Below are 57,671 nucleotides of genomic sequence, written 5' to 3'. Positions count from 1 at the left end.
TTCATCGACGAAACCAGCGCCAGCTATCGGCGACTGGTGGTGGACGCCGCCGGCAAGCGAGTGATCGGCGCGGTGCTGGTGGGTGACAACAGTTACTACGACACGCTGTTGCAATACATGCAGAACGGCATCGCGCTGCCCAAGGATGCCGCCAGCCTGATCCTGCCGTCGTCTGCCGGCGCTCCGACACTGGGCCCGGCGGCGTTGCCCGAAACCGCCACGATCTGCTCGTGCCACAACGTCACCAAGGGGTCGATCTGCTCGGCCATCGACAGCGGTTGCACCGATCTCGGACAACTGAAGTGCGACACCAAGGCCGGCACCGGTTGCGGCGGCTGTGCCGCGTTGGTCAAGCAGGTGTTCGAACACGAGCTGGTCGCCCGTGGCGTCAGCGTCGACAAGAGCCTGTGCGAACATTTCGCCTACACCCGGCAGGAGCTGTACGCGCTGGTGCGGGTGGAAGGCATCATCAGTTTCGAGGAGCTGCTGGCCAAGCACGGTCGCGGGCACACCGGCTGCGACCTCTGCAAGCCGGCGGTTGGCTCGATCCTGGCCTCCTGCTGGAACCAGCCGATCATGGACCCGTCACTGGTGCCGTTGCAGGACACCAACGACACCTTCATGGCGAACATGCAGAAGAACGGTACCTATTCGGTGGTGCCCCGGATCGCCGGTGGCGAGATCACCGCCGACAAGCTGATCGCCATCGGCGTGGTCGCCAAGAAATATGACCTTTACACCAAGATCACCGGTGGCCAGCGCATCGACCTGTTCGGCGCCCAGTTGCACCAGCTGCCGGACATCTGGGCCGAGCTGATCGAGGCCGGCTTCGAAACCGGGCATGCCTACGGCAAATCCACCCGTACGGTGAAATCCTGCGTCGGCAGCACCTGGTGCCGCTACGGTGTGCAGGACAGCGTGCAGATGGCCCTGACTATCGAAGATCGCTACAAGGGCCTGCGTTCGCCTCACAAGCTCAAGTTCGCCGTATCCGGTTGCACCCGCGAGTGCGCCGAGGCCCAGAGCAAGGACGTCGGCGTGATCGCCACCGAGAAGGGCTGGAACCTCTACGTGGCCGGTAATGGGGGTATGCGTCCACGGCATGCGGAGCTGTTCGCCACCGACCTGGACGACGAAACCCTGATCCGCTACATCGACCGCTTCCTGATGTTCTACATCCGCACCGCCGACAAGCTGCAGCGCACATCGGTCTGGCGCGAAAGCCTGGAGGGCGGCCTGGACTACCTCAAGGACGTGATCATCCATGACAGCCTGGGCCTGGGCACCGAGCTCGAAGCCCAGATGCAACTGGTGGTCGACCGCTACGAATGCGAGTGGGCCAATGCCCTGAAAGACCCGGAAAAGCTCAAGCGTTTCCGTACCTTCGTCAACGATGGTCGCGGCGACCCGGATGTCCATTTCGTCAGGGAACGCGGCCAGCGCCGGCCGGTTCATGCCGGCGAACTTCACCTGATTCCCGTCACCGAGGAGGTGCTCTGATGAGCCAGTCAAATGTCGTCCGTATTCCCGTCGCCCAGACCCAGGTGCAGTGGCGGCCCCTGTGCAGTCGCCAGGACCTGGTGCCCAATTCCGGCGTGGTCGCCTGGCACGACGGCAACCAGGTGGCGCTGCTGTACCTGCCGGAGCAGGTGGACCGGCCGCTCTACGCCATCGACAACCGCGACCCCAAGTCCGGCGCGAACGTCATCGGTCGCGGCTTGCTGGGCAGTATCAAGGGTGAACTGGTGATCGCATCGCCCATGTACAAGCAGCATTTCCGTCTGGAGGACGGCCATTGCCTGGAGTACCCGGAACAACGCCTGCGGGTATGGCCGGTGCGACTCAACGGCGACGTGGTGGAGATTGGCGAGCACTGATCCGCTCTTGTGGCGAGGGCGCCTGCTCCCGCGCCACAAGGGCCCTTAAGCGAACGTACCAAGCCGCAGGTCGGGGGGAAGCAATGAAAACCGCAGCTCAACTGGTAAGACTCAAGAGCGTGCAGAACCAGCAGGTCCATAGCATCGCGCCGGAGCAGACGGTGCTCGAGGCGCTGCGGATCATGGCCGAGAAAAATGTCGGTGCGCTGCCGGTGATCGAAGACGGCCAGGTGGTGGGCGTGTTCAGCGAACGGGACTATGCACGCAAGATGGTGCTGCAGGGACGCTCCTCGGTAGGCACGCCGGTGCGCACGATCATGAGTGCGCCGGTGATCACCGCCGATAGCCAGCAAAGCATCGATCGCTGCATGGAGGTCATGACCGACAGCCATCTGCGGCACCTGCCGGTGCTGGACAATGGGCAGTTGATCGGGCTGTTGTCCATCGGCGACCTGGTGAAAGAGGCCATCGTCGAACAGGCCGATCTGATCAGGCAGTTGGAACACTACATCCGCGGGCACTGAGGCTCGCACAATCATTGCCGGCACCGTCCGGCATCACCTCTGTGGCAAGGGGATGAAGCTCCTTGCCACAGGTCGCTCCGACCTTGGCAACCAATAGGTGTCAGCCCAGCATCAGCAGTTGGCGAATCAGGTTGGGCGTGCTGCCGGTCCAGCGCTTGAACGAGCGCCGGAAGTTCGCGGTGTCATTGAAGCTCAGGTACTGCGCCACCTCTTCATTGCTGAAGCCCTTGACCTGATACAGGTACAAGGCCACATGGGTATGCACCCGGTCCACCTGTTGCTGAAACCCGGTGTGGTGCTTGTGCAACTTGCGCTTGAGGGTGGCCGGGCTCATGGCAAACGCTTGGGCGGTCTGCTCCAGGCTCGGGGTCTGGCGCACATGGGCACGCAGGTACTCGTAGACGCAGTCGAGGAAACTGGCGGTGAAGCCCAGGTGATCGAGCTGTTCCCGGGCTTCGATCCGTGCCACCTGGCCGGCGGTGGCCGAAGCGTCGGGCCAGGGCTGGGCCAGGCAGTGGCGGGGCAGGCGCATCAGGTCCAGGGGCCGGTCGAACTGTGTCTGTTCCCCCAGATGTACCCAGTATTGCTCCACATAACGCGGCTCGCTGTGGCGAAAGCTGCATTGCCACGGCAGGCGTTCGCCGCTCAGCCAGGTGCTCATCGCGATCATCGAGGTCATGCTCGCTTCCAGCACGAAGCGCCACTGGTCATGGGCGCCGCAGCTGTCCAGCCAGTGGACGTAGGCGTAATGCTCATCCAGCAGCAGGCGTGGTGCGGCCAGCGGACTGAGCAGCGCCTGTTGCTCGATCAGGGTCTGCAGGGCCTGGTGCAGGTTCGGCGCATGGCGCAAGGCATGGCTGGCCGGCCCGTAGTGCCCGGGTAACAGCCGCTGGCCGAAGAGGAAACTGCTGTCGCTGGCATCCAGCAGGCGCCGACTGTTCTCGATCAGGCCAAGAAACTGCTGCGGGCTGATGCGGCTGCGGCCGGCCAGGATATCGTCATGGAACAACCCGGTGCCGCGCAGCAGGCGATGGCTGTCGATGTCCCGCGACAGCGCCAGGTCGATCAGCGCGGCAGGCTGATAGTGCCCCGGAATGAAGCGGCAGTCGGTCTCGTACCAGCAGGTCTTGATGGTCATGGCGCAGCCTCAGGCGCTTTTCGCCAGGGTGGGCCGGGATTGGGCCAGCGCCAGGTTGAGACGTTTGAGCAGGGCCTCGGGGGATTCGTCGAACGCCATCACCACCGCCGCACTGGCCAGCAGTTGCAGGCGTTCGCCGTGTTGCCGGGTCTTGTGAGCCAGGCTGCGCACCGCGTCCTGCAACTCTGCGGCCAGGCGCCGGGCCTGGCTTTCGCCGGTGTCGGGCAACAGCACCACGAAACGATCGCCAGCCAGCCGGCACAGCAGGTCCTGGCGGCGCAGGTTCAGCACCAGCAACTGGCTGACGGCCTGGAGCACTGCATCGCCCTCGCCGTGGCCGAAACGCTGGTTGATGGCGGTGAAGTTGTCCAGGTCCAGGGCCAGCAGCGACAGCGGTTGCTGGCGGCGCCGGCTGTCTTCCAGGCAGGCGGACAATTCGTGCTTGAGGAAGTCCGCGCCGCCCAGGGGCGTGAGCTTGTCGAACAAGCGGTGCTCGCGGAACAGTCGTTCGCGCTTTTCCATCTGGCCATTGATTGCCAGTTGCTCGCGGTGCCAGTGGTAGATGCCGAGGGTCAGCAGGATCATGCCCACCGGCATCGGGCCGGATTCCAGCCAATGATCCCAGGTGATGCTGTCGGGCAGATGGATGAACTCGTCGAGGCTGTCGATCCACCAGGAAAAGAAGATGCAGCCCAGGCCCAGGATCAGGTAGTTGGTCACTCGTCCGGCCGGCCGGCTCTTGAGCACCAGGCCCAGCCAGACCAGTGCCAGCAGCGCCGAGCCGCCTTCGCCCAGGATGTCCAGCCAGACCCATTGTGCGACGGGTTTGAGCTCGCCACAGGCCAGGTGCAGGATCAACCCGAGGTTGGCGGCCAAGAGCAGCAGGGCGAGTTTGAAACGATGCGGGCCGAGCACGCAGAACATGGCCGGAATCCTTTGCCAGAAGCGGAATGCGGCCCAGCACAGCAGATGAATGTGACAGTGCGGTGACGACGGGCGAATGCCTGGGGGAGGTCGAATCAGCTCATCGGTTGTCCGGTTTTTTTTGCTGCAGGGAGGCCGCATCTCTCCCATTGTGGCGCGGGGATTGATCCCCGTTGGGAGGCGATGCGCTCCCGGCCGGCATACCTGTCGCGCCATGCAATCAGCGCTACAGGGCTGCTGTGCAGCCCAACGGGGATCGATCCCCTTGCCACGAGGTCAGCGTCTTCAGCTTCATCGGGCCGCAGGGAAGAGGTCATTTCAGCTCACTTCGGCCGACCAACCCATCTGAATCGCCGATATCGTCCTCTGGCTCGGCCCCGCTGTCACAGAACCGTCATTGCCCGGCCCTAGCGTGCCCTCCCAGTTGCCGGGCCATTGCCTGGCGGATTTCGGATTCCGGGGAGGACCATCATGCATCACCGCACAAGCACTGCCGGGCTCGTGGGATTCACGTTCACCGCGTTGGCGATGGCCATCGCCAGTGAACGACTGAACGCCGCAGAGCAGTCCGCCGGCGCCACGGAACACGTTGAAGTGGTGGGGCAGGCGGCCAGTATCGATCAGGCCCTCAAGGAACAGCGCAGCGCCGACAGCATCAAGAGCGTGGTGCATGCCGACGGCGTGGCGCAGTTGCCGGACGAGAACGTCGCCGAGGCGGTGCAGCGCCTGCCCGGTGTCGCCGTGGAGCGCGACCAGGGCGAGGGACGGTTTGTCAGCGTGCGGGGCCTGGGGCCGGACCTCAACAGTGTGACCATCAACGGCACGCTGGTGCCGGCCCCGGAAAGCGAACGACGGGCCGTGGCGCTGGACGTATTGCCATCGGAGCTGGTGCAGTCGCTGTCGGTGATCAAGACCCTGACGCCAGACATGGACGCCAACTCCCTCGGCGGCACGGTGGATGTGAAAAGCCTCTCGGCCTTCGACCACAAGGGCCTGTTCTACACCGGGAGCAGCGAAGCCAGCTACGACAAGAACACCGGCCAGACCAGCCCGAAATTCTCTGGTGCCGCCAGCGACCGCTTCAGCCTGGGCGATGGCATCGACAACTTCGGTGTGGCCGCCGCGCTGAGCTGGCAGAAGCGCGACTTCGGTTCGGACAACGTCGAAACCGGGGGCGCCTGGGATTTCGAGCAAGGCTCGCGGCTCGAAGAGTTCGAACAGCGCGACTACGACATCCGCCGTGAACGGGCCGGGGGCGGTTTGAACTTCGACTACAAGCCCGACGACTTCAGCAGCTATTACCTGCGCACCCTGTACAGCCGCTACAAGGACAGCGAAGTGCGCAATGCCGCCAGCATTGCCTTCGACGACCCGCAAGCGCCGGGCGAGGTGGGGGCTGCCGAAGGCGAGCGCAAACTCAAGCAGCGGGAGGAAACCCAGGAAATCCAGTCCTACGTGCTGGGTGGCGAGCGCATGTTCGGCCTCTGGACCCTCAGCGGCCAGGGCGGCTACAGCCGCTCCAGCGAGGACAGCCCGGGCCATATCGCCGGCGCCACCTTCAAGGGTATCGACGGTTTCGACGGTGGTTTCTACGACAGTGACAAGCCGCGACCGATCATCGGCCCGGGGTTCTACGACCCGACCAACTTCAGCCTCGACAAGGTGGACTGGGAGGAACAGAAAACCACCGACACCGAGAAAAACCTGCGCCTGGACCTGGCCCGGGACTATGACTTGAGCGGCTATGCCTCCCAGGTCAAGTTCGGCGGCAAGGTGAGCCGGCGCGACAAGGACAACGACCTGGACGCCTGGGTCTATGAAGACTTCGATGACCTGGGCTTCACCGACGAACAGCTCAACCTCGGGCAATTCCAGAAAGGCAATGTGGACTACCGCCTCGGGCATTACGGACCGGGCATCAGCCCCGGTGCCATCAAGCAATTGCTGGGCGGCCTGGATCGCGATGCGTTTTTCGACGAGCAGGAGTCCCGGGTCAACGACTTCAAGATGAGCGAAGACATCAATGCCGCGTACCTGATGAACACCGTCGACATCGACGACTGGCGCTTCATCGCCGGCATGCGCTACGAAGGCACCGAATTCGAAGCCAAGGGCACCGGCGCCACCGACGGCGTATTCACCGACACCCAGACCCGTCGCAAGTACCACCACTGGCTGCCAGGACTGCACGCGCGCTACCAGCTGGACAAGAACACCCAGGTCCGTGCGGCCTGGACCAAATCCGTGGTGCGTCCGACCTTTGGGCAACTGGCGCCGGGCTTCGTCATCGACGATGACGAGGCAACCTTCGGCAACCCGGACCTCAAGCCGCTGGAGTCGAGCAACCTGGACCTGGGCATCGAGCATTTCATGGGCCATGCCGGCACCGTCTCGGCCTTCGTGTTCTACAAGGACATCAAGCACTTCGTCTACAACACCGACCTGGCCGGCACCGGCGCCTGGACGGATTTTGCCGAAGCCCACAGCTATGCCAACGGCGACAGCGCCAAGTTGTATGGCCTGGAACTGGCCTACTCACAAAAATTCGACTGGCTGCCGGCGCCCTGGAACGGCCTGCTGCTGGGTGCCAATGCCACCTTCAGTCGTTCGGATGCCGAAATCGAAGGCTTCGACCAGGCCAGCGGTACCCAGCGCAAGCGCAGCATCGATCTGCCGAACCAGTCCGACACGGTTGGCAACCTGATGCTGGGCTGGGAAGACGACAAGCTGAGCCTGCGCCTGTCGGCCAACTACAAGTCGGCGTATCTGTTCGAACTGGCGTCCATCGGCGACCGCGATCACGACCTGCACGTCGATGCCCAGACCTTCGTCGACTTCAGCGCCCGCTATTCGCTGACCAAGAACTTGCAGGTCAGCCTGGAGGCCCAGAACCTCACCGACGAGCCGTATTTCGTCTACACCGGGCATCGCTCCTACAACGGCCAGTACGAGGAGTACGGCCCGACCTACAAGCTGGGGCTGACCTTCACGCATTTCTGAATGACGGGGCTGATCTTTCTGTGGCGAGGGGACTCAGCGAAACCCTCTCGCCACAAGGTAAATAAAAACCACTTTGAGCCCGGCTCGATGACAAGGATTTTGCGTTGGATATGAATATCGGTTTTTCCAAGCACTATTGGCTGGCAATGTTGATCGGCCTGGCCACCGGCCCGGCCCTGGCGGCTCCAGCCAGCCCCGGCCTGACGCTGCAACCCTGGGCGCCGACCCAGGCACGTTCCCTGGATGCGCTGACGTTCCTGCCCGGCGAGCAGACCCGCGAACGCCTGGCCGCCGGGCGCGACGGGCTGCTGCTGCTCGATGCCCGAGGCCGCGAACTGGCGCGCCTGAAGGGTCGTTTCGAAGGCCTCGACAGCCGCACCCTCGGCACCGACGTGCTGGTCGCCAGCCTCGACAGCACGCGCCAGCAGGCGGTACTGGTCAACCTCGACCCCAAGGGCCGCCGATGGGGGGCGCCGGTGTACCTGCCCACCCGGGACTTTCCGGTCAACGGCCTGTGCCTGTACCGCGATGAGGCGAGCAACCTGTTCGTGTTCCTGGTGGGCGAAGAGGGCAAGGGCGAACAATGGCTGGTAGGCGCCGACGGGCAATTGAGTGCGAAGCCCCAGCGCGTGCGCGGTCTGCCATTGCCACCGGACGCCAAGACCTGCCAGGTGCAGGACGCCGCCGGCCAGTTGTTCGTCAACGAAGAGCGGGTCGGCTGGTGGGCCTATCCGGCGTCCGCTGAAGCCGAGACCGTGCGGATGCCCGTGGCGACGCGCACGCCGTTCGGGGATATCCGGCAGACGGCAGGTGCCATGGCGGTGATGCCGGGGGGCATGCTGGGCCTCGATCCCGACGCCGCGCAATTGCATCTGTACCAGCAAACGGACGCGGGATGGACGTCCCGGGGCATCCTGGCCCTGGCAGGCCTGAAAGAGCCGGAAGGCCTGGCGGCACGGTTGACAAAAGACGCGCTCGAAGTGCTACTGCGGGACGACGACAACGGCCAGCTGTACCAGGGCGAAATCCGCTGGCAACCGGCGCCGGTAACGCTGGCGCCGGTGTTGCCCAGCGTGGCTGCCGTCGCCCAGAGCGAACCGGTGGCTCGCCAGGGCGACGCCGCGGATGACCCGGCGATCTGGGTGCACCCGACGACGCCCGGGGCGAGCCGGGTGCTGGGCACCAACAAGAAGCAAGGGCTGCTCGCCTACGACCTGCAAGGCAAATTGCTGCAGGAGCTGTCGGTGGGGCGTCTGAACAACGTCGACTTGCGGGCCAATTTCAAACTCGGCATGCAAACCGTCGACCTGGCGGTGGCCAGTAACCGCGACCGCAACAGCCTGAGCCTGTTCAGCATCGACCGCGCCAGTGGCCAGCTGCGCGAAGCGGGCGAGGTCCCCACGCCGCTGGAGGACATCTACGGCATCTGCCTGTTCCAGCCCGCCGAGGGCGAGTTGTATGCCTTCGTCAACGGCAAGGACGGCCGCTACCTGCAATATCGCCTCAGCGCCCCGGATGGGCTGGTCAAGGGCGAGTTGGTGCGCCAGTTCAGCGTCGATAGCCAGCCTGAAGGCTGCGTGGCCGATGAGCGCCATCAGCGGTTGTTCCTGGGGGAGGAAGACGTCGGCGTCTGGGCCGTGGATGCCCGGGCCGACCAGCCGGCCACCTTGACCCGCGTGATTGAAGTCGGCCCGCAACTGCACGCCGACGTCGAAGGCATGGCCCTGTACCGAGGCGACGGCGGCGATTACCTGGTGGTGTCCAGCCAGGGCAACGACAGCTACCTGGTGCTCGATGCCGCGCCGCCTTTCGCCGTACGCGGTGCTTTGCGGGTCGGCTTGAATGCGGCGGCGGGTATCGACGGCGCCTCGGAAACCGACGGCCTGGAAGTCACTTCGGTCAACCTCGGCGGGCCCTGGAGCCAGGGGATGCTGGTGGTCCAGGACGGACGCAAGCGCATGCCCGAACAGGCCCAGAACTTCAAGTTCGTGCCCTGGGCCGATATCGCCAGGGCGCTGCGCCTGCCTTGAGCGACGCTGTCATCAACCGGTCACGAACATTTCATCGAATAGCAGCCAGACAGGAGTTCTACCCATGCAAGCCACTTTGGAACACATGACGATCTGGGGCCTTATCGGCGACGCGAGTCTGCTGGTCAAGGCGGTCATGCTCACGCTGTTGCTGGCGTCGCTGTCGAGCTGGTACCTGATCATCCAGCGCAGCACGGTGCTGCAACGCAACGAGCGACAGCTCAAGGGTTTCATGCAGCGTTTTCGCAGCAGCCAGGACCTGTTGCCCCTGTACCGCGAAAGTGCCCAGGCCAGGGACGTGGACGGCGGCATCACGCCGATTTTCCAGGCAGGCCTGCTGGCCTTCACTCAGTTCCACCAACCTTCCTGCCAACCCGAGGTGGTGCTCGAAGGGGTGGAGCGTTCGCTGCAAGTGGCGATCAGCGAGCAGGAAGTGCAACTGGAAAAGGGCCTGCAATTGCTCGCCACCGTCGGTTCGGTCAGCCCCTACATCGGTCTGTTCGGCACCGTCTGGGGGATCATGAACGCATTCCTCGGCCTGTCCCAGGTACAGCAGGCCAGCCTCTCCACGGTAGCGCCGGGCATCGCCGAAGCGCTGATCGCCACGGCCATCGGCCTGTTCGCCGCAATCCCGGCGGTGATCGCGTACAACCGGTTCGCCGCCCGTGGCCAGACCCTGCTGACCTGCTACTACGCCTTCGGCAACGAGTTGCAGGCCCGTCTGCATCGCAAGCTGCACGGCGCCCCGGTGAACCTGGCTTCGGCCGCTTGAAAGGAGAGGGCAGATGCTAGTCAAGCCACAACGCAAGCACGGGCCCAAGGCCGAAATGAACGTGGTGCCTTACATCGACGTGATGTTGGTGTTGCTGGTGATTTTCATGGTCACCGCGCCCATGCTGACCCAGGGTGTGAAGATAGAACTGCCCAAGGTCGCGAGCGAGGCACTGGCCAACGACAGTCGCCAGCGGATCCTGACCCTGTCGGTCAAGGCCGAAGGCGGCTACTACTGGAACCTGGGCGACGAACTGGACACCCGACACCAGACCGACAGCGCCGTGGACCTGGAGCAGATGCGGGCCAAGGTGGCCCAGGTGGTTGCCGAGCGCAGCGACACCCAGGTGTATATCCGGGCCGACGATCATGCCGATTACGGCCGGGTCGTCGCCGCCATGGCCGCCTTGCAGCAGGGCGGCGTGAGCAACCTGGGACTGGTGACCGAGGCGCCGCAATGACGGCGATGATCATGCACAGTTCTTCCATGAACCTGCCGGTAGCGGCCAGCCACCGTTTCTGGCAAAACAGCCTGGCGGCCGGGCTCGCAGTGGCCCTGCACGCTGCCGTGGCGGCCTTGCTGGTACTGGGTTGGAGCGTGGAAAAGCCTGCCGCGGAGGCAGCCCGGGTGCTACGCACGCAATGGGTGATGCTGCCGGCCCCTGCGCCCGAGGCGGCCGCCCCGGCCCCGCTGGAACCTGTGGCAGCGCAACCGGTGGAGTCCGTCCCGGCGCCGGCCGAGATGCCCCGGCCCGAAACGGCCAAGCCCATCCCGGACCCGAGCCTCCAGGCGCGAAAACTCGAACAGGCAGCCTTGGCGCGCAAACGGGTAGAGGAGCACAAACGCGAGCAACAGGCCCGACAGCAACGCGAGCGCGTAGAGAACGAGCGGCGTGCGGAGCATGAGCGGCACTTGCAGGAAGCCCAGCAGGCCGCCGAACAACAACGCCAGGCCAGGCAGGCCGATGAACTGGCCCGGCAACACCAGGCCGAGCAGGCCCGCCTGGCTGCCGCCGACAGCCGCAGCTACCAGCCGTTGAGCAAGCAGGCCCCGGATTATCCGCAGCGTGCCCTGGACAAAGGCCTGGAAGGCGACTGCACGGTGGAATACAGCGTGACGCCGGATGGGCGCATCGATAATCCCAAGGTACTCGACGGTTGCCATCCACTGTTCATCCGTCCGTCCCTGGCCGCGGCCCAGGGCTTTCGTTATCAGCCCCGGATCATCGATGGCAAGGCGGTGACCGTGCCGGCGGTGCGCAATACCTTCCACTATCGGATCAAATGAGCTGCGGACAACCGTCCACGCAAGGTTCGCGGTACAGCGCCTAGGCCGGGTCGGCGGGCCGATGCTGGCGCAGCAGTTCGATCTGCTGGGATGGGATCAAGGTGCGCAACGCCTTGTACAGCGCGCGGGTCTCCAGCAGGTTCCAGATGCGTAGCATGGTTTCCAGCGCATCCAGGGGCTTGCTGATGAAGTCCCGCGCGCCCAGGGCCAGCGCCCGCAGACGGGTGTCCCGGGTCGCGTCGGCGGTCAGGACCAGGATCGGCAGGTAGTCGTTGGCCGGTATGCGGCGGTTGAGCTGTTCCAGTACGGCGAAGCCGTCGAAGGCGGGCATGTGCAGGTCAAGGATCACCAGGTCCGGCTCGAAGCTGTTGAACAGGTCGAGGGTGCGCAGCGGTTCTGTGCTGCTCAGCACATTATGCAGGCCTTCGCGGGCCAGCAATTGCTCCATCAGGTCCAGGTTGGGGCGCTGATCGTCGACGATCAGGATGCGCAGGTCGCGGTTCATGCGGGCTCCGGCAGATAGTGCTCAAGATGGGCCAGGAAGGCCTGGATGTGAATGGGTTTGGTCAGGATCGCCGTGGCGCCGGCATCCTGCAGGGCTCGGTGGGTCAGGTCGCTGGCGTCGGCGGTGATCATCAGCACCGGCGTCGCGGCAGTGGCGGGGGACTGGCGCAAGCGACGCAAGACTTCCAGGCCCTCCAGGTCCGGCAGGGTCACGTCCAGCAGGATCAGTTGCGGCGCGTGCTGGCGCGCCAGGTCCAGGCCTATCTGGCCCTGCATGCTCGACAGCAGCTGGATGCCCGGACGGCGTTGCATCAGGGTCTCGATCAGCGCGAGGCTCGAAAGGTTGTCTTCGATGCACAGGACCTTGCCGTGGTACTGGACGGGTGGGCGGGCCACCGCCAGGGGCGCGATGGGCGCCGAATGGCTGTCGCTCACCTGGGCGGCCGGCAACAGCAGGGTAAAGCAGCAACCCTGTTGCGGCACGCTGTGCACCTGGAGGCTGCCCTGCATCATTTCCAGCAGGCTCTTGCTCAGGGACAGTCCGAGGCCGGTGCCCTCGACCTGGGGATCGGCGTCCAGGCGTTCGAACGGCTTGAACAACTGCGCCAGTTGATCGAGGGCAATGCCGTGCCCGGTATCGCTGACGGCGATGCTGACCTGATGGGCCTGGGCGGTCACTTCGATGCGCACCTCGCCGCCGGGACGGTTGTACTTGATGGCGTTGGACAGCAGGTTGAGCAGCACCTGGACCAGGCGCTGACGGTCGGCCCGCACACCAGTGCCCTCCGGAAGCGGCGGCAGTTCGACGAGACGAATGCCGGCGTCGGCGGCCATGGGCGAAACCAGCGTCAGGGCCTCGTGCAGGACCGCCGACAGAGCGATGGGCTCGATATTCAGCGGCAGGCGGCCGGCCTCGATGCGGGCGATGTCCAGCACCTCGTTGATCAGCGCCAGCAGGTGCTGGCCGGCGCGCAGGATATGGCTGACCTGGGGGCGCTGCCCGGCCGTGGAGTCCATGTCCAGCAACTGCGCGAAGCCGAGGATGGCATTGAGGGGCGTGCGCAACTCATGGCTCATGCGCGACAGAAACTCGCTCTTGGCCCGGCTGGCGCTTTCCGCTTCTTCGCGGGCAGTGCCCAGGGCGATCTCGGCGGCACGCCGGTCGGTGATGTCCCGGGTGATCTTGGAGAAACCGCGCAGGGCGCCGGTGGCGTCGTATTGGGCCGTGATGACCACGCTGGCCCAGAAGCGACTGCCATCCTTGCGACAGCGCCAGCCTTCTTCCATGTAATGGCCGTCGCGGGTGGCTTCGCGCAGGGCCATGTCCGGATGTGCCGGGCATTCCTCGGCCAGGTAGAACAGGGAAAAATGCCGACCGAGGATTTCCTGTTCGGTATAGCCCTTGATCCGCTCGGCGCCGGCATTCCAGGTGATCACGTGGCCCTGGGCATCCAGCGCGAAGATCCCGTAGTCCTTCACGCCGTCGATGATCAGCCGCAGCCGTTCCTCGTTGTCCCGCAGCGCCCGCTCGCGCTCGGCCAGCAGTTGCCCGGCCTCCACCAGGCGGGTGCCCAACTGCCCGATCTCGTCCTGTTCCGGTGGTTGCGGCAGCAAGGGTTGGCCCAGGGCCAGGCGCTGGGCGTTGCCTTGCACCTGCTGCACCCGGGCAACGATGCCCTTGGACAGGAACAGCACCGCGACTATCGCACCGAACAGACCGCACACCGCCGCCAGCAACGTGGCGAACAGCAGGCGCATGCGGGTGGCCGAGGCGGCGGCGCTGCGTTCGTCGAGCAGGGCGTCCTCACGGATGCGCATGGCGTTGATCTGTTCGCGCAGCACGTCCAGCACCTGCTTGTTTTCGATCAGGATCGCCGTGATGGCCTCGGTGTCATCGGCCCTGCCGTTGCGCAGCGCCGCCAATCCGTCGAGTTTCTCCTCGATCAGCGGCGTGATGGTCTGCAGATGATCGCGCACGCTGGCGTCGCGGATGTTGTGGTCCAGGCGTTGCAGGGCGGCCTGGATCAGCGACGTGGCCTTTTCGTAGCCGGGCAGGAAGTCCTCGCGGCGGGTCAACAGGTAGCCCCTCACGCTGGCCGCTGCTTCGGCCAGCAGGGTATGGACCGCCTGGATATCACCCTGGACCCGCAACACCCGGCGAACGTCCTCCTCGGCGCGGGCAGTCTGGCGTTCGGTGAAGTAGATCAGCACCAGCGACAGCAACAGCACCACCAGCGGCAGGGAAATCACCACCAGGGCCTTGCCTCGCAGGGGCAAGTCGTCCCAGCGACGCGTGATCCGCAGCTTCATGGCCATTGCCCGGCGGGTTGCGCCACCAGGCCCAGGGCGATGCCGCGCACCGCGGCCTGGGTCCGGTCGGCGGCGCCCAGCTTGCCGATGACCCGCTCCACATGGGCCTTGGCGGTGCCGGGGGCGATGCCGAGCTTTTCGCCGATTTCCCGGTTGCTGAAACCGCCCGCCACCAGGCCCAGCACCTGGCGTTCCCGGGTCGTGAGGGCCTGCAATTGAGCGGCGGCGCTGCCTCCGCGCTCGGCCATGCGCCGCAGCAAGCGGGCGCTGACGGCGCTGTTCAAGGTCTCTTCGCCCCGGGCCACCCGCCGGAGGGCATCCAGCACTTCCTCGCGGCTGGCGTCCTTGAGCAGGTAGCCAACGGCACCGGCATCGATGGCTGCTTCCAGGTGGTCGGGGCTGTCGTCCATGGTGAAGATCATGACTTTGATGAAGGGCTGGCGTTGTCGCAGGAGGCGCGCCGCGCCCAGGCCGTTGAGCACCGGCATGCGGATGTCGAGGATGGCGATGTCCGGGTGCAGCCGCTCGCACAGGTCCAGGGCTTCCTGGCCATCTCGGGCCTGGCCGACCACCTCGAAACCTTCGCTTGCGGCCAGCATGGCGATGAACCCGGTGCGGGTGACTTCATGATCGTCGGCCAGCAACAGGCGTATGGGCGCGGTCATGGCTGCTCTCCATGGGCGGGCAGTGGTACGCGGATCAGCAGCCGGGTCCCGCCCAGGGGGGCGCTCGAACAGCTCAATTGCCCTCCCAGAAGGCTGGCGCGCTCTTGCATCGCGGCCAGCCCCAGGTGGCAGCGGCCATTGGTTTCGACAGGTTGCCGCAGGGCGAAGCCACGGCCGTCGTCCTCGACCCGCAGGCAGGCCTGGCCGTCGCTCACCGACAGGCCCAGGCGCGCATGGCTGGCCTGGGCGTGCTTGAGGATATTATTGATGCCCTCCTGCGCGATGCGGAACAGGGCGATCTCTACCGCGCCGGGCAGGCGGGCGGCGCTGTGATCGTCCCAGCTCACCGCCAGTCCCGCCTCGCGCAGGCGATCGGCTTCCTTGTCGACAGCCTTGTACAGGCCAAAGTCATCCAGCACATGGGGGCGCAGGCCGCCGATCAATTGCCGGCCTTCACCGACGCAGCCCTTGGCCAGGGCCAGGATGGTCTGCAACTCGTTCGCCAGCTCCGGAGGCAGGGAGGGGCAGCGCCCGGCGAAGCCCTGCAAGCGTTGATGCAGGCCGGCCAGATTCTGCGCCAGGCCGTCGTGCAGGTCGTAGGCCACGCGCTTGCGCTCGTCCTCCTGGGCACTGAACAGGCGATGGACCAGCTCCGACATGGTGCGCTCCCGGGCCTGGAGCGCTTCGAGCAGCCGATGGTTCTCCAGATGCGCGGCCAACAGTGTCGCTAGCAGTTGCAGCGAGTCGATGTCTTCGTTGTCCGGCGCCGTGATGGTCACGCTGTTGCCCAGCAGCAAGACTCGGGATACCGCGCCGTCGAAGGTGCGCAAGGGCACGCGCAGCACTTGCGGCAGGACGCTGCCGGGGCACTCCAGCCATTGCGGGTCGGCCGAAGGCGAATGGGCGAGGCTGGCGAGCCGTTCCAGGCGCTCGCCGCTGCCATGGCTGGCGAGGGTGCGCAGCGGATCATCCGCCGTCCACTCCAACAGCAGGCCGTGATCCATGGCCATGAACGCACAGGCCCGTTGCACCACGCGCTGGCGCATCTGGGCCAGCGGCAGCCGGGTCAGTTCATGGCCGGTGCCCAGCAGCAGGCCCAGGCGCGCGGCACGGCTTTGCGACTGGCGATACTGGGTCCGAATGGCCAGGGCGCTGCCGGGATCATGGGGAGGGCTTTGCATGGGGGCTCCGGTATCAAAGGGACCGATTCGGTCGCGAGGCGGTATCAAGCCTTGCATGAAAAGTACCTGCGCGACGATCAGGCTGCGTTGAAAACCGCCTTGCCTGGTCGTCAATCGTTGGCTTTGCATGTACAGCCTAGAGCGTGTCGGTGGCGGGGCCCATCTGCCGAACGGCATAGTCGATCGGCACCGGTTGGCCGATGGCGGCGGTGCGGGCGGCCGGCAAAGTGGGGTCATTGAAACCCAAAGGAGCCCCACGATGAAAATGAAAACCTTCGCCCTTGCCGCCTTTTTTGTGCTGACCTCGCCGTTGGTCCATGCGGCCGATGCCACGCCTTACGTGTATCGCACCGTGGCCGAACAGCCGAAAGACGTGGGTGATCGCGAAATCGCTGCGCTCTTCGACCAGTGGAACACCACGCTGAAGACCGGCAGTGCCAGGGCAATGACCAGCCTTTATGCGCCGGACGCCATCCTGCAGCCGACGCTGTCCAACAAGGTGCGCACCACACCGGCACAGATCCAGGACTACTTCGATCACTTCCTGACCGGCAAGCCGGTGGGAACGATCAATTACCGGGAGATCCGTCATATGGGCCCCGATGCGGCCATGGACAGTGGGGTCTACACCTTCACGCTCACCAACGCCGACGGCAGCAAGCGGGATGTCCAGGCCCGCTATACCTTCCTCTACGAACGCCTGGATGGGCAGTGGAAGATCATCAACCATCACTCTTCGGCCATGCCGGAGGTGCCGAAAGTCCTGCACGCCAGCCACTGACCCGTCTTGCCGCACCCGCGCCCTTGCTTGCAAGGGCGTTGTCGTTTCTCGGCAAGGCCGAGTCATCGCCCGGCGAGCAGGGCTTTATGCATTCATGGGGCATAAAGGACTTGGATTAGCGCATGAATATTAATTAGAATCAGTCTCATTTGAGACATTCCATGCGCAGGGCCTCTTGACATGTTTGATGCAGCTACGCCGGCGGAGCAGTCCCTACATACGTTGTACCGTGATCACGGCAGCTGGCTGGAAGGCTGGCTGAGGCGGCGCATGGGCAACGCCTGGGATGCCGCGGACCTGCGCCAGGATACCTTCCTGCGAGTGCTGTCCAGCGCCCAGCCCCTGGCCGACCTGCACGAGCCTCGCGCCTATCTGCTGACGATCGGCAAGCGGCTGCTGAGCAATTTCTACACCCGGCGCAACCTGGAGCAGGCTTATCTCGACGCATTGGCGAGCTTGCCCGAAGCGTGCGTACCGTCTCCCGAACAACGTTGGTTGCTGCTCGAAACCCTGCACGCCCTGGATGAGTTGCTCGATGGCCTGCCGCCCCTGGTGCGGCGGGCCTTTTTGTGGAGCCAGCTCGAAGGGCTGGGCTACCGGGAAATCGCCGAGCGCATGCAGGTGTCCGAGCGCACCATCAAGCGCTACATGGCCCAGGCCTACGAGCATTGCCTGCTGGTGGACTTCTGATGAACCCGGCTCCTTGCCCCGAAGCCCGGGAAGTGGCCCGGGCGGCGGCTCGCTGGTTGGCCATGATGGACGTTGGTGACGGTAAATTCGATTCCGCCGGCCTGCAGCGTTGGCGGGACAGCTGTGCCCAGCATGAGGCGGCCTGGCAGAAGGCCCTGCGATTGCGTCAGCGATTCGCCGGTGTGCCTCCTGAGTTGGGCATGGCGACCCTGGATCGGCCATCCCTGCCTCGGCGCGATGTACTCAAGCGGGCCTTGGGCGTCGCTGCACTGGTGCCGGCCGCCTGGATGCTGGGACGAGAGCTGCCGCTGCAAGCCTTGCGGGCCGACTTGCACACCGCCACCGGAGAACAGCGGCGCTGGTCGCTGGTGGATGGCAGCGTATTGCAGTTGAACACCGACAGCGCCGTGGACCTGGATCTCAAGGCACGGCGAGTGCTTCTGGTCCAAGGCGAGATGGCCCTTAAGGTCGCGGGCGATATGCCGCTGACCGTCCAGGCACCTTATGGGACGATCACCCTCTGGGATGGCGAAGTCTGTGTGCGGTTGAGCCAGGGCAGTTGCCAGGTGTCGTTGCTCAGCGGTTCAGCGCAACTGCAGCCGCTGCATGGGTTGTCGCTGACGTTGGAGAAAGGCCAGCAGGTCAGTTTACAGGCCGCCGGCGCAGGGCCTGTGAGTGTCTTCGATGTGGCTCAGTTGGGCTGGCGCGACGGCGTGCTGGTGGCGCAGAACCAGCCGTTGGGGGATTTTCTGCGAGAGCTGGACCGTTATCGTCCGGGCGTGTTGCGTTGGGACCAGAGCCTGGAGTCGCTACGGGTGACCGGGAGCTTCCGCCTGGAAAACACCGATCGGATCCTTGCGCTGCTGGCGGCCAGCCTGCCGTTGGATGTGCAAATGCGCACCGGGTACTGGGTCACGCTGGTCCCTCGTAAAAATATCGCCTGAAGCCTGTCCCCTTTTTTTGTCTCGCTTGTCATTCAAGGCAAGTGAACAAAAACGAGAGCTCCCTCCAATGTCCGTAGCAGTACCTTTGCGTTTTCGCCCGGCCGTTGCCGGCTGGCGTCCGCTGTTGAACCTGAGCCTGATGCTGAGCCTGAGTGCCAGCCCATTCTTCATCGCCACCAGCCAGGCCGAGGATGCGTCCCGGCGCAGCTACCAGGTGCCGGCCGGCAGCCTCAGCGCCGCACTGACCCGGTTCGCCGGTCTGGCGGGGGTCAACCTGTCGGTGGATCCGTCCCTGGTCAGCGGCCGCAACAGCCCCGGCCTCGCGGGCGAATACGGTGTTGAGGAGGGCTTTGCCCGTCTGCTGCAGGGCTCCGGCCTGCAATTGCAACCGGTGGGTGAACAGGCCTATGTCCTGGTGCCCGCGCCGGAAGGCAGCAGCCTGCAACTGGCGCCCACCTCGATTCTCGGAGCCGGTGCTACCTCGGGAGGCGACGTGTATGCCGGCGGCCAGGTGGCGCGTCGTGGCTCACAGGGCTTGCTGGGCTCGCGGGATTTCATGGAAACGCCGTTCAGCATGACCACCTACACCAGCGAGACGGTAAAGAACCAACAGGCGCGGACCCTGGGCGACCTGATCGCCAGCGACCCCTCGGTTCGTTCCACCAACCCGGCGGGTGGCCGCTATGAGCAATTCACCATCCGTGGTTTCAGTCTGTTCAACAGTGATGTGGCCTACAACGGTCTCTACGGTGTCTTGCCGACATACACCATCGACATGGAAATGGCCGACCGGGTCGATATCCTCAAGGGCCCGACCCAACTGATCAACGGAATCTCGCCACGTGGCAGCGTGGGCGGCGGCATCAACGTGGTGCCCAAGCGCGCGAGCGACAAGCCCATCACCTCGTTCACCGGCAACTACGCCTCCAACAACCAACTGGGCGGTGCGGTGGACGTCGGTCGGCGGTTCGGCGAAGACAACAAGTTCGGCATCCGCTTCAACGGCGTCAAGCAGTCCGGCGACACCGAGTGGGACCACCAGAGCGTGGATCGGGAGATGGCCGTGCTGGGCCTGGACTTCCGCGGCGAACGCCTGCGTCTGTCCACCGACATTGGTCATACCGAGCGCGATACGGATGCACCGCAGGAGCGCGTACAAGTGGGCGCCAATGCCCAGGTTCCCCATGCCAGCGACGTGCGCGACAACTATGCGCAGCCCTGGACCAAGGCGCGGACCAAAGACACCTTCGGTACGGTGAACGCCGAATTCGATGTCAACGATGCCGTGATGCTGTATGGCGGTGTCGGAGCGCGTAAAAGCAACCATGACTTCCTTCGCCATAACGTCTCGGTGAGCAATGACGCCGGCGACTTCACCGTTCAGCCACGGGATTTCACCCGGGACGAAAATGTCCGGACGGCCACGGCCGGGGTTCGCAACTGGTTCCACACCGGGCCGGTGAGCCATGAGGTCAACCTGGCCGCCAGTTATTTCTACATGGACTTCACCAATGGCGGCGCCCGCTATGCCAACGGCCGCAGCAACCTGTACGACCCGGTACAGACCCCGACCCCCAGCAGGCCTACGCGACAGGACGACAAGGTCTACACCGAGAACCACTTCAGCGGCGTGGCACTGTCCGACACCCTGGGCTTCTTCGATGACCGGCTGTTGTTGACCCTCGGTGCCCGGTGGCAGCGGGTGGAGGTGGATGACTGGACCAACCATGTCAAAGGCGACACGGCCTACGACGAAGAGAAGGTCTCGCCGTCGGGTGGCCTCCTGTTCAAGGCCACCGACAGACTGTCTTTGTATGCCAACTACATGGAAGGCCTGAGCCAGGGCAAGATCGCACCGTCGACCTCGATAAACGAGGACGAGATTTTCCCGCCGTTCATCAGTCGCCAGGTCGAAGTGGGGGCCAAGTATGACGCAGGTCCATTCGCCTTGACGGCGGCGCTGTTCCGGATCAAGCAGCCGGCCTATGCCACCGATGCCACCACCCGTGTCTTCGGACCCAATGGCAAGCGCGAGAACAGCGGCGTGGAACTGAGTGTCTTCGGTGAGCCGATCAAGGGCACCCGCCTGCTCGGAGGTGTGATGTACATCGACAGCGAGCTGACCGATACCACGGGCGGCGCTTTCGATGGCAACCGGGCCCCGGCCACCCCCAAATTCAACGTCAACCTAGGAGCCGAGTGGGACGTGCCGACGATGCAGGGCCTGGCCCTGACCAGTCGCGGCATCTATTCCAGCTCGCAATACCTGGACCAGTCCAACGTCAAGGAAATCGACTCCTGGTTCCGTTTCGACGTGGGCGCCCGCTATGCATTCAAGGTCGACGAGAAGAACATCACCTTGCGCGCCAACATCGAGAACGTGGCGGACAAACGCTACTGGAGCTCGGCCGGTGCCTCGGACGACAGCGAACCAGGCTTGACGCTGTCGACGCCGCGCACCTACCTGCTGTCAGCGACCGTCGATTTCTGACCCGTCGTAGAGCTCCAGGGAGGGAGCCATTTCCAGGCGTCAGCATGGGGGGGAGGGCTGTTCGGTCGCGGCGTGAAACAGGCCCGCCAGGCACCCCGTCAATCAGGTGTCGCGGAACAGGTCGTGGGCGTCCAGCAGTCGCCAGGCGATTTGCGGACGTTTCTCCAGCGCGCGGCGAATGGCAGCGGGGATCGACTGGCGAATCTTGCGGCACAGCCCCGGTTGCGGCTGGAATTCGATGACGATGCCGCGCATGGTCCTGACTTCGTTGTAGCCCGGCTCTATGGTCAGGCGTACCCCGAGATTCTCATACAGGCGCTGCTGCAACCGTTCCAGCTCGGCCAGGTCCTGGATGCTTTCCAGGCGTTCGAGCAGGCGCTTTTCTTCCTGGCGGTTCAGGCAAAGGATGCGCAAGTCTGCGCCGGGCGTTTCCAGCAACGCAACGCGGCCGCAATCGCAAACGCCGGGCGGGCAGGGGGGACGGATCGGAATCGACGCGGTCATGGGCTCCACAAACTCTGCGACACAATGCAACTGCCGCCGGATCTGCCGGCGGCCCAGGCAATGTGATGCCTGATGGTATCGGGGTCAACCCCGTCATCAGGCCGCTTGTCTGTCGCCGGGCACGATCCGCTCGTCTGTTTCTGCCTCGATTCGAGCGAATCCTCGCGCGGCAGCGACCCCAGTATCTCGGCATGGGCGGCTGCATTGCGCTCCCCATCGAGTATATCCACGGCAACGAACTGATGGTGGGGGCGGCGTCGAGGCGTGTGCCGCCAGCCGCTACGTTGCTGGCTTCCTGGCCGGCCGCCAGGGACCGTTGCCCGCGAGCAACGGTCCCTCGCAGCAGCGTTTAAGGACTACAGCCCCAGCTCGGACAGGCCCGGATGATCGTCCGGGCGGCGTCCCAGTGGCCAGTGGAACTTGCGCTCGCTTTCCTTGATCGGCATGTCGTTGATGCAGGCATACCGGTTGCTCATCAGGCCCTGTTCATCGAATTCCCAGTTCTCATTGCCATAGGAGCGGAACCAGTTGCCCGAATCGTCGTGCCATTCGTAGGCGTAGCGCACGGCGATGCGGTTGTCGGCAAAGGCCCAGAGTTCCTTGATCAGGCGGTAATCCAGTTCCTTGGCCCATTTGCGCGTCAGGAATGCCTTGGCTTCTTCCCGGTTATGGGCGAACTCGGCGCGGTTGCGCCATTGGGTATCCAGGGTATAGGCCAGCGATACCCGCTGCGGGTCACGGGAATTCCAGCCATCCTCGGCCAGGCGGACTTTCTCGATGGCCGATTCACGGGTAAAGGGCGGCAACGGTGGACGAACTTCAGCGCAAGATGACATGGCAAATCTCCAGTGGGGTGATGAATCAAGTTCACAAAGTTCAACGGGGCAGGTTTATTGCTTCTTTTCCAACAACAACGTGTGCAGCATGTCCTGGGCATCATCGGCGGCACTGTGATCGCCCATGACCAGCGCGACCGTAATGGCGCCATCAATCAGGATCAGCAGCTGCCGGGCCAGGGCGTCCGGGTGCTCGACGCCTTGTTCGGTGCAAAGTCGGGTGACGTAGTCGAGCAGTTTCTGTTTATGCAGCTTCGCCACCAGGCGGACCGGGTCTTGCGGGTCGCCGGTTTCGCCGCTGGTATTGATGAACGCACAGCCGCGAAAACCCTCGCTCTGGAACCAGCCCTTGAGTACGGTGAACAGGTTGGACAGGCGTGCGGCCGGGGTCGGGGCCTTGTCGACCTCGGTGCTGAACCAGTGCATCCAGCGTTCGTCCCGTCGCTTGAGGGCGGCCACGATCAGGTCGTCCTTGTTGGCGAAGTAGCGATAAACGCTTTTCCTGGAGACGCCGGCGGTTTTCACCAGCAGATCCATGCCGGTGGCCGCGATGCCACTTTTATAGATCAACTTTTCGGCGACATCGAGGATGATGTCTCGTGTGTCATTGCTAATGATTTCATTCATGGGATAGACAGTAGAACGATCGTTCTCCTTGGTCAAATGTTTTTTTCATGACGACGGGAAGACCCGGCCTCGTCCATGGTGTAAGCTCATCCGTTCTTTGGAATCGATCTTATTGCGAGCCCTATGCCGTCGCTTTTCAAACGCCCCTTGCTGCCCAAGCTGCGCAGCTTTGCACTGCCTGCCGATGCCGTGGCCATCCTCGATGGCCCGGCCGAATTCCGCCGCTGCCTGCTGGAGAAGATCGCCCAGGCTACCCGGCGCATCTACATCGTCGCCCTGTACCTGCAACAGGATGAGGCCGGCCAGGAAATCCTCGATGCCCTGCATGCCGCCAAGGCCGCGCGTCCCGAACTGGAAGTGGTCGTGGTGGTGGACTGGCTGCGGGCCCAGCGCGGGCTGATCGGCGCCAAGAAACAGCCGGGCAACTCGGCGTGGTACCAGGAGCAGACGCGCACCCATGCCAGTGAAGTGCCGATCTACGGCGTGCCGGTGCAGACCCGCGAGCTGTTCGGGGTGCTGCACCTCAAGGGGTTCGTGATCGACGATTGCGTGCTCTACAGCGGCGCGAGCCTGAACAATGTGTACCTGCACAAGTTCGACAAGTATCGCTACGACCGCTATCACCTGCTGCACAACGCCGCCCTGGCCGACTCGATGCACCATCTGGTGCAGCACGGCCTGATCGCGTCCAAGGCCGTGCACCGCCTGGACCTGCCGAACCTGCCCAGCACCCGCAGCCTGCGCAATGACATCGGCGACCTGCGCAGCCGGCTCAAGCACGCGGCCTACGACACCAGCGCCGGCAGCCTCGACAGGCACGGCCTGTCGGTCAGTCCGTTGCTGGGGGTGGGCAAGAACAATCCGTTGAGCCGGGTCATCGTCGAGCTGATCGCCAGCAGTCGTCGCCAACTGACGATCTGTACCCCGTACTTCAACCTGCCCCTGGCGCTGACCCGCGAGATCAACCGAGCCCTGGCCCGTGGCGTCAGGATCGACATCATCGTCGGCGACAAGACCGCCAACGACTTCTTCATCCCGCCGAGCGAGCCGTTCAAGATCATCGCCGCGTTGCCCTACCTGTATGAGATCAGCCTGCGGCGCTTCGCCAGGCGGCACCAGCGCTACATCGACAGCGGCCTGTTGAACCTGCACCTGTGGCGCGATGGCGACAACAGCTATCACCTCAAGGGCATGTGGGTCGACGAGCGCTATACCTTGCTGACCGGCAACAACCTCAACCCCCGGGCCTTTCGCCTGGACCTGGAAAACGCCTTGCTACTGGACGATCCCAAGGGCGAGCTGCTGGCACCACGCCAGGCCGAACTCGAACAGATCTACCGGCACACTCATCGGATCGAGCGCTACCTGGACCTGGAAGCCTTGCCGGATTACCCGGCGGCGGTGGCCAAGTTCCTCAAGCGGGTCAGCCGTGTGCGGATAGAACGGCTGCTCTACCGGATCCTGTGAACACTGGCGCCATGTCCGAAAAAGACACCATCTCCATCCAGTTGGTGCGCGAAGCGCTGCTGCAAAGCTGCGCCCCCGGAGCGGCTATGGATGAAGTGCTGAACAAGGTCGGCATCGAGCCCATGTCGCTGGACGATCCCCAGGCCCGGGTCCCGGCCGATGCCTATGCGCGGCTCTGGCGGTTGCTGGCCAGGCGACTCGACGACGAGTTCTTCGGCATGGACCCGCGCCGGCTCAAGTCCGGCAGCCTGGCCTTTCTCTGCCAGTGCGCCATGGCCCAGCCCACCCTGGCCGCCGGGTTGACGGCGGGGCTGGGGTTCCTGTCGCTGATGCTCGAACACTTGCCGGCGCAGTGGACCCGCCAGCAGAGCCTGGCGGAAATCGTCCTGCTGGAGGACGATCGGGAGCCACGCCGGGCCTTCACCTATTTCACGTACTGGATGATCGTCCATGGTGTGACCTGCTGGCTGGCCGGGCGGCGCATCCCGATTCTTTCCATCGAACTGCGTTGCCCGGCGCCGGATTTCTGCGACGACTACCGTGTGATGTTTTCCCAGAACCTGCGCTTTGACCGGCCACGGACCCGGATGATCTTTGCCGCCGAATGCCTGGACCAGCCCATCCGGCGCAATGCCGATGAGCTCAAGCGCTTTCTCGCCCGCGCCCCGGCCAATATCCTGGTCAAATACCGCGACCCGCAAAGCCTCGCCAGCCGTATCAGGCACGACCTGCGCCAGCTGCCCGCCGAACAGTGGCCGGAAACCGAGGCCCTGGCCCAGCAGCTCTGCGTTTCCGCCTCGACCCTGCGTCGACGCCTGGCGGAGGAAGGGCAGACCTACCAGGGCCTCAAGGACAGTGTGCGCAAGGAACTGGCGATTGCCTGGCTGGCCGAGCCTTCCATCAGTTTCGTGGAGATCGCCGCGCGCCTGGGGTTTGCCGATGCCAGTTCGTTCTACAAGGCGTTTCGCAAGTGGTCCGGGTCCAACCCCGGGCATTATCGAAGCCTGATCCTCAACGAACCTCACTGATCGTCGATCCCGCAACTATCAGCCTGGACGCATTGAATCCGCTTACCCCAGGGCGTTCTCGCGGTGCGCCCGTGCTGGCGATCCGGACCATGGCCAAACCAGTCATGCAACTTGATGGCTTTGACCATTGCCGCCCCCTCCCTTCGGCGCGAGTATTTGCCTGTTTACGGTTCCCCCACCAATAAAAAGTACAGAGGGATTCTGGTCATGCGCGATTACTCGTCCGCCACGTCGCAGTTCGATTACCTGAACACCGTCAATGCCGCGTTGCACGGCTCGCTCGAAGCGATGAACGCTTGCGTCGAATGTTGCGACCGGCATGCCTTGCCGGGACGCATCGCCTTGTTCTGGGAGGGACGCGACGGCAGCGACGCGACCTGGACCTACCGAGACCTGCAGGACAACGCCGCGCGTTTCGCCAATTTCCTGCTGGCCCAGGGCGTGGGCAAGGGCGACAAGGTGGCCGGGCTGCTGCCGCGCACCGCCGAATTGCTGATCGTGGTGCTTGCCACCTGGCGTATCGGTGCCGTCTATCAACCGCTATTCACCGCGTTCGGCCCCAAGGCCATCGAGCACCGCCTCGGGAGCTCGGGGGCACGCATGGTGGTCACCGACGCGGTCAACCGTCCCAAGCTCGCTGACGTCGATGGCTGCCCCACGGTGGTGACGGTGGGCGGCGAGAAAGGCCGGGGCATCGTGCGTGGCGACTACAGTTTCTGGGCCGAAGTGGACAACCATTCCAGCCAGTGCGAACCGGTGATGCTCACCGGCGAAGACCCGTTCCTGATGATGTTCACCTCCGGCACCACCGGGCCGGCCAAGGCCTTGTCCGTGCCGCTCAAGGCCATCGTGGCCTTCCAGAGCTACACCCGTGACGCCGTGGACCTGCGCCCCGAGGACGCTTTCTGGAATGTCGCCGATCCGGGCTGGGCCTATGGCATCTATTTCGGTGTGACCGGGCCGCTGGCCATGGGGCATCCGATCACCTTCTACGACGGCCCGTTCACCCTGGAAAGCACCTGCCGGGTGATCAACAAGTACGGCATCACCAACCTGACGGGCTCGCCCACGGCCTATCGCCTGTTGATTGCCGGAGGCGAGCAGTTCGCACGTTCGATCAAGGGCCGTCTGCGGGTCGTCAGCAGTGCCGGCGAGCCGCTGAACCCGGAAGTGATCCGCTGGTTCGCCGATCACCTCGATGTGGTGATCCATGACCACTACGGCCAGACCGAGCTGGGCATGGTGCTGTGCAACCACCACGGGCTGGAGCATCCGGTGCACCTGGGGGCGGCCGGCTTCGCCTCGCCGGGCCACCGGATCGTGGTGCTGGATGAAAACCAGCGGGAACTGGGGGTGGGGCAGCCAGGCATCCTCGCCATCGACCGCAGCCAGTCGCCGATGTGCTGGTTCGCCGGTTACGAGGGCGGTCCCACCAAGTCCTTCGTTGGCGACTACTACCTGAGCGGCGACACGGTGGAGTTCAACGCCGACGGCAGCATCAGTTTCGTCGGACGCAGCGACGACGTCATCACCACGTCCGGCTACCGCGTCGGCCCGTTCGACGTGGAAAGCGCGTTGATCGAGCACCCGGCAGTGGTGGAGGCGGCCGTGATCGGCAAGCCCGACCCGGAGCGGACCGAACTGGTGAAGGCTTTCGTGGTGCTGGGCGCCCAGTACCGTGCCGCGCCGGAACTGGCCGAAGAGTTGCGCCAGTACGTGCGCAAGCGCCTGGCGGCGCACGCCTATCCTCGTGAAGTCGAATTTGTCAGTGATTTGCCGAAGACCCCGAGCGGCAAGTTGCAGCGCTTTATCTTGCGCAACCAAGAGATTGCCAAGGCTCTAGGGGGTGTTCTCAGTTAGTTCCCCCACCGCGCCAGCCCTTCGGGTTGTGTCTTAAAGCGGGCCAGGCTTCGTGGCAGGCCTTGGGAAGGGAACAACCCTTCCCGGCGGCCTGCGCCTTGCCTGGCCCGCTTAAGGCGACAACGCGATGGGGAAAGCAACTGAGAACACCCCCTGGGCCGCGGCGCAGAACGTTACAGCTTGAACCAAAGGAAACCATGATGCAGATCGACAACAAGATTTTCCTCGTCAGCGGCGGTGCGTCCGGCCTCGGCGCGGCCACCGGCGAAATGCTGGTCAAGGCCGGTGCCAAGGTGATGCTGGTGGACCTCAATGCCGACGCCGTGGCCGCCCAGGCCCAGGCACTCGGTTGCCACAGCGTGGTGGCGGACATCAGCGACGAGGCCGCGGCCGAAGCGGCGGTCAAGGCCACGGTGGATGCCTTTGGCGGCCTGAACGGGCTGGTGAACTGCGCAGGCATCGTGCGCGCAGAGAAAATCCTCGGCAAGAACGGTCCGCATGCCCTGGCCAGTTTCAGCCAGGTGATCAACGTCAACCTGATCGGCAGCTTCAACCTGCTGCGCCTGGCCGCGGCTGTCATTGCCGAAACGCAGGCCAATGCCGACGGCGAGCGTGGCGTGATCATCAACACCGCTTCGGTGGCTGCCTTCGACGGCCAGATCGGCCAGGCGGCCTACGCTGCCTCCAAAGGCGCCATCGCCAGCCTGACCCTGCCGGCAGCCCGGGAGCTGGCGCGCTTCGGCATCCGGGTGATGACCATCGCCCCCGGTATTTTCGAAACACCGATGATGGCTGGCATGACCCCCGAAGTGCGCCAGTCCCTGGCCGCCGGCGTGCCATTCCCGCAGCGGCTGGGCAAACCGACCGAGTACGCCGCGCTGGTCCGGCATATCATTGAAAACAGCATGCTCAATGGCGAGGTGATCCGTCTCGACGGTGCCTTGCGCATGGCAGCCAAATAGGAGGTTTTCCATGTCCAACGATCCGATTGTCATCGTCAGCGCTGTCCGCACCCCCATGGGCGGCTTCCAGGGCGAACTGAAAAGCCTGACCGCGCCACAGTTGGGGGCTGCCGCCATCAAGGCCGCCGTTGAGCGTGCCGGTATCGCGCCGGACGCGGTCGAGGAAGTGCTGTTCGGTTGCGTGCTCGCCGCCGGCCAGGGCCAGGCACCGGCACGCCAGGCGGCATTGGGGGCGGGGCTCGACAAGTCGACCCGCTGCACCACCCTCAACAAGATGTGTGGTTCGGGCATGGAGGCGGCGATCCTGGCCCATGACATGCTCGTGGCCGGCAGCGCCGATGTGGTCGTGGCCGGCGGCATGGAGAGCATGTCCAACGCGCCGTACCTGCTCGATCGCGCTCGCAGCGGCTTGCGCATGGGCCACGGCAAGGTGCTCGACCATATGTTCCTCGATGGCCTGGAGGATGCCTACGACAAGGGGCGCCTGATGGGAACCTTCGCCGAAGACTGTGCCGAAGCCAACGGCTTCAGTCGTGAGGCCCAGGATGCCTTCGCCATTGCGTCCACCACCCGTGCCCAGCAAGCGATCAAGGACGGCAGTTTCGATGCCGAGATCGTGCCGTTGCAGGTGATGGTCGGCAAGGAGCAGGTGACCGTGCGCCATGACGAGCAGCCGCCCAAGGCGCGGATCGACAAGATCGCCTCCCTCAAACCGGCTTTCCGCGAGGGCGGTACCGTGACGGCGGCCAATGCCAGTTCCATTTCCGACGGTGCCGCCGCCCTGGTGCTGATGCGCCAGAGCCAGGCTGTACAGCGCGGCTTGAAGCCGTTGGCGGTGATCCATGGCCATGCGGCATTCGCCGACACCCCGAGCCTGTTTCCCACGGCACCGGTCGGTGCGGTGAAGAAGCTGATGAAGAAAACCGGCTGGTCGCTGGATGAAGTCGACCTGTTCGAGGTCAACGAAGCCTTTGCGGTGGTAGGGCTGGTGACCATGGGCAAGCTGGAAATCCCCCACGACAAAGTCAACGTCCACGGCGGTGCGTGCGCATTGGGGCATCCGATCGGTGCGTCCGGCGCGCGGATCCTGGTGACCCTGCTTTCGGCCCTGCGCCAGAAAGGCCTCAAGCGCGGCGTCGCGGCCATCTGCATCGGTGGCGGCGAAGCCACGGCCATGGCTGTCGAATGCCTGTATTAAGGAATGACCATGCTTGCCACTGAAGAACAGACGCAAATCCGCGACATGGCCCGGCAGTTCGCCCAGGAACGCCTGAAACCATTTGCCGCCGACTGGGACCGCGAGCACCGTTTTCCCAGGGAGGCCATCGCCGAGATGGCCGAACTGGGTTTCTTCGGCATGCTGGTGCCGGAACAGTGGGGCGGTTGCGACACCGGTTACCTGGCCTATGCCATGGCCCTGGAAGAAATCGCCGCGGGCGATGGGGCCTGCTCGACCATCATGAGCGTGCATAACTCGGTGGGCTGCGTGCCGATCCTCAAGTTCGGCACCGATGAGCAAAAGACCCGGTTCCTGGCTCCCCTGGCCAGCGGCGCGATGCTCGGCGCCTTCGCCCTGACCGAGCCTCAGGCCGGTTCCGACGCCAGCAGCCTGAAGACCCGGGCGCGCCTCGAGGGCGACCATTACGTGCTCAACGGCAGCAAGCAGTTCATCACCTCGGGGCAGAATGCCGGGGTGGTGATCGTATTCGCGGTGACCGATCCGAGCGCCGGCAAGCGCGGCATCAGTGCCTTTATCGTGCCCACCGACTCGCCGGGCTACAGCGTGGCGCGGGTCGAGGACAAGCTCGGCCAGCACGCATCCGACACATGCCAGATCCTTTTCGAGGACATGAAGGTGCCGCTGGCCAACCGCTTGGGGGAGGAGGGTGAAGGCTATCGCATCGCCCTGGCGAACCTGGAAGGCGGACGCGTCGGTATTGCCGCCCAGGCGGTGGGCATGGCCCGGGCCGCGTTCGAAGCGGCCCGGGACTATGCCCGCGAACGGCAGAGTTTCGGCAAGCCGATCATCGAGCATCAGGCCGTGGCGTTCCGCCTGGCGGACATGGCGACCCAGATCGCCGTGGCCCGGCAAATGGTCCATTACGCCGCAACCTTGCGGGACAACGACCAGCCAGCGCTGGTGGAAGCGTCCATGGCCAAGCTGTTCGCCTCGGAAATGGCCGAGAAAGTCTGCTCCATGGCATTGCAAACCCTGGGTGGATACGGTTACCTCAACGACTTCCCGCTGGAACGCATCTACCGCGACGTACGGGTCTGCCAGATCTACGAAGGCACCAGCGACATTCAGCGCATGGTCATTTCGCGCAATCTTTGAACAGGAGTGCTGCATGAACTACGAAACGATTCTATTGGAGATCCAGGACCGCGTCGGCCTGATCACCCTCAACCGTCCCCAGGCCTTGAACGCCTTGAACGCGCAGATCGTCAGCGAACTGAACCACGCCCTGGACAGCCTGGAAGCGGACCCCAGGATCGGCTGCATCGTACTGACCGGTTCGAAGAAGGCCTTCGCCGCCGGTGCAGATATCAAGGAAATGGCCGAGCTGACCTATCCGCAGATCTACCTCGACGACCTGTTCAGCGACAGCGACCGCGTGGCCAACCGGCGCAAGCCGATCATCGCGGCGGTGAACGGTTTCGCCCTGGGGGGCGGCTGTGAGCTGGCGTTGATGTGCGATTTCATCCTGGCGGGCGACAATGCCAAGTTCGGCCAGCCGGAAATCAACCTGGGCGTATTGCCAGGCATGGGCGGCACCCAGCGCCTGACTCGCGCGGTGGGCAAGGCCAAGGCCATGGAGATGTGCCTGACCGGGCGTTTCATCGACGCGGTGGAGGCCGAGCGTTGCGGCATCGTGGCGCGGATCGTACCGGCCGACGAACTGCTGGATGACGCCCTGAAGACCGCCGCCCTGATCGCGTCCAAGTCGGTGCCTGTCAGCATGATGGTCAAGGAAAGCGTCAACCGCGCCTTTGAAGTGAGCCTGTCCGAAGGCGTGCGTTTCGAGCGCCGGGTGTTCCACGCGGCGTTCGCCACGCAGGATCAGAAAGAAGGCATGGCTGCGTTCGTGGACAAGCGCGCGCCCCAGTTCCAGGACAAATAACCATAACCCTGACTGACGCCATCGCGAGCAAGCACGCTCCTGTAGGGGGCCCAGGGTGTACGGAACATGTGTGTACACCGCCAGGCCCTGTAGGAGCGAGCTTGCTCGCGATGGGCGGGGGCCGTTCAGCCGGGCAAGCGGTTTCTATTTTTTTGCGGTTAGGTCCTTGTCAATTTCAATATCCAGGTCCTTTTTCAGCGTGCCCGGGTCGCTATACATCGGGCTCTGGCGGCCTCTGTAAACATAAAAGTAATTTGTTGGACCGCCATAAGGGTCGTATTGTCTTCGCCAGATATCCACGCCTCGGTGGTTCTCGACAAGTACATCTGCGGCTTGGTCTGTCATGATTCGGCTCCTGTTCGGCCAAGGCTGGACAGGCCCGTCCAGCCGGCGACCGAAGCCGAGCAGGGACGGACTGATGTAGCGACGAAATCATTAGGACCTGGATGGCGGGAGGTGGCTACTGTAGGAGCTTACAGGTAGCGAATTTTCCAGATGAGCGGCGGCGCAGTCGACGTCTTCATCAACTGCACCCCTGCATCGCAAGCTTGCTCGCAATGCTTCTCCTGCTGTTAAACCAGGTAGTGCTTGAGTTCCCGGGCGATGACCATCCGCTGGATCTCGCTCGACCCCTCATAGATCTGGGTGATCCGTGCGTCGCGGTAGTAGCGCTCCACCGGATAATCTTCAAGATACCCATACCCGCCATGGATCTGGATCGCCGAGGAGCAGACTTTCTCGGCCATTTCCGAGGCGAACAGCTTGGCCTGAGAGGCCTCCGACAGGCAGGGCTTGCCGGCGCTGCGCAAGCGGGCGGCATGGAGGATGAGCAGGCGGGCGGCGTTCAGGCGGGTGTGCATGTCGGCCAGCAGGTTGGCGATGCTCTGGTGCTCGATGATGGGCTTGTCGAACTGTGTCCGGTCCCGGGCGTAGGCCAGGGCCGCTTCAAACGCCGCCCGGGCGATGCCCAGGGCCTGGGCCGCGATGCCGATGCGACCGCCTTCCAGGTTGGACAGGGCGATGGCCAGGCCCTTGCCCCGGGCGCCCAGCAGACTGGCCTCGGCAACGGTGCAGTCGTTGAGGGTGACCGCGCAGGTATCCGAAGCGCGAATGCCCATCTTGTGCTCGGTGCGATCCACGATGAAGCCCGGCGTATCGGTCGGCACCAGAAACGCCGAGATCCCTTTCTTGCCCAGTTCAGGATCCGTCACGGCGAAGACGATCGCCAGCTTCGCCCGCTTGCCATTGCTGACGAACTGCTTGGCGCCGTTGATGACCCACTGGCCGTCTCGCAATTCGGCGCGGGTGCGCAGGTTGTGGGCCTCGGAGCCGGCCTGGGGCTCGGTCAGGCAGAAGCAACCGATGGCCTGGCCGCTCGCGAGCTCGGCCAGCCAGGCCTGTTTCTGTTCGTCGCTGCCGTAGTTGAGTACTGGCCCGCAGCCCACCGAGTTATGGATGCTCATCAGTGCCCCGACGGCGCCGTCACCTGCAGAAATCTCTTCCACCGCCAACGCATAGGCCACGTAGTCGACGTAGGTGCCGCCCCATTCTTCGGGCACCACCATGCCCAGCAGTCCCAGTTCGCCCATCTTTGCCACGACGCTGTCGTCGATCCAGCCGGCCTTTTCCCAGGCCTGGGCATGGGGCGCGATTTCACCACGGGCAAAGTCCCGGGCCATGTCGCGGATCATCACTTGTTCTTCTGTCAGTTCGAGGTCGTGCATGGACTCAATTCCCGAGGTCGTCGAAGCCGTCGAAGAAACTCGCCACGTGGCCGGCGTCCAGCGCCTCCAGGGTGGGCGGGTTCCAGCGCGGTTTTTTGTCTTTATCGATCAGCAGCGCGCGTACACCTTCGATCAGGTCGCCACGCTCGAACCATTGCCGGTCCAGGTGCAGCTCCAGGGCAAAGCAGTTTTCCAGGCTCAGGTGCCGGCCCCGGCGCAGCATCTGCAGCGTCACGCCCATGGCCAGGGGGGAACGGGTTTCCAGCAGGGTGGCGGTTTCCAGGGCCCATTCATGGCTGTTGGCGACCGTCACCTGGCGCAATTGTTCGACCATGCTCGGTACGTCGGGCAGGGCGAAGAAATGATCGATGGCCGGGCGCAGGGCATCGAGGGGAGGGGCTGGCAGTTGCTGCACGGCGAGTTTCGCCAGCAGGCTTTGCAGGTCCTTGAGCGGCATGTCGCTCCACTCCAGGCGGTCGAGACGCTCGTCGAGCTGGGCGAGCTTGCGGCTCTCCAGGTACCAGTCGGCCAGCCGGCAGTACAGGGCGTCGGCCGCCCGGATCTGCACGCCGCTGACCCCCAGATAGATACCCAGCTCGCCGGGAATGCGCGGCAGGAAGTAACTGCCGCCCACGTCCGGGAAATAACCGATGCCGGTTTCCGGCATGCCCAGTCGGCTTCGTTCGGTGACCACCCGCAGGTCTGCGCCTTGCACCAGGCCCATGCCGCCGCCCAGGACGAACCCGTCCATCAGGGCCACGATGGGCTTGCGGTAATGGTGGATCGTCAGGTCAAGGGCGTACTCCTCGACGAAGAAGTCTTCATGCAGGGAATGGCCCTGTTTGTAGCTGTCGTACAGCGAACGGATGTCGCCGCCGGCGCAGAATGCCTTGTCGCCGGCACCGCGCAAGACAACCGCGCGGATCTGCGGATCGAGGGCCCAGGCGTCGAGCTGTCGCTGCAGGCTGCGCACCATGTCCAGGGTCAGGGCATTGAGGCCAGCGGGCCGGTTCAGGGTCAAGTGGCCGATGTGGTTGCGCACATCGACCAATACGTCACAGGCCATCACTTCTACAGTCCCTGTGGCTTTGGATGAAACCTGAGCTGTCATCGCTAACTCCCTGCTTTTATTGTTCTTTATGAATGATGTCGCGCGTACCCGGTCGGGATCGTAACAGTGCAAATTTGCATCGCACAACCGGCATACGTGCAGGTCCTTTCTGCATATTTATAGCAGCCACAGGATCAGCCGCGACCCGACAGCACCTCCGTGATGCTGCGGCGCCGGGCATTTCGCTCGCTGGCGTGGATCAATTGTTCGAGATCTTCGGGGGTTACGTCGAAGAATGCTTCCATTTCCGCCAACGCCAGCTTCAAGTCTTCGGCGGTGATGGCATGTCGATCGACCGGGGGATGATCGGCCGGGATGACCGCCACCGGCTCACTGGCGCGCTTGGGGTAGCGCACCTGCGTCAGGTTGTTGTAGGCCAGCGCGCTGGCCAGCAGGCCGGAGCCGGCCAGCATGGCGGCGGCCACGCCCTGCCAGTCCAGGGCAATGATGGACGGGTCGGCCAGTACCATGGTCGCGGCCAGCGCACCCGCTGGAGGATGCACGCACCGCAGCCAGCACATCAATACCAGCGCAGTGCCGGCCGCCAGGCAGGCGCTGCCCAGCGTGCGTCCCAGTACATGAGCCACCAGCAGCGCCACGACCGAGGCACACAGGTATCCGCCAAAAATCGACCAGGGCTGGGCAAGGGCGCCCGAGGACACCGCGAACAGCAGCACGGCCGAGGCGCCAAGCGGCCCGATCAGGTGCTGCGCCACTTCGAGGCCGTACACCTGGCTGCAAAGCCAGACACTGAACATCGTTCCCAACGCCATGCCGATGGCGGCGCGGCTCCATTCGGTGGGACGGGTATTGATCGCAGCGGGGAACCAGCGGGCAAGCATTCAGAAAAAATCCAAAAAACGAACAAAAAAATGGGCTTACGGGAAAATCCCAGAAAGCCCTTTAAGTGTTCCAACAGTTGGGGGTGAGGAACATGCACAGTCTGCCCCCGGGCCCCCTGAGTTACAAATTCATATTAATGCAGTTTCAATGCATTTATTTTGAGGTAATGCATCGTCATGGAAGAGAACTGACGTCAGGATTCGCGGGCGCTGGAAAATGGTTCGATGGAGGAGCGAGGGCTAGTCCAGCTCGAGCCCGTACCCGCCCGGCAATTGCGCAACGAAGTCACCCACCACATCCCGCGTCAGGCTGACGATATCTTCCACCCGTTCCATGCCGGCGCCGGTGCGCCAGCTGGCGACGATGTCCATCACCGAGGGCAGCGGGACGCCGTCCAGCAGCGTCAGCGAGCCCTGGGCCAGTTCGCCCTGTACCAGGGCTGCGGGCATGGCGCCGATGCCAAAGCCATCGCGAACCAGGCGGGTGATGGCGGACGCGGAGTTCACGCAATTGATGCGTGGCGAGACGATGTTCGCCGAGTGCAGCAGGTTGAGGATGTCCTGGTGAGGCCGGGAGTTGCGCGAGAAAGTCACGATGCGTTCCTGGGACAGCTCCTCCAGCGATGCATATTGCCGATCGTAGACCGAGCCGGTGCGGACCACCCAATGCATCGGGTAGCGGGTCAGCAGGGCGTTGCGTACGCTGTCCAGGCGCAGGATATCGGTCTGGAAAATGATGTCCTGGTAGCCTTTTTCCAACTGGGAGCACAGGTTGCTTGCGGTATCGGCCGACAGTTCGATCTCCAGGGCCGGGTAGCATTGCATCAGCCGGGTCACCAGCGGGCTGAGCCAGGTGTGGATCACGGTGTCCATGGCGCCGATGCGGATCCGGCCGCGCACCTGGCGTGGATCCTTGATCACCGCCTTCATGCTTTGCATGGTGTCCATGATGCGCTCGGCATATTCCAGCACCCGCTGCCCTTCGGATGTCAGCGACACGCCCTTGGAATCGCGTACGAACAGGCGCACGCCCATTTCATCCTCCAGCGCGGCAATCCGGCTGGAGATGGACGCCTGGGTGGTGAACAGCTTTTCCGCGGTGAGACGAAAGCTCTTCAGGCGAGCGACCCAGACGAAAGTTTCCAGAAACTTGATGTTCACGTGGATCGATTCCTTGGTGCGATGACGCAGGGCAATGTCATGGGGCTTGCTGCCAGCGTAGGTTATCCGAACGCGTCGGCGCACGGTTGTATGCGCCTGGCCGTCACGTAGCGGATCACTTCATCCAGCTCGCCTGAGGCCGGTGCATGGCGGACGGCGGCGGCCGGGCTGCACCAGGGATAGTCCAGTGTCGCGACCCAGGCCATGACCGCCGCCAGTTCGCTGGCCGGCAGGGTCTTCATGTGTTCGATGGTGATCGCCAGGCGCTGTACCAGGCCCGACTCGGCTTCGAACCGCCAGTCATATTCACCGCAGCCGACACGGACTTCACCGCTGTGTTTGTCCGACATCGCCACCAGCCATTTGCACTGGAAGGTGGCGACATTTGCCGGTGGCGCGGATTCCAGGCAGAAGGTGTACACGTTTTCGAAGGTCTGGCCAAAGCGACGGACCAGCACGTCGCCGATGCCGTCGCGGCCCTCGGTGTGGGCCGGAAACGAGAGGGTGTCGGTGCGCATGTCCATGTCCAGCGTGGCATCGGGCGTGAAGGCCTGGGCCAGCAGGTGCGGGCGGTTGCCGTCCTTGGCGTCTATGTAGCGCTGGATCGATTGCCGTGCGGTGGTCATCGGATGTCCTGTCATAGGTAGGGGCCGCTTTCAAGGTTACAACGCGCTGTTCCACAGGTCCGTCACCAGCATGCAACCCGGCGCGTGGGTGATGCACAGTGGCGGGCGAGAAGCCTGGATGACCGCTTGCGGGGTCACGCCACAGGCCCAGAACACCGGGATCTCATCCGCCGCCACTGGCACGGCGTCACCGAAGTCCGGGGTATCCAGGGCATGGATACCGATCAGCGATGGATCGCCGATGTGCACCGGGGCGCCATGGACATCGGGCATGCGGCTAGTGATCTGGATCGCCTGGATCGCCGCGGCGGCCTTCATGGGGCGCATGCTCACCACCAGCTTGCCGGACAGCCGCGAAGTGGGGCGGGTGTCGATGTCGGTACGGAACATCGCCACATTTCGCCCCAGTTCAATGTGCCTGAGTCGGATGCCGGCTTCCAGCAGCGGCTGCTCGAAGGAAAACGAACAGCCGATGGCGAAGGCGACCATGTCGTCCTGCCACAGGTGCCCGATGTCCAGCGGCTCTTCGCTCAGCTCGCCGTGCCGGTAGACCCGGTAGCGAGGGACGTCGTGGCGGATATCGATGGCGGTGCCCAGGTTGCGGAAAAACGGATCCCCGGGTGCGGTCACGTCCAGTACCGGACAAGCCTGGCGGTTGAGGGTGCAGTAGCGCAGGAACTCATTGGCCCAGTCCAGGGGCAGGATCACGATGTTGGCTTGCACCCGTCCCTGGCCCAGGCCGCTGGTATGGCCCTGGTAGGCACCGGCGGCGATGCTTTGGCGCAGGGCGAGGGGCTCGTAGCGCTGCAGTTGCTCGAAGGATGGGGCGGGATGGGTCATCGAAGGGGCTCCATGGGCACGTCGGGGCGTTCAAGTCGGGTCTGTAGGAAAAGCCTTGAACTCGTTCAGGCTGCGTTGAAAACTGCCTGACCTTCGTCTCAAGACATTGCGTACAGACCCTAAGAGCCCCGGGGTGTCGACGTCCAACAAGGAATCCTGTTACCCCCCGACAAGGAAAAGTTATTCCAGCGTCGCGCTGGCCAGGCCGGGTGCCGCCACCATCCGTTGCGGCCCGACATCGAGGGCATATTGTCCCACCACCTGACGGCTCATCTGCACGATGCTCTCGATCAGCTCCAGCCCCACCCCCACGCGCCAGGAGGCCACCACGTCCAGTTGGGGCAGGGATGTACCGGGCTCCAGCTGGATCAACTCGCCGCTTGCCAGGGGCTTGGCCACCAGCGCCGCCGGCAAGGCACCGATGCCGAAGCCATCGCGGATCAGCCGGGTCATCGCCGACACCGAATTGACGCAACTGACCCGCGGTGCATTCACCCCATGGGCATACAGCAGGTTGAGCACGTCCTGGTGCGGTCGGGAATGCTTGACGAAGGTGATGATGCGCTCGCCGGCCATTTCCGCCAGCGATCCGTAGGGACGGGCGTAGATCGACTGGCTGGCAGCGATCCAGTGCATGGGGTAATGCGCCAGGTCGAGGTTGCGCACGCTTTCGTGGCGTACCGTATCGGTCTGGAAAGCGATGTCCAGGTAGCCTTTGTGCAATTGTTCGCAGAGATTGCGCGCCGCGTCCGCGGTGATTTCGATTTCCACCGCCGGGAAAGCCTGCATCAGCATCGACATCAACGGGCTGAGCCAGGTGTGAATCACCGTGTCCATCACGCCGATGCGCACCAGGCCCTGCTGGGGACTGGTGTCGTCCAGCGACTGTTTCAACGCACGCTGGACCTCCAGCATCTGTTCGGCGTAGGTGAGCACCTTGAAACCTTCCGGGGTCAGCGAGACACCGCGCGAGTCGCGCACGAACAGGCGCAGGCCCAGTTCATCCTCCAGGGAAGCGATCCGGCTGGAGATCGCTGCCTGGGTGCTGAACATCTTTTCGGCGGTCAGGCTGAAGCTCTGCAGGCGGGCAACCCAGACGAAGGTTTCGAGGAACTTGAGGTTCATGACGGCTCTCTTGGCGCAGACGTTCTTGTTCATTGCAATTGTTACTCCAGATCGGCGCCAGGCAGGCATCAAATTTTCTTATGTCCGATCCGGCTTTTTTCCCGTTTGACGCCTGCAAACCACCCCGCGAAGAATCCGCCCCACGACGCAGCCCACTGCGCCGAGTCCCAGAACCACGTCTTCACACAACAATAACGAGGCGCGCGCAAACGCACCCCGAGCGGGTTCGCTCGCGCCGATAAAGGGAGCACGCATGCGCTATTGCAGATTCATTCCACTTCACCTTCCCATCGGCACCGTGCTGGGCCTGAACCTGATGGGCGTGCCGACCGCCCATGCCGAGTTTCTCGCCGACAGCAAGGGCACCCTGGAAGCCCGCAATTTCTACTTCAACCGCGATTTCCGCCAGGAAGGTGCACGGGACAAGGCCGAGGAGTGGGCGCAAGGCTTTTTGCTGCGCATCGAGTCAGGCTATACCGCCGGCACCCTGGGGTTCGGCCTGGACGCCCTGGGCATGGCCGGTTTCAAGCTGGACTCAGGTGGTGGCACGGCCGGTACCAATCTGCTGCCTGCCGACTCGTCGGGCGGTTCCCAGGACCGCTATGGCGAACTGGGCCTGAGCGCCAAGGTGCGCCTGTCCAACAGCACCCTCAAGCTGGGTACGCTGCAAATCAAGGATCCGGTGGTCAACTCCAACGACACCCGCCTGCTACCGGGGACGTTCAAGGGCGGTCAAGTGAACGTGCAGGAAATCGACCGGCTGAAACTGACCGGTGGACAGCTCACCCGGATCAACTTCGTCGATTCCACCGATTACCAGGACTTGACCGCCAACCGTATCGGCGGCACCAGCGACCGGTTCCAGTTCGCCGGGGCGGACTATCAGTTCCTGCCGAACCTCACGGCGCAGTATCGCTATGGGAAGCTGGAGGACATCTATCGCCAGAACTACCTCGGCTTCGTCCATACCCTGGACCTGGGGGCAGGCCAGGCGCTCAAGAGCGACGTGCGCTATTCGCGCAGCACCGAAGACGGCAGTTTCCGCGACCTCGACAACCAGGCATTCGGGGCGCTGTTCACCTACAGCCTCGGTGCGCATGCGCTGGGCCTGGGCTACCAGCGCATGAGCGGTGACGATCCGTTTCCGTATATCAGCCGCAGCGACCCTTACCTGGTCAACTTCGTCCAGATCGGTGACTTCGCCAACGTCGACGAGCGCTCCTGGCAGGCTCGCTACGACTACAACTTCGCCGGCCTTGGTGTGCCTGGATTGACGTTCATGACGCGCTACATCAGTGGCGACAACGTACAACGCGCCGCACCGGGCGAGGGTCGCGAGTGGGAGCGCAACACGGACATCGCCTATGTGGTGCAGGACGGCACGCTCAAGGGGTTGGGCTTGAAGTGGCGCAACGCCTCGGTACGCTCGAACTTCGGCAACGACCTGGACGAGAACCGCTTGATCGTCAGCTATACGATGACGCTCTGGTAGGCCATGGCTGCCTGCGATGGCGCGGCTTCCCGAGCGGCGCTATTGCATTTCATGAAAGGGTGGATTGCGGTTCGTGCGTATTCCGCCGTGCCCGCGAACGGCAGAAGATGAGCCCACGACAACGGGCACCTCTGCATGAGGCGCGAACCCACCCACACCGCAGCGGGCATCCCTGCGGCCGCGAGGACAGACCCATGGACAACGCCTCGAAATCAACCGTCTCCCCCTGGCACGAAGGTGAACTGACCCTGCAACGCTCCGTCGGCGCAGTGGAAATGATGGTCGGGGTCGGCCAGCGGCAGATGTCCCGGACATGGATGCCGGACCAGCATCGGGAGTTCTATGCCCAACTGCCTTTCGTCGTGCTCGGTGCGGTGGATCCCCAAGGCGATGCGTGGGCCACCCTGCGCACGGGGCAACCGGGCTTCATGCACTCACCCGATCCGCAGACACTGCACATCGACCTCACCCCGCAACCGGAAGATCCGGCCCAGGCCGGGCTGAACGAGGGCGACGCCATCGGCCTGCTGGGCATCGAGTTGCACACTCGCCGACGCAACCGCATGAACGGCACCATCGCCCGTCGTCGCGACCGCGGCGTGGACATCACGGTTCGCCAGGCCTATGGCAATTGCCCGCGTTACATCAACCTGCGCCAGTATTCCTTTGTCGATGAGCGGCCTTCGGCGGCCCTCGAACTGACGGTGGCGGATCCGGCGGTGCGCACCCTGGTCACGTCAGCCGATTCTTTCCATGTCGCCACCTATGTCGAGCGCGACGGCGAACGCCAGGTCGATGTTTCCCACCGCGGCGGCAAACCCGGTTTCGTGCGCATGGATGAAGCCGGGACCCTGACCATTCCGGATTTCTCCGGCAACCTGTTTTTCAACACACTGGGCAATATCCTGGTCAATCCGCGCGCGGGGCTGGTGTTCATCGATTTCTCCACCGGTGACCTTTTGCAAATGAGCGGGACCGCCGAGGTCCTGCTGGATGCGCCCGAGATCGCCGCGTTCCAGGGCGCCGAGCGGCTGTGGCGCTTCACGCCGCAGCGCGTTGTCCTGCGCCGGGCGGCCATCGCGCTGCGCTGGAAAGAGCAGGCCGACGGTGACTCGCCCAACTCGCTGATGACCGGCAGCTGGGAACAGGCCAATGAGCGTCTGCAGGCCGAGGCCTTGCGTACCCGCTGGCGCGCATTGCAGGTCGCCCGGGTGGTGGACGAGAGCCACAACATCCGCTCGTTCTACCTGCAAGCCACCGACGGTGTCGGCTTGCCCCGTTTCGAGGCCGGCCAGCACCTGCCCGTGCGGGTCGGGCTGGATGGGCAGGATGCCCCGGTGATCCGGACCTATAGCGTTTCCAGCGCGCCTTCGGATGATTTCCTGCGCATCAGCGTCAAGCGCGACGGGTCGGTGTCCTCCCATCTGCATGACCGGATCCAGGTCGGCGATGCCCTTGAAGCCCGGGCACCGCAGGGGCACTTCACCGTCCAGCCAGGCGAACGGCGGCCCCTGGTGCTATTGGCGGCGGGCGTCGGTGTGACGCCGCTGCTGTCGATGCTGCGCGAGGTGGTCTACCAGGGGCTGCGCATCAATCGGATGCGCCCGGTCTGGGTGGTACAAAGCGCCCGTTCGGTGGCCGACCTGGCCTTTCGTGAGGAAATCGACGCACTGGCGGCCCGGGCCGGCGGCAAGGTGCGGGTATTGCGCATGGTCAGCCAACCGCCCAGTGGGGGCGAGGCCGGCAAGGGCTACGACGCACAGGGCCGGATCGATATCGAACTGCTCAAGCAACTGCTGCCCCTCGACGACTACGACTACTACCTGTGCGGTCCCGGCAGCTTTACCCAGGCCCTGTATGACGGCTTGCGGGGGTTGCGTATCCCGGACGACCGGATCCACGCCGAAACCTTCGGTCCTTCCACCCTGGTGCGGGACGTCGAGATCAGTACTCCGGCGGCGCAGCAAGTGCCGGTGGCGAGTGAGCCGGTCAAGGTGTTGTTCGCCACGTCGGCCAAGGAAGGCCGCTGGGAACCCGGAAGCGGAACGCTCCTGGAACTGGCGGAGGCACGGGGCCTGAGCCCGGAATTCAGTTGCCGGGGCGGTTCCTGCGGCACCTGTAAGACCCGCATGACCCGTGGCCAGGTGCATTACCTGAACACACCGGCCATGCCGCTGGCAGACGATGAAGTGCTGATCTGCTGTGCGGTACCGGCCCAGGGCAGCGAGACGCTGGTGCTGGAGGTGTGAAGGGACTGTCCCTCTCGGAGTCCATCAGATTGCGCGGCGCACCTTCCCGGGCGCCTCGCCATAGATCTCCTTGAACTTCTTGCTGAACGCCGCCTGGGACTGATAGCCGACCTGCTGGGCAATGTCGCTCAAACCGAGGTGCGAGTGACTCAGCAGGCTGAACGCCAGCTCCATTCGCAACTGGGTCAGCAGTACCCATGGCGAAACACCCGCCACCCGCACGAATGCCCGCATGAACGATGCCCGGGACATGCTGGCCATCTCGGCCAGGTCCTGAATCGCCCATTCATGGGCCGGGTCGTCCAGCATTGCCCGCCAGGCCTTGCCCAGGCGCTTGTCCCCCAGCAAGGCCAGTGAGCCGGCGTCCGGCCCCCGGCTTGCCAGGTGCGCCCGCAAAATCAGGGTGAACAATGCCTGGGAAAGCGCATCCAGCAAAAAACGCGCCCCCGCCTGATCCCCGTCCGCTTCTGCGCGAATGACGTCTACCAGCGCCGGCAACGCTCCGTTGGCCGGCAAGGCGGCGCTGGGAATCACCAGGTAATCGGGCAGGGCGGCGAACAGCAGCGACGCGCGGTTGAAATGAAAGCCGCCGCAAATCATGTCCAGGTCCGGGCTGGCACGACCAATGCGGTGTATCGGTAATACGCCGCCCAGGACGGTCTCAGGCACCGTTGGCGCGACGGTCCTGCCGGGGCTGTGCATGACGTGCCGGCTGCCCCGGGGCAACAGCAGGATGTCGCCGGCGCGCATGGGCAATCGCTGGCCATCGGGGAACTCCACCCGGCATTCCCCCGCCAGGACAATGTGATACGGCGCCTTGCCCAGGGCTTGCGGACCATGCTCCAGTGCCCAGTCGCCCTGGAACTGGCAACGCAGGTCCAGGCTGCCGCGGACGTTGGCCAGGCTGATGAGTTTATCGATTGCATTCATTTGAGAGCTTCGCGAAAAAAACTGAGCGGATCGAACAAAACCGGTTCGCGTGGTGATGAAAAACTGAGCACGTCGAAACAGTACACCAACCTGCTCAGGAGTTAACACGATGTTCAATGACTGGTCCCAATTGCTGCCCACCATCAAGAAATCCTTTGGCGCGCTGGGCAAAAGCAATCCGAAAATGGCCAAGGCCTACATGGCACTCGGCGAAGCGGCGGCTGAAAATGATGTGCTCGATGCCCGGACGCGAGAGTTGATCTCCATCGCGGTCGCCGTCACCACCCGCTGCGACGGCTGTATCGCGACCCATACGCAAGCGGCGATCAAGGCCGGCGCCAGCCGGGAAGAAGTGGCCGCCGCACTGGCCACCGCGATATCCCTCAACGCCGGCGCTGCGTACATCTACTCGCTGCATTCCCTGGAGGCGTTCGACGCTTTGAAGAACTAGTCGATTGCCGCGCACACCAGGCCCCGGGCACTTCAAGGTCCCGGGGCTTTTCATGACAGGGCGGCGCCTGATGCAAGCAAGCCGTCATTGTTGCATCCGCTGCAATCGAGTCATGCCGTTGCTGGTCATTCTCCAACGGCGGCCCAAGGTTCAGACTGCGATCAAGCAATGGCCGGGTGAGGCGTTGCGGTTTCTCCACCCGCCAGGAGGTCCACCCCATGTACGACACAAACGATTGCTACGCCTCGACGTCCTGGACGGATGCGCCGCAAAGGACGCAGGGCGAATATGAAAGCGGCTACCTGCTGCCCCAACTGATGGGTGCCCTGGCGCGGGAGTCCGCCAGCATGGACAGGTGCGATGTGCCCCGACGCGGTGCTATTTCCCCGGAGGCCGAGCGGCCCTGGGCTCCATAGAGTTTTTGTACAGAGCCTGGACGGGGCCGGCACACTCATCCGCTGCCGACAACGGCCGGGCGAGGCTCTGTCCACCCGGGTTCCAGCCGACGCAGCGGCGTGGTGGCCAGGCCGAGGCTGGCGAGCAGCACATACAGCAGGCCCGCCACAGCGAACAGCAGGCTCAGGCCGCCCGCCTTGCCGGTGCCCATCGCCAGGGTGAGCCTGGCCTGCATGTCGCCGGCTTCGCTCATCCAGGGAATCGCCCAGTGGTCCGCCAGCGCGCCAGCCCCCAGGGCACCCATCGGCATCGCCAGCAGGCAGACCATCTGCCGTGCGGACAACACCCGACCCAGCAGGGCTCCGGGCAGGCTGCGCTGCCAGAAGCTCTGGTCACTGCTGGTACTCAGCGAGAAGCACCCGAACGCCACGAAGGCCGCCACGTAGAGGACCGCCGGAGAAGTGCTGGTGCCGATGCTCAGGACACTGGTGCCGAGCAACAGGTCGGCCACCAGGACCGTGCGGATCAGCCGCACCGGCGGGCGCATGACCACCCACAATGAACCACCGAGCATGCCCAGCCCGCCGCAGGTCATCAGCGTGCCCAATACCAGTACCGAATGACGCTCCAGGACCAGGGGCGACAGCAGGGCCGAGGCCAGGCCGAGCATCAGGTGCTCCAGGCCCAGGTAGGCCAGCAGTACCCCCAGTGCCGGGCGCGTACGCAGTACCATCAGGACCGCGGGCAATCCGTCTGTGACCAGGGCGCCTGCCTGGCGGCTGGCGCGTACGGGGGGGGCGACCACGGCGAGCCAGCCCAGCACACCTGCGCAGAACAGTACGGTCCCCAGGTCCAGCAATAACACGCCGGGCACTCCCACGCGGGTCAGCAACAGCGCCGCCAGGGTCGGGGCGATCAGTTGCGGCAAGCCGACCATCAGTTGCATCAGGCCGTTGGCCCGGCCGATCGCCTTCGGGCTGCTCAGGACCCGCGGGATCGCCGCCTGACAGACCAGCATGCGCGCCACTTGCCCACTCGAGTTGATCGCCGCGAAGGTGTACACCTGCCAGCGCTCCAGTGCGTCGTGTTCGAACAGCCACCAGAGGATGAGCGCCGCCAGGCCGCCGCAGACCTCGACACCCAGCAGCAGCGCCCGCGCCTCGCAGCGATCCACCAGCCAACCGGCCAATGGGGCCAGGAACAGGCCGGGCAGGGCCGACAGCGCAATGACCCAGGCGTAGTCGGTGACACTGGCATGCTGCTGCAGCAACCAGATACCCAGACTGAACGCCGCCAGCGCCGCCCCCAGGGTCGAGGCGACCTGGCCGCCCCACGCCCACAGCCAGGGCCGCATCGCCGGTTCAACCCTCATGAGCATGGGATTTCTCCAGGGCGGGCCAGTAGCGACGCAGGTGTTCGGCCAAGGTCGACGCCGCCCCCGTCTTGAGGATGGACAGGTGGTCGCAATCTGCAAGCACATGGCGTCGGCAGTCCGCAGCGAATGCCTCCCAGCCGGGCTCGGCTGGACCTGGTTCGACGCGAGCTTTTGCGGCGCTGAACAGCACCACCGGGCCGGTGTAGGCCGGTGCCGGTCGATAGTCCGTCGCCAGGTTGGCCTGGAAGACTCGCAACGGCCCGCGCAAGGCTTCGGGACGAGCCTGCGTCGGCATCAGGCCGACGGCTTGCATGCGCGCCAGCAGTTGGGCGCATTGCTCGTCCGTTTCCAGGCTTGCCAGGGTGTCGATGTCCAGGTTCAGGTCGCGCCCGGTGTCCATCTCCAGCAACGCCACATACCGGCCCAGGGCCGCGCGCCGATCCCTGGCCATGCGCGAACCTGGCGGGCGGCTGTCGATCAACATCACCGGTGCCACCGCTGCCCCTTCGAGTTGCAATTGACGGGCGACCTCAAAAGCCAGCCAGCCGCCGAAGGAATGGCCCAGCAGGTAGTAGGGACCCTGGGGGACTCGGGCACGGATCTCGCGGACATAGGCGCTCGCCGCGGCCTGTACCGAGGCATGGGGCTCGCGCCGGCCATCGGAACCGCGGGCCTGCAACCCGATCACGGCCAAGTGCGGGCCCAGGTGCCGGACCAGGGGCACGAAACTGGCGACGTTGGCGCCGGCCCCCGGGATCATGAAGAGGCAAGGCGCATGCGCAGCGCCGGTCTGCAGCACCAGGCTGGCACGCACGCCGGCCGTTTGCGCAGGCTGCCCCTCGGTCTGCGCCAGGACCTGCTCCAAGGCCTGGGCCAACTGCCGCAGGTGCTCGGGGTCGCGCATGATGGACCAGTGGTCGCCTTCGACGCGCCGATCTATCAGGTCGACCCCCAGCAGCGCACGCCAGTCGGCGGCCAGGTCCCTCGGGTCGGCCCCCGGATGCCCCGACGCGGCCCGGAACAAATGCACGGGCAGGCCCAGGGGCGCCGGCCGGTAGCGAACCATGGCGTTGCGCAGGTTCAGGTTGAGGCGTGCCCGACGGGTCAGTTCCTCACGGTCGAAGCCCGATGGCAGCCAGCCCCGGGCCTGGGCCGAGGCGATGAGCGCATCCAGGTCGAGCCCGGTGTGCCACGCAGCCTGGCCGCTAGCGTCTTCACCGCTCCAATGCTGTGCCAGGTAGCCGATCAGTTGCTGACGCAGGCCGGCTTCATCGAACGTCACTGCCAACGGCGCGGCGCGCAAGGCGCCCGGCTCGCTGCTGTCGATCAGCCCGAGGAAGGCCACGGGGCAATCCTCGCCCAGCAACTGGCGAGCCATTTCATAAGCCAGCACGCCGCCTGCCGACCAGCCCGCCAAACGGTACGGGCCTTGGGGTTGGACACTGCGCAGCAGGTCGATGTAGCGGCGGGCGAGGCTCACGTTGTCGATGCCATCCTCCAGTTCGGCGGCCGCCTGCACGGCGTAGAGGCCCAACTCCGGATCCAGGTGCCGTGCCAGCCTGGCATAGGGCAGCGCTTGGCCAGTGCCTTCATGGATGAAAAACAGCGGTGCCCGCTCCGGCGAGCCGGCACGAATGCACAGCAGCCCCTGGGCGGTTGCGCGGGAGGTGTCCGGGGTGACCACCTGTCGGGCCAGCGCGGCCAGGTTTTCGGCACTGAACAAGGCCCCCACGGCCACGTCCATGCCCTGTTCGCGCAGGCCATCGAGCAGCTGCACCAGCAGCAACGAATGGCCGCCGAGGGCAAAGAAATTGTCGTCCCGACCGATCTGTTCCACGCCCAGCAATCGCGACCAGAGTTGCGCCAGGCGTAGCTCCGTGACGCCTTGTGGCGCAGCATAGGGCTGCCGTTGCAGGGCTTGCCGGTCGGGCGCAGGCAAGGCGCGGCGGTCGAGCTTGCCGTTGGCGGTCAGTGGCCACTGCGGTAGCTGGACATAGGCACCGGGCAGCATGTGGGCCGGTAACTGCTCGGCGAGTGCCGCGCGCAATTGTCCGGGTTCCAGGTGCTGGCCTGGTTCGGCCAGCAGGTAGGCGACCAGGCGCGGGTCGCCGGGTTCGTCCTGGCGGGCCAGGACCGCCGCCGAGCGCACGCCATCCAAGGCCGCGAGCCGCGCTTCGATTTCCCCCAGTTCGATGCGGAAACCGCGCACCTTGACCTGCTGGTCGTTGCGGCCCAGGTACTGGAGCACGCCGTCGGCGGTCCAGCGTGCCAGGTCTCCGGTCTTGTACAGGCGCTCGCCGTGGCCGCCGGCAAAGCGCGCCGGCTGGAAACGCTCGGCATCGAGGGCTGCCCGATTCAGGTAGCCACGCGCCAGGCCTGGCCCGGCGATGTGCAATTCGCCCACCACGCCCCGGGGCACCAGCTCGCCCTCGGCGTCGAGCAGGTAGACGCGCAGGTCCGGGATCGGCCGGCCAATGGGCACCAGCCCGGCGTCGGTGGCGCAGAGCGCGGGTTCGATCAACTGGTAGGTGACGTGCACGCAGGTCTCGGTGATGCCGTACATGTTCACCAGGCGTGTGGCCTGGCTGTCCGGCCGGTCGAACCACGGCCTCAAGGCCGCGCCGTCCAGGGCTTCGCCACCGAAGATCACGTAGCGAAGGCGGTGGGGCTCGCCGCCCGTGTGTTTCATCCAGGCGTAGAACGCGCTGGGGGTCTGGTTGAGCACGGTGACGCCGGTTTCCACCACCAGGCGGTAGAAATCCTCCGGGCTGCGGGATGTCAGGTAGGGCACCACCACCAGGCGGCCGCCATGCAGCAGCGCACCCCAGATTTCCCAGACCGAGAAATCGAAGGCGAAGGAGTGGAACAGCGTCCAGACGTCCCGGTCGTTGAAGCCGAACCAGGCGTCGGTGGCGCTGAACAGCCGCAGCACCGCGCGATGTTCGATCATCACGCCCTTGGGTTCGCCGGTGGAACCCGAGGTGTAGATGATATAGGCCAGGTCCGTGTCGCTGGCCCGGGGATCGCTTGCCGGGTTCGCCCCAGGCAGATGGCTCCAGCCACCGGCGTCCGGGTCCAGCGAAACGGTGACGCACGATGCCGGAGCCCGCACTGTTGCCGGCAGTGCTTCGAGGGCCAGGAGCACCTGCGGCGCGCTGTCGTCGAGCATGAAATTCAGGCGCTGCGCCGGATAGACCGGATCCAGGGGCACATAGGCGCCTCCGGCCTTGAGGGTGGCGAGGATGCCGACCAAAAGGTCGAGACCCCGCTCGGCCAGGATCGCCACGCGGTCATCCGGGCCCACGCCCAGCTCGCGCAGGCGATGGGCCAGGCGATTGGCCCGTTCGTTGAGTGCCCGGTAGCTCAAGCTCTGCGTCCCGAACTGAACCGCCACCGCGTCGCCACGGCTAGCCACCTGGGCCTCGAAGCGCTGGTGCAGGCGCTCACCGACCGGCGCCGGCAAGCCGGGCGGCGGATTGAAGCCGTGCAGCAACTGGTCGCGTTCGGCCTGGCTGAGCAGGTCGATACCGGCCAAGGGTTGCCGATCGTCGTCCACCATCGCCCGCAATACCGCCAGCAACGCATGCCAGTGACGGTCCACGGTATCGGCATCGAACAGGGCGGTGGCGTAGTTGAATCCGCCCTCGATGGCGTCGCCCACCTCATGGACATCCAGGGCCAGGTCGAACTTGGCCGTGCTGACCGGCGCGCCGACGCTGTGCAACTGCAGGCCATTGCCCAGGTCCAGGTTGCCCTGGGGAGCGTTCTGCAAGGCCAGCATCAATTGGAAAATGGCGTTGTGGGCCAGTGAGCGAGGCGGGTTGAGTGCTTCGATGACCTGCTCGAACGGTATGTCCTGGTGCTCCTGGGCGGCCAATGCCAGGCCCTTGACCTGGGCCAGCAACGTGTCCACCCGGGGCGCTTCGTCCAGGTCGATGCGCAGGGCCTGGAAGTTCACGAAGAAGCCGATCATCGATTCGAGCTCGACCCGGTTGCGATTGGCCACGGGCGAGCCGATGACCACCTCCGATTGTCCCGAGAATCGGCTGACCACCACGGCCCAGGCCGCCAGCAAGGTCATGTACAGGGTCGTGCCATGGCGCCGTCCGAGGGCCTTGAGCGCCTGGGTCAGTCCGGGCTCGATGCGCACCGGCAGGCTGGCCCCGGCGTAGTCCTGCCGGGCCGGACGAGGGCGGTCGGTGGGCAGGGTGACGCAAGTCGGCGCACCGCTCAGGTGTCGTGTCCAATAGGTGCGTTGGCGTTGCAGTTCGTCTGCTTGCAGCCATTGGCGTTGCCACAGCGTGTAGTCGCCATACTGGCGGGCCAGGGGCGGCAGGGGATCGCCCCGGCCCTGGCTGAAGGCCTGGTAAAGACCGGAGAACTCCTCGGTGAGCACGCCCATGGACCAGCCGTCCGAGACCAGGTGGTGCACGGTCACCAGCAGGACATGGTCATCGGCGCCCAGGCGTAACAGGCGGGCGCGGATCGGCCACTGGCTCGTCAGGTCGAATGGCTGATTGGCCTGCTCGGCGCACAGCGCTTGCCAGTCCGCCGCGCCGGGCACGCTCAGGTCGACGACCTCCAGGGCCAGCGAGCGTGGCGGGTCGATCACCTGACGCGCCTGGCCGGCGAGGCTCACGAACCGGGTCCGCAGGCTTTCATGACGGGCGACGATACGATCCAGGGCACGACGCAACGCCTCGATATCCAGTTCGCCACGCAGCCGCAAGCCTGCCGGCATGTTGAAGGCTGCCGTCGAATCCGGATTGAGCTGTTGGATCAGCCAGAGGTTCTGTTGAGCGAACGACAGGGGCAGGGGCTGGCTGCGGTCGGCCTCCTGCAAGGGGCCCAGGCGACTGTGCCCGGCGTCCTGCAGCACGCTGGCCAGGGCGTGCAAGCTCGGTTGGGCGAAGACCGCCGACAGCGGCACTTCCAGGCCCAGCCGGTGACGCACTTGGGCCAGCAATCGCAGGGCCAGCAAGGAGTGTCCGCCCAAGGCGAAGAAGTCGTCCTGGCGGCCGATGGGCTCGACCCCCAGCAGTTCGCTCCAGATCGCCGCCAGGGTGGTCTCCAGTTCGCCTTGGGGCGGGCTGTATTCGGTCTGCGCGAACGCCTCGGGAGCCGGTGCCGGCAGGCGCTGCCGATCGACCTTGCCATTGCCGGTCTGCGGCAGTGCCTGCAGCTGTACGAAGGCGCTGGGCAGCATGTATTCGGGCAAGCGTTCGCTCAGCTGGCTGCGCAAGGTCAGGGGCGACAGTGGCTCGGTGGCGCTGAAGTAGGCGATCAGGCGCGGATGGCCACCGTCTCCCGGCAGCATTACCACCACCGATTCGCGCACACCGGGTACCTGGTCGAGGCGGCTTTCCACCTCCGTCAGTTCGACGCGATAGCCACGGATCTTCACTTGCGAGTCGTTGCGTCCCAGGTATTGCAGCGTACCTTCGGCGGTCCAGCGCGCCAGGTCGCCGGTCTTGTAGAGACGCGCGCCAGGGGCGGCATCGAACGGATGGGCGATGAAGCGCTCGGCGGTCAGGTCCGGCCGATTCAGGTAGCCCTGGGCCAGGGCCACGCCGGCGACGTGCAGTTCGCCGGCGACGCCTTGGGGGACCCAGTGGCCGTTCGCATCGAGCAGGCACACCTGGGTGTTGGCGATGGGGCGCCCGATCACCGGCACGTCTGCCCACTGCTCGGGGGCGTCGGGCAGGGTGTGCGTACACACCACGTGGGTTTCGGTCGGGCCGTAGTGGTTGTGCAGCCGCGCGCGCGGGTGGCGCTTGAACAGCTCGCGCAACGGGCCGGTGATGCGCAACGCTTCGCCGGCGACCACCACATCGCGCAGGGCGGGCAGTTCCACGGGGTCGCTGGCCCAATTTTCGGCCAGGCCCGCCAGGGCGATATAGGGCAGGAACAGCCGCTCGATGCGCTCCTGGGCAAGCCAGTGCGGCAACGCCGCGAGATCCAGGCGCCGGGCTTCTTCCAGCAGCACCAGGGTACCGCCGCTGCCCAGGGTCGAGAAGATTTCCTGGAACGCGACATCGAACCCCAAGGCGGCGAATTGCAGGGTCCGGGCCGGCCCGGGCAGCGCCTGTGCGGCTTGCCAGGCCAACAGGTTGCTCAGGGCCAGGTGACCCATGGCCACGCCCTTGGGCAACCCGGTGGAGCCGGAGGTGTACATGACGTAGGCCAGGTCCGAAAGGGACGGTTGTCCAAGTGGCGGCGCGGCAAGGGCCTGGTCTGCCGTAACCGCCAGTCGAACCGACAGCGGCGTGCACGTGTCGCCGACTCGCAGCCCTTCGACACGCTGGTCATCCCACAGCAGCAGGCACGGCTGGCAATCCTCGACGATGCCCTGGCGACGAGCCAGGGGCTGACTGGGATCGAGCGGCACATAGGCCGCCCCGGTCTTGAGCGTGGCAACCACTGCCAGCACCATCTCCAGGCTGCGCGGCAGGTGGATGGCCACCCGCTGGCCGGTGCCGGCCCCTTGTTCGATCATCCGCCAGGCCAGGTGATTGGCCTGACGGTCGAGCTCGGCGTAGCTCAGCCCGCGCCCATGCAACTCGACCGCGATAGCGTCGGGCTGCTCCAGTGCCCTGCGTTCGAACGGTTCATGCACCCAGCCCGCCTGGGGGAACGGGGTCGGGGCCGGGTTGAGCTGGTGCAGCAGGCGCTCACGCTCCTGTGCATCCACCAGGGACAGGTGCGCCAGCGGCTGCCGATCGTCGGCGCACAACTGGCGCAGCACGTTGACCAGGTAACCCCAGTGCCGTTGCAGGCTGTCGGCATCGAACAGCGCGGTGGCGTAGTTGAGCCCGCCGACGATGCACCCTTGGGCTTCGTAGAGTTCCAGGGACACGTCGAACGGCGCGGTGGTCTGCTCGGCAGCCAAGGGCGCGAGGCTCAGCCCGTCGAGGTCGAGGGCGCCGCGGGGCGCGTTCTGCCAGGCGAACATCAGTTGGAATACCGGGCTATGGGCCAGGGAACGCGGCGGGTTGAGGGCTTCGACCACCTGTTCGAAAGGTACGTCCTGGTGGGCCTGGGCCTGCAACGCATGCTGGCGCACCTGGGCCAGCAACTGGCCGACGTCCGGCTGTCCGCCCAGGTCGATACACAGCGCCTGGGTGTTGACGAAGAAGCCGATCAATGGCTCGACTTCACTGCGGGTGCGGTTGGCCACCGGCGTGCCGATCACCACGCGTTCCTGTCCGGCGAGGCGCCCGATCACGATCGCCCAGGCCGCCAGCAGCGTCATGTACAGCGACGTGCCATGGCGGCGGCTCAAGGCCTTGAGCGCGGCGCTCAACGGCGCGTCCAGCGCCACGGCCAGGCGTGCCCCGGAGACATCCTGGCGCGGCGGCCGTGGCCGATCGCTGGACAGGTCCAACCGTTGCGGTGCGTCGCGCAGATGCTCCAGCCAATAGGCCAGTTGCTCGGCGTGGCGCTCGCCCACCAGCCATTCCCGCTGCCAGGCGGCATAGTCGGCGTACTGGATCGCCAGGGCCGGCAGTGGATCCGGCGCACCTTGGCGAAACGCCCGGTACAACAGCGACAGTTCGTCGATCAGCACGCCGATGGACCAGCCGTCGGCAACGATGTGGTGCAGGGTCACTTGCAACACATGACTGGCGGGGTTCTGGCGCGCCAGCAACACTCGCAGCAAGGGGCCTTCGTCCAGGGCGAACGGCTGCGCCGCATCGCTCGCCAGGACCGCCTGCAGATCGCTCGAGTCCGGCTCCAGGCGCGAGAAGCTCCAGCGCGGCTGCGGGTCGACGACTTGCCTCACTTCGCCGTCCTGCTCGATGAAGCGCGTGCGCAGTACGGCGTGGCGCTCGACGATGCGGGTCAGGGCGTTGCGCAGGGCGGCTTCGTCCAGTTCGCCGTCCAGGCGCAGGGCACCACTGATGTGGTACGCGGCGCTCGCCTGGGCGTCCAGGCGGGCGATGAACCAAAGGCGCTGCTGGGCAAAGGACAGGGGCCGGACGGCCGCTTCCGGCAGCACGGCGATCGGTGCCAGCGCGGAGCGTGAGGCGCTGCCCATGAGAGTGGCCAGTTCGGCCACGGTGGGGTGGGCATACAAGGTGGCCAGGGACAACTCCAGGCCCAGGCGTTGGCGCACCCGGGATACCCATTGCACCGCCAGCAGCGAATGCCCGCCCAATTCGAAGAAGTTGTCGTGGCGACCGACCCGGGCGACGGCCAAAAGGTCGCACCAGATCTCGGCCATGAGCGTTTCCTGTTCCCCCCGCGGCGCCTCGTAGGCCTGGACGGCCCAGGCTTCTTCCCCAGGTGCCGGCAGGGCCGCGCGGTCGAGCTTGCCGTTGGGGGTCAGGGGCAGGACATCCAGGGGCACGATCAGCGCCGGCACCATGTACCCCGGCAGACGGCTCGCCAGGGCGTCGCGCAAGGCGCCGGGCACCAGCGGCGCGCTGTCCTCGGCCGCGACGACATAGGCCACCAGGGCCGGTTCGCGAGCGCCGCGCCGGACCGCCAGCACGGCGGCGGCCGCCACCTGAGGCAGGGCGAGCAGGGCGGCTTCGATTTCCCCCAGTTCGATGCGGAAGCCGCGAATCTTGACCTGGAAGTCGTTGCGCCCCAGGTAATGGAGCTGGCCGTCGGCGTCCCAGAAGCCCAGGTCGCCGGTGCGGTACAGGCGAGCCGCCGGATCATCGCTGAACGGATCGGCCAGGAAGCGCTCGCGGGTCAGTTCCGGTCGGCGATGGTAGCCGCGCCCGACACCTGCGCCGCCGATGTACAGCTCTCCCATCACGCCGATCGGCAGCGGTTGCAAGGCCTCGTCCAGGACATGCACCTGGGTGTTGTCGATGGGCCGGCCAATGTGCGGGACGAAACCCTGTTCGCGGTCCATCGACACCCAGGTCGAGTAGACCGTGGTTTCGGTGGGGCCATAGAGGTTATTGACCCGACGCACCTCGCTGTCGGCGAACAGCCGTTCCACCAGGTGGCGCGGCAGGGCTTCGCCGGCCAGGTTGAGGGTTTGCAGCGAAGCCGGCAGGGCATCGGCCCGCAGCAACGCGTCGGCAGCCGACGGCACGGTGTTGAGCAGGCTCAACGCCGGGCGCCGTTCAAGCAGGGCAAGGGCGTCGTCCACCAGTTCCAGCACGCCACCGCAGGATAACGGCACGAAGCATTCGAACACCGACAGGTCGAAGTTGATGGAGGTGCTGAACAGGCTGTGTTCCAGGGTCTGAGGGTCGAAGCTGCGCAAGGCCCAGTCGAGGAAGTTGCGGGCGTTACCGTGCTCGATCATCACCCCCTTGGGTTGGCCGGTGGAGCCGGAGGTGTAGATCATGTAGGCCAGGTGGCGGGACTCCAATGCCGGTGCCTCCAATGCCGGTGCCAACGCTGTGGCGTCCGTCTCGTCGCTGCGCAGTGCGCGGTCCACATCGAGGCGCTGGCAGTCAGCGGCAAGGACAAGGTCCAGTGGCGCATCGCTCATGGTCAGTATCGCCACCGGCGCGCTGTCATCGAGCATGTAGGCCAGGCGTTGCGCGGGATAGGCCGGGTCCAGGGGCACATAGGCGCCGCCGGCCTTGAGCACGGCGAGCAGCGCGACGATCAGTTCCGGGCTGCGCCGCAGGTGGATGCCGACCCGAGCGTCGGGGCCTACCCCCAGCGCCCGCAGGTGCCGGGCCAGGCGAGTGGCCTGCTGATCGAGTTGCCCATAGCTGAGCACGCGCGCGTCGCAGCGCACCGCGTCGGCCGCGGGAGTGAGACGCGCCTGGGCTTCGAAGCGTTCGTGCAGCAAGGCCCGTTCCGGACGCGGGCGCTGCGTGGCATTGAAACGCGCCAGCCGCAGGTGTTCTTGTGCCGGCAGGACATTCAGGGTCCGGGCGAGCCGTTGCGGGCTGTTTTCCAGGGCATCCACCAGGCTGGCGAGGGCCTGGTGCATGAAGTCCCAGGCTCGCTGAGCACCCACTGCCCCGGCGATCTGTGCGGTCACGCTGAAACCTTCGCCGAGGTCGTCCACGGAAAACGTGAAGGGATAATTGGTGCGTTCGGCGGTGCTCAGCACGCGCATGCCTTCGACACTCTGGTGGGGCGTGTCTTGCAGGCTGTAGCGGAAATTCAGCAGCGCGGAAAAGAGCGGGGTGCCCGCCGGCACGCCACTGCAGCGTTGGGCCAGGGCCAGGGCCGCATGTTCGTGTTCGAGCAAGGCCATCAGCGCCTGGTGGGTGTGCTGCAGGCTGTCGCCGATCGGGCTGTTCGCCAAGTCGATGCGCAGGGGCAGGGTATTGATGAACACCCCCAGCGCCTGGTCGGCCCCCGGCACGCCTTGCAAGCGACCCAGCAAGACCGTGCCGAACACCACGTCGGCGCGTCCGGTGGCTTTGCCCAGCACCAGGGCCATGGCCAGGTGGAACAGGCTGGCGGCGCTCACTTGGTGGCGTCGCGCCGCCTGGCGCAGGGCCCGCGCCAGTTCCGGTTCCAATGTCCCGCGGGCCTCGTCGAGGGCGCAGGTATTCTGAACGTCGAGCAGGCCGAACGGTGCCGTAGGTTCGCTGACATCGGCCAGCATGCGCTGGAAAAAAGCCTGCTGCCGGTCGGTGTCCTGGCCACGTCGAGCGTTGGCTACGAAATGGCGGAACGGTACCGGCTCACGTAGCTGCGCTGCCTGGCCCTGCTGGATCAGGACGATCTCCTCGACCATGCGTTCCAGCGTGGTGTGGTCCAGCACCAGATGGTGGTGCAGTACCTGCAGTAACCAGCGTTGCTCCCGGGCGTCGAATGCCTTCACCACCCGCAGCAGAGGCGCCTGGCGGATGTCCAGGCGCCGGGTGCGGGCGTCGGTGTGGGCCAGCAGTTGGGTGAGCGCATCGGCTTCGGTGATGCGCAGGACCTCGATGGGCAACGGCGCCTCGCGCCAGACCACCTGCACCGGCTCGTCGAGGCCCTCCCAGGCCAGGGCGGTCCGCAGGATGTCGTGGCGGGCGATGACTTGCTGCAGTGCCAGGCAGAACCCATCCAGTCGCGCCTCGTCGGTGAACGCCAGGGTGGTGTGCAGCAGGTAGGTATCGCCTTGGTCCTGGAGCAAATAATGAAAGAACAGGCCCTCTTGCAGGGGAGCCATCGGATAGATGTCCTGCACGTTGGCCGCGCCGCCTTCGACATTGGCGACGATACGGTCGATCTGCGCCTGGGTCAGGTGCACCAAGGGCAGCATTTCAGGTGTGATGCGGGTGCAGCCCGGGGCAATGGCGGTGCCCGCCGAAACGGGGGCCTGGTCAGAAGCTTGCGGGCGTTGCGCCAGGGCGACGGCCAGCGCGGCGACATTGGGCGTGGCGAACAAGGTGCGCACGTCGAGGGACCAGCCTTGCGTACGCAGTTGCTCCACCATCTGCACGGCCAGCAGGGAGTGACCGCCCAGGGCAAAGAAATTGTCCTGGCGACCGACACGCGGTACGCCCAGGATCTGGGCCCAGAGTTCGGCCAGGCGGGTTTCCACCGGTCCCTGCGGCGCGTCGTAGCGGTGCAGGGCGAAGTGAGCTTCTCCCGGCTCGGGCAAGGTGCGGCGGTCCAGCTTGCCGTTGGCGGTGAGGCTGAAGGCGTCCACCTGGACGAACGCGGCGGGCAGCATGTAGTCCGGGAGCACCGCGGCCAACCGGGCGCGCAGTTCGCTGGGGTCCTGGGCGCTGGTGGCGGTGAAGTAGGCCAGCAGGCGTTGCTGGGCGTCGGCCAGCACCACCGCTTCGGTCACGGGTGGCAAGGCCTTGAGCTGCGCCTCGATCTCCCCCAGCTCGATCCGGAAACCGCGGATCTTGACCTGGAAGTCGTTGCGCCCCAGGAACAGCAACACGCCGTCGGCG

General features: G+C 65.1%; 42 protein-coding genes and 3 pseudogenes (1 of these 45 running past the window's edge). 23 read left to right on the top strand and 22 right to left on the bottom strand.

What is annotated here, in order from left to right; genetic code table 11:
• From nirB to BLP99_RS16405, 3 genes are all read left to right on the top strand, one after another.
• A protein-coding gene (nirB, locus tag BLP99_RS16415) for a nitrite reductase large subunit NirB (protein ID WP_092181016.1) crosses the window boundary here: on the top strand, positions 1–1,500 show its 3' portion. It extends 1,062 nt beyond the left edge of the window; 1,500 of the gene's 2,562 nt are visible here — the last part of the coding sequence; its start codon lies beyond the left edge, outside the window; the stop codon is at positions 1,498–1,500.
• Positions 1,500–1,877 carry a nitrite reductase small subunit NirD gene (gene nirD, locus BLP99_RS16410; RefSeq protein ID WP_072458783.1) on the top strand — a complete coding sequence of 126 codons (378 nt, stop codon included), beginning with the start codon at positions 1,500–1,502 and terminating at the stop codon, positions 1,875–1,877. The genes nirB and nirD overlap by 1 nt, the downstream gene beginning before the upstream one ends.
• Before the next feature lie 83 nt (positions 1,878–1,960).
• Positions 1,961–2,401 carry a CBS domain-containing protein gene (locus tag BLP99_RS16405; protein WP_072391571.1) on the top strand — a complete coding sequence of 147 codons (441 nt, stop codon included), beginning with the start codon at positions 1,961–1,963 and terminating at the stop codon, positions 2,399–2,401.
• A gap of 100 nt (positions 2,402–2,501) precedes the next feature.
• Here the strand turns inward: BLP99_RS16405 and BLP99_RS16400 are convergent, their stop codons facing one another.
• Positions 2,502–3,539, bottom strand: a complete 1,038-nt coding sequence (locus BLP99_RS16400; RefSeq protein ID WP_072391573.1) for an AraC family transcriptional regulator — start codon at positions 3,537–3,539, stop codon at positions 2,502–2,504.
• 9 nt (positions 3,540–3,548) lie between these two features.
• The gene (locus tag BLP99_RS16395; protein WP_092181013.1) at positions 3,549–4,463 is read right to left on the bottom strand and encodes a GGDEF domain-containing protein; all 915 of its coding nucleotides are present in this window, start codon (positions 4,461–4,463) and stop codon (positions 3,549–3,551) included.
• A 471-nt stretch (positions 4,464–4,934) separates the two neighbouring features.
• Here BLP99_RS16395 and BLP99_RS16390 point away from each other — a divergent pair, with 471 nt between their 5' ends.
• From BLP99_RS16390 to BLP99_RS16370, 5 genes are all read left to right on the top strand, one after another.
• Positions 4,935–7,463, top strand: coding sequence for a TonB-dependent receptor (locus BLP99_RS16390; RefSeq protein WP_072458782.1), 2,529 nt, complete (start codon positions 4,935–4,937; stop codon positions 7,461–7,463).
• Positions 7,464–7,573: 110 nt separating this feature from the next.
• Positions 7,574–9,493 (top strand): phytase, encoded by a 1,920-nt coding sequence (locus tag BLP99_RS16385; protein WP_092181010.1) that lies wholly within the window; start codon positions 7,574–7,576, stop codon positions 9,491–9,493.
• A 64-nt stretch (positions 9,494–9,557) separates the two neighbouring features.
• On the top strand, positions 9,558–10,265 hold the full coding sequence (gene tolQ, locus BLP99_RS16380; RefSeq protein WP_092181007.1) for a protein TolQ: 708 nt from the start codon (positions 9,558–9,560) through the stop codon (positions 10,263–10,265).
• A gap of 13 nt (positions 10,266–10,278) precedes the next feature.
• Positions 10,279–10,725, top strand: a complete 447-nt coding sequence (tolR, locus tag BLP99_RS16375) for a protein TolR (protein WP_072391587.1) — start codon at positions 10,279–10,281, stop codon at positions 10,723–10,725.
• Positions 10,722–11,552 (top strand): energy transducer TonB, encoded by an 831-nt coding sequence (locus BLP99_RS16370; RefSeq protein WP_072391591.1) that lies wholly within the window; start codon positions 10,722–10,724, stop codon positions 11,550–11,552. Before tolR ends, BLP99_RS16370 begins: the two co-directional genes overlap by 4 nt.
• Before the next feature lie 40 nt (positions 11,553–11,592).
• Here BLP99_RS16370 and BLP99_RS16365 read toward each other — a convergent pair whose 3' ends face one another.
• The 4 genes from BLP99_RS16365 to BLP99_RS16350 are packed head-to-tail and all read right to left on the bottom strand — an operon-like array spanning position 11,593 to position 16,212.
• Positions 11,593–12,057 (bottom strand): response regulator, encoded by a 465-nt coding sequence (locus BLP99_RS16365; protein WP_072391594.1) that lies wholly within the window; start codon positions 12,055–12,057, stop codon positions 11,593–11,595.
• Complete coding sequence (locus tag BLP99_RS16360) at positions 12,054–14,366, bottom strand: ATP-binding protein (protein WP_076407041.1); 2,313 nt, start codon at positions 14,364–14,366, stop codon at positions 12,054–12,056. The genes BLP99_RS16365 and BLP99_RS16360 overlap by 4 nt, the downstream gene beginning before the upstream one ends.
• A complete protein-coding gene (locus BLP99_RS16355) occupies positions 14,363–15,031 on the bottom strand; it encodes a response regulator (protein ID WP_072391597.1) in 669 nt (222 codons plus the stop codon). The genes BLP99_RS16360 and BLP99_RS16355 overlap by 4 nt, the downstream gene beginning before the upstream one ends.
• Entirely contained in the window at positions 15,028–16,212 is a 1,185-nt protein-coding gene (locus BLP99_RS16350; RefSeq protein ID WP_092181000.1) for a sensor histidine kinase, read from the bottom strand. Before BLP99_RS16350 ends, BLP99_RS16355 begins: the two co-directional genes overlap by 4 nt.
• Before the next feature lie 259 nt (positions 16,213–16,471).
• Between BLP99_RS16350 and BLP99_RS16345 the strand changes: the two genes are divergently transcribed.
• From BLP99_RS16345 to BLP99_RS16330, 4 genes are all read left to right on the top strand, one after another.
• Positions 16,472–16,993, top strand: coding sequence for an SgcJ/EcaC family oxidoreductase (locus BLP99_RS16345; protein ID WP_072431002.1), 522 nt, complete (start codon positions 16,472–16,474; stop codon positions 16,991–16,993).
• A 180-nt stretch (positions 16,994–17,173) separates the two neighbouring features.
• Entirely contained in the window at positions 17,174–17,683 is a 510-nt protein-coding gene (locus BLP99_RS16340; protein ID WP_072391603.1) for a sigma-70 family RNA polymerase sigma factor, read from the top strand.
• Positions 17,683–18,627: a FecR family protein gene (locus BLP99_RS16335; RefSeq protein WP_092180997.1), complete on the top strand. Its 945-nt coding sequence runs from the start codon at positions 17,683–17,685 to the stop codon at positions 18,625–18,627. The genes BLP99_RS16340 and BLP99_RS16335 overlap by 1 nt, the downstream gene beginning before the upstream one ends.
• A 67-nt stretch (positions 18,628–18,694) precedes the next feature.
• Positions 18,695–21,118 carry a TonB-dependent receptor gene (locus tag BLP99_RS16330; protein WP_092180994.1) on the top strand — a complete coding sequence of 808 codons (2,424 nt, stop codon included), beginning with the start codon at positions 18,695–18,697 and terminating at the stop codon, positions 21,116–21,118.
• 102 nt (positions 21,119–21,220) lie between these two features.
• On the opposite strand, the gene BLP99_RS16325 is transcribed toward BLP99_RS16330, so the two are convergent.
• The 3 genes from BLP99_RS16325 to BLP99_RS16315 all read right to left on the bottom strand — a co-directional run bounded on the left by BLP99_RS16325 (position 21,221) and on the right by BLP99_RS16315 (position 23,085).
• The gene (locus BLP99_RS16325; RefSeq protein WP_092180991.1) at positions 21,221–21,622 is read right to left on the bottom strand and encodes a hypothetical protein; all 402 of its coding nucleotides are present in this window, start codon (positions 21,620–21,622) and stop codon (positions 21,221–21,223) included.
• Positions 21,623–21,978: 356 nt separating this feature from the next.
• Positions 21,979–22,458, bottom strand: coding sequence for a nuclear transport factor 2 family protein (locus tag BLP99_RS16320; protein ID WP_092180988.1), 480 nt, complete (start codon positions 22,456–22,458; stop codon positions 21,979–21,981).
• Between the two features lie 54 nt (positions 22,459–22,512).
• A complete protein-coding gene (locus BLP99_RS16315) occupies positions 22,513–23,085 on the bottom strand; it encodes a TetR/AcrR family transcriptional regulator (RefSeq protein ID WP_072391619.1) in 573 nt (190 codons plus the stop codon).
• A 123-nt stretch (positions 23,086–23,208) separates the two neighbouring features.
• Between BLP99_RS16315 and pssA the strand changes: the two genes are divergently transcribed.
• From pssA to BLP99_RS16280, 7 genes are all read left to right on the top strand, one after another.
• A complete protein-coding gene (gene pssA, locus BLP99_RS16310) occupies positions 23,209–24,552 on the top strand; it encodes a CDP-diacylglycerol--serine O-phosphatidyltransferase (protein WP_092180985.1) in 1,344 nt (447 codons plus the stop codon).
• Between the two features lie 11 nt (positions 24,553–24,563).
• Positions 24,564–25,580 carry an AraC family transcriptional regulator gene (locus tag BLP99_RS16305; RefSeq protein WP_072458775.1) on the top strand — a complete coding sequence of 339 codons (1,017 nt, stop codon included), beginning with the start codon at positions 24,564–24,566 and terminating at the stop codon, positions 25,578–25,580.
• A gap of 207 nt (positions 25,581–25,787) precedes the next feature.
• Positions 25,788–27,440 (top strand): AMP-binding protein, encoded by a 1,653-nt coding sequence (locus BLP99_RS16300; protein WP_092180982.1) that lies wholly within the window; start codon positions 25,788–25,790, stop codon positions 27,438–27,440.
• Positions 27,441–27,640: 200 nt separating this feature from the next.
• Complete coding sequence (locus tag BLP99_RS16295; RefSeq protein WP_072391630.1) at positions 27,641–28,402, top strand: SDR family NAD(P)-dependent oxidoreductase; 762 nt, start codon at positions 27,641–27,643, stop codon at positions 28,400–28,402.
• A 10-nt stretch (positions 28,403–28,412) separates the two neighbouring features.
• Positions 28,413–29,600 carry an acetyl-CoA C-acyltransferase gene (locus BLP99_RS16290; RefSeq protein WP_092180979.1) on the top strand — a complete coding sequence of 396 codons (1,188 nt, stop codon included), beginning with the start codon at positions 28,413–28,415 and terminating at the stop codon, positions 29,598–29,600.
• 9 nt (positions 29,601–29,609) lie between these two features.
• Entirely contained in the window at positions 29,610–30,737 is a 1,128-nt protein-coding gene (locus BLP99_RS16285) for an acyl-CoA dehydrogenase (protein ID WP_072391636.1), read from the top strand.
• Positions 30,738–30,750: 13 nt separating this feature from the next.
• Positions 30,751–31,524, top strand: a complete 774-nt coding sequence (locus BLP99_RS16280; RefSeq protein ID WP_072391639.1) for an enoyl-CoA hydratase — start codon at positions 30,751–30,753, stop codon at positions 31,522–31,524.
• A gap of 144 nt (positions 31,525–31,668) precedes the next feature.
• Here the strand turns inward: BLP99_RS16280 and BLP99_RS16275 are convergent, their stop codons facing one another.
• The 8 genes from BLP99_RS16275 to BLP99_RS16240 all read right to left on the bottom strand — a co-directional run bounded on the left by BLP99_RS16275 (position 31,669) and on the right by BLP99_RS16240 (position 38,953).
• Positions 31,669–31,869: a hypothetical protein gene (locus BLP99_RS16275; protein ID WP_072391642.1), complete on the bottom strand. Its 201-nt coding sequence runs from the start codon at positions 31,867–31,869 to the stop codon at positions 31,669–31,671.
• Between the two features lie 227 nt (positions 31,870–32,096).
• Positions 32,097–33,248 carry an acyl-CoA dehydrogenase family protein gene (locus BLP99_RS16270; protein WP_076407039.1) on the bottom strand — a complete coding sequence of 384 codons (1,152 nt, stop codon included), beginning with the start codon at positions 33,246–33,248 and terminating at the stop codon, positions 32,097–32,099.
• Between the two features lie 4 nt (positions 33,249–33,252).
• Positions 33,253–34,359 (bottom strand): enoyl-CoA hydratase/isomerase family protein, encoded by a 1,107-nt coding sequence (locus tag BLP99_RS16265; RefSeq protein ID WP_092180976.1) that lies wholly within the window; start codon positions 34,357–34,359, stop codon positions 33,253–33,255.
• Between the two features lie 134 nt (positions 34,360–34,493).
• Positions 34,494–35,201, bottom strand: a complete 708-nt coding sequence (locus tag BLP99_RS16260; protein WP_092180973.1) for an HPP family protein — start codon at positions 35,199–35,201, stop codon at positions 34,494–34,496.
• Positions 35,202–35,441: 240 nt separating this feature from the next.
• The gene (locus BLP99_RS16255; protein ID WP_072391995.1) at positions 35,442–36,362 is read right to left on the bottom strand and encodes a LysR family transcriptional regulator; all 921 of its coding nucleotides are present in this window, start codon (positions 36,360–36,362) and stop codon (positions 35,442–35,444) included.
• A 62-nt stretch (positions 36,363–36,424) separates the two neighbouring features.
• Entirely contained in the window at positions 36,425–36,988 is a 564-nt protein-coding gene (locus BLP99_RS16250) for a nuclear transport factor 2 family protein (protein ID WP_092180970.1), read from the bottom strand.
• Between the two features lie 36 nt (positions 36,989–37,024).
• Positions 37,025–37,828: a putative hydro-lyase gene (locus BLP99_RS16245; RefSeq protein WP_072458769.1), complete on the bottom strand. Its 804-nt coding sequence runs from the start codon at positions 37,826–37,828 to the stop codon at positions 37,025–37,027.
• 180 nt (positions 37,829–38,008) lie between these two features.
• Complete coding sequence (locus tag BLP99_RS16240) at positions 38,009–38,953, bottom strand: LysR family transcriptional regulator (protein WP_072391998.1); 945 nt, start codon at positions 38,951–38,953, stop codon at positions 38,009–38,011.
• A gap of 253 nt (positions 38,954–39,206) precedes the next feature.
• On the opposite strand from BLP99_RS16240, the gene BLP99_RS16235 reads away from it, so the two are divergent.
• Both BLP99_RS16235 and BLP99_RS16230 read left to right on the top strand, forming a co-directional pair.
• On the top strand, positions 39,207–40,445 hold the full coding sequence (locus tag BLP99_RS16235) for an OprD family porin (RefSeq protein ID WP_092180967.1): 1,239 nt from the start codon (positions 39,207–39,209) through the stop codon (positions 40,443–40,445).
• Between the two features lie 194 nt (positions 40,446–40,639).
• Positions 40,640–42,694, top strand: a complete 2,055-nt coding sequence (locus tag BLP99_RS16230) for a 2Fe-2S iron-sulfur cluster-binding protein (protein ID WP_092180964.1) — start codon at positions 40,640–40,642, stop codon at positions 42,692–42,694.
• Between the two features lie 24 nt (positions 42,695–42,718).
• Here BLP99_RS16230 and BLP99_RS16225 read toward each other — a convergent pair whose 3' ends face one another.
• Positions 42,719–43,624: an AraC family transcriptional regulator gene (locus BLP99_RS16225; protein WP_092180961.1), complete on the bottom strand. Its 906-nt coding sequence runs from the start codon at positions 43,622–43,624 to the stop codon at positions 42,719–42,721.
• A gap of 109 nt (positions 43,625–43,733) precedes the next feature.
• Here BLP99_RS16225 and BLP99_RS16220 point away from each other — a divergent pair, with 109 nt between their 5' ends.
• On the top strand, positions 43,734–44,075 hold the full coding sequence (locus tag BLP99_RS16220; protein WP_072391670.1) for a carboxymuconolactone decarboxylase family protein: 342 nt from the start codon (positions 43,734–43,736) through the stop codon (positions 44,073–44,075).
• A 218-nt stretch (positions 44,076–44,293) separates the two neighbouring features.
• Entirely contained in the window at positions 44,294–44,491 is a 198-nt protein-coding gene (locus tag BLP99_RS16215; RefSeq protein ID WP_072391673.1) for a hypothetical protein, read from the top strand.
• 35 nt (positions 44,492–44,526) lie between these two features.
• On the opposite strand, the gene BLP99_RS16210 is transcribed toward BLP99_RS16215, so the two are convergent.
• From BLP99_RS16210 to BLP99_RS16205, 4 genes and pseudogenes are all read right to left on the bottom strand, one after another.
• Complete coding sequence (locus tag BLP99_RS16210; protein WP_176776513.1) at positions 44,527–45,849, bottom strand: MFS transporter; 1,323 nt, start codon at positions 45,847–45,849, stop codon at positions 44,527–44,529.
• Positions 45,833–47,704, bottom strand: a pseudogene (locus BLP99_RS26980) (alpha/beta fold hydrolase); the annotation flags it as partial. The gene BLP99_RS16210 and the pseudogene BLP99_RS26980, both read right to left, overlap by 17 nt.
• 108 nt (positions 47,705–47,812) lie before the next feature.
• Positions 47,813–49,216 (bottom strand): annotated as a pseudogene (locus BLP99_RS26975) (amino acid adenylation domain-containing protein); the annotation flags it as partial.
• A gap of 129 nt (positions 49,217–49,345) precedes the next feature.
• Positions 49,346–57,661 (bottom strand): annotated as a pseudogene (locus BLP99_RS16205) (amino acid adenylation domain-containing protein); the annotation flags it as partial.
• Positions 57,662–57,671: the final 10 nt, after the last annotated feature.

This window comes from Pseudomonas sp. NFACC32-1, assembly GCF_900101215.1.
Classification (GTDB): domain Bacteria; phylum Pseudomonadota; class Gammaproteobacteria; order Pseudomonadales; family Pseudomonadaceae; genus Aquipseudomonas.
This window is presented reverse-complemented; position numbering and strand designations above follow the sequence as displayed.

What these genes read in the sequence shown, in the direction of transcription:
- nirD (WP_072458783.1), top strand. Translation starts at nt 1,500, where the DNA reads ATGAGCCAGTCAAATGTCGTCCGTATTCCCGTCGCCCAGACCCAGGTG.
- BLP99_RS16405 (WP_072391571.1), top strand. Translation starts at nt 1,961, where the DNA reads ATGAAAACCGCAGCTCAACTGGTAAGACTCAAGAGCGTGCAGAACCAG.
- BLP99_RS16400 (WP_072391573.1), bottom strand. Translation starts at nt 3,539, where the DNA reads ATGACCATCAAGACCTGCTGGTACGAGACCGACTGCCGCTTCATTCCG.
- BLP99_RS16395 (WP_092181013.1), bottom strand. Translation starts at nt 4,463, where the DNA reads ATGTTCTGCGTGCTCGGCCCGCATCGTTTCAAACTCGCCCTGCTGCTC.
- BLP99_RS16390 (WP_072458782.1), top strand. Translation starts at nt 4,935, where the DNA reads ATGCATCACCGCACAAGCACTGCCGGGCTCGTGGGATTCACGTTCACC.
- BLP99_RS16385 (WP_092181010.1), top strand. Translation starts at nt 7,574, where the DNA reads ATGAATATCGGTTTTTCCAAGCACTATTGGCTGGCAATGTTGATCGGC.
- tolQ (WP_092181007.1), top strand. Translation starts at nt 9,558, where the DNA reads ATGCAAGCCACTTTGGAACACATGACGATCTGGGGCCTTATCGGCGAC.
- tolR (WP_072391587.1), top strand. Translation starts at nt 10,279, where the DNA reads ATGCTAGTCAAGCCACAACGCAAGCACGGGCCCAAGGCCGAAATGAAC.
- BLP99_RS16370 (WP_072391591.1), top strand. Translation starts at nt 10,722, where the DNA reads ATGACGGCGATGATCATGCACAGTTCTTCCATGAACCTGCCGGTAGCG.
- BLP99_RS16365 (WP_072391594.1), bottom strand. Translation starts at nt 12,057, where the DNA reads ATGAACCGCGACCTGCGCATCCTGATCGTCGACGATCAGCGCCCCAAC.
- BLP99_RS16360 (WP_076407041.1), bottom strand. Translation starts at nt 14,366, where the DNA reads ATGAAGCTGCGGATCACGCGTCGCTGGGACGACTTGCCCCTGCGAGGC.
- BLP99_RS16355 (WP_072391597.1), bottom strand. Translation starts at nt 15,031, where the DNA reads ATGACCGCGCCCATACGCCTGTTGCTGGCCGACGATCATGAAGTCACC.
- BLP99_RS16350 (WP_092181000.1), bottom strand. Translation starts at nt 16,212, where the DNA reads ATGCAAAGCCCTCCCCATGATCCCGGCAGCGCCCTGGCCATTCGGACC.
- BLP99_RS16345 (WP_072431002.1), top strand. Translation starts at nt 16,472, where the DNA reads ATGAAAATGAAAACCTTCGCCCTTGCCGCCTTTTTTGTGCTGACCTCG.
- BLP99_RS16340 (WP_072391603.1), top strand. Translation starts at nt 17,174, where the DNA reads ATGTTTGATGCAGCTACGCCGGCGGAGCAGTCCCTACATACGTTGTAC.
- BLP99_RS16335 (WP_092180997.1), top strand. Translation starts at nt 17,683, where the DNA reads ATGAACCCGGCTCCTTGCCCCGAAGCCCGGGAAGTGGCCCGGGCGGCG.
- BLP99_RS16330 (WP_092180994.1), top strand. Translation starts at nt 18,695, where the DNA reads ATGTCCGTAGCAGTACCTTTGCGTTTTCGCCCGGCCGTTGCCGGCTGG.
- BLP99_RS16325 (WP_092180991.1), bottom strand. Translation starts at nt 21,622, where the DNA reads ATGACCGCGTCGATTCCGATCCGTCCCCCCTGCCCGCCCGGCGTTTGC.
- BLP99_RS16320 (WP_092180988.1), bottom strand. Translation starts at nt 22,458, where the DNA reads ATGTCATCTTGCGCTGAAGTTCGTCCACCGTTGCCGCCCTTTACCCGT.
- BLP99_RS16315 (WP_072391619.1), bottom strand. Translation starts at nt 23,085, where the DNA reads ATGAATGAAATCATTAGCAATGACACACGAGACATCATCCTCGATGTC.
- pssA (WP_092180985.1), top strand. Translation starts at nt 23,209, where the DNA reads ATGCCGTCGCTTTTCAAACGCCCCTTGCTGCCCAAGCTGCGCAGCTTT.
- BLP99_RS16305 (WP_072458775.1), top strand. Translation starts at nt 24,564, where the DNA reads ATGTCCGAAAAAGACACCATCTCCATCCAGTTGGTGCGCGAAGCGCTG.
- BLP99_RS16300 (WP_092180982.1), top strand. Translation starts at nt 25,788, where the DNA reads ATGCGCGATTACTCGTCCGCCACGTCGCAGTTCGATTACCTGAACACC.
- BLP99_RS16295 (WP_072391630.1), top strand. Translation starts at nt 27,641, where the DNA reads ATGCAGATCGACAACAAGATTTTCCTCGTCAGCGGCGGTGCGTCCGGC.
- BLP99_RS16290 (WP_092180979.1), top strand. Translation starts at nt 28,413, where the DNA reads ATGTCCAACGATCCGATTGTCATCGTCAGCGCTGTCCGCACCCCCATG.
- BLP99_RS16285 (WP_072391636.1), top strand. Translation starts at nt 29,610, where the DNA reads ATGCTTGCCACTGAAGAACAGACGCAAATCCGCGACATGGCCCGGCAG.
- BLP99_RS16280 (WP_072391639.1), top strand. Translation starts at nt 30,751, where the DNA reads ATGAACTACGAAACGATTCTATTGGAGATCCAGGACCGCGTCGGCCTG.
- BLP99_RS16275 (WP_072391642.1), bottom strand. Translation starts at nt 31,869, where the DNA reads ATGACAGACCAAGCCGCAGATGTACTTGTCGAGAACCACCGAGGCGTG.
- BLP99_RS16270 (WP_076407039.1), bottom strand. Translation starts at nt 33,248, where the DNA reads ATGCACGACCTCGAACTGACAGAAGAACAAGTGATGATCCGCGACATG.
- BLP99_RS16265 (WP_092180976.1), bottom strand. Translation starts at nt 34,359, where the DNA reads ATGACAGCTCAGGTTTCATCCAAAGCCACAGGGACTGTAGAAGTGATG.
- BLP99_RS16260 (WP_092180973.1), bottom strand. Translation starts at nt 35,201, where the DNA reads ATGCTTGCCCGCTGGTTCCCCGCTGCGATCAATACCCGTCCCACCGAA.
- BLP99_RS16250 (WP_092180970.1), bottom strand. Translation starts at nt 36,988, where the DNA reads ATGACCACCGCACGGCAATCGATCCAGCGCTACATAGACGCCAAGGAC.
- BLP99_RS16245 (WP_072458769.1), bottom strand. Translation starts at nt 37,828, where the DNA reads ATGACCCATCCCGCCCCATCCTTCGAGCAACTGCAGCGCTACGAGCCC.
- BLP99_RS16240 (WP_072391998.1), bottom strand. Translation starts at nt 38,953, where the DNA reads ATGAACCTCAAGTTCCTCGAAACCTTCGTCTGGGTTGCCCGCCTGCAG.
- BLP99_RS16235 (WP_092180967.1), top strand. Translation starts at nt 39,207, where the DNA reads ATGCGCTATTGCAGATTCATTCCACTTCACCTTCCCATCGGCACCGTG.
- BLP99_RS16230 (WP_092180964.1), top strand. Translation starts at nt 40,640, where the DNA reads ATGGACAACGCCTCGAAATCAACCGTCTCCCCCTGGCACGAAGGTGAA.
- BLP99_RS16225 (WP_092180961.1), bottom strand. Translation starts at nt 43,624, where the DNA reads ATGAATGCAATCGATAAACTCATCAGCCTGGCCAACGTCCGCGGCAGC.
- BLP99_RS16220 (WP_072391670.1), top strand. Translation starts at nt 43,734, where the DNA reads ATGTTCAATGACTGGTCCCAATTGCTGCCCACCATCAAGAAATCCTTT.
- BLP99_RS16215 (WP_072391673.1), top strand. Translation starts at nt 44,294, where the DNA reads ATGTACGACACAAACGATTGCTACGCCTCGACGTCCTGGACGGATGCG.
- BLP99_RS16210 (WP_176776513.1), bottom strand. Translation starts at nt 45,849, where the DNA reads ATGCTCATGAGGGTTGAACCGGCGATGCGGCCCTGGCTGTGGGCGTGG.